The organism is Aquibium sp. A9E412, from assembly GCF_030398335.1.
Classification (GTDB): Bacteria; Pseudomonadota; Alphaproteobacteria; order Rhizobiales; family Rhizobiaceae; genus A9E412.
The window spans coordinates 1-53,764 of the sequence record NZ_JAOAOP010000008.1 but is presented as its reverse complement, the minus strand read 5'-3'; the positions used below and the strand labels follow the sequence as shown (position 1 = coordinate 53,764).

The following is a 53,764-nucleotide window of genomic DNA, read 5'->3' as shown; positions in this document are numbered from 1 at the left end:
CTTGAAGCGCGACAGCTCGGTGATCAGCGCCTTGGCCGGGAACGGGTAGAGCTGCTCGACGCGCAACAGGTAGATGTCGTCGATGCCGCGCTTCTCGCGCTCCTCGTAGAGGTCGTAATAGACCTTGCCCGAGCACAGGACGACGCGGCGGATCTTGGAATCCTTGGCCAGCTTGATGCCCTCGCCGCCGCGCTCGCCGCGATACTGCGCGTCGTCCCACAGGAGCCGGTGGAACGAGCTCTCGCCCGACATCTCGGCCAGCGTCGACACGCAGCGCTTGTGGCGCAGCAGCGACTTCGGCGTCATCAGGATGAGCGGCTTGCGGAAGTCGCGCCTGAGCTGCCGGCGCAGGATGTGGAAGAAGTTCGCCGGCGTCGAGCAGTGGGCGACCTGCATGTTGTCTTCCGCGCACAGCTGCAGGAAGCGCTCCAGCCGGGCCGACGAGTGCTCCGGCCCCTGGCCCTCGTAGCCGTGCGGCAGGAGGCACACCAGGCCCGACATGCGCAGCCACTTGCGCTCGCCCGACGAGATGAACTGGTCGAACACCACCTGGGCGCCGTTGGCGAAATCGCCGAACTGCGCCTCCCACAGCGTCAGCGCGCGCGGCTCGGCCAGCGAGAAGCCGTACTCGAAGCCGAGCACCGCCTCCTCCGAGAGCATCGAGTTGATGACCTCGAAATAGCCCTGCTGCGCGCCCAGCCCGTTGAGCGGGATGTAGCGGCTCTCGTCGCGCTGGTCGTAGAGCACCGAATGGCGCTGCGAGAAGGTGCCGCGCTCCGAATCCTGTCCCGACAGCCGCACCGGATGGCCTTCCATCAGGATCGAGCCGAAGGCGAGCGCCTCGGCCGTCGACCAGTCGATGCCCTCGCCGCTGTCGATCATCTTGCGCCGGTTGTCGAGGAAGCGCTTGACGGTGCGGTGCGCCTCGAAGCCCTCGGGCACCTCGGTCAGCTTGCGGCCGATCTCCTTCAGCGTCTTGACCGGCACCGCCGTCTTGCCGCGGCGCTGCTCGTCCTGGTTGTCGGCCTTGCGCAGGCCCGACCACACGCCGTCGAGCCAGTCGGCCTTGTTGGGCCGGTAGGTGCCGCCGGCCTCGAACTCCTCCTCCAGCCGGCCGCGCCAGTCGGCCTTCATGCGGTCGAGCTCGTCCTGGCCGACGAGCGTCTCGGAGGTCAGCTTCTCGCCGTAGGTCTGCACCGTGGTGCGGTGGCTGCGGATCGCGCGGTACATGATCGGCTGCGTGAAGGCCGGCTCGTCGCCTTCGTTGTGGCCGAAGCGCCGGTAGCAGAACATGTCGATGACGACCGGCTTGTGGAACAGCATGCGGAACTCGATCGCCACCTTGGCCGCGTAGACCACAGCCTCGGGATCGTCGCCGTTGACGTGGAAGATCGGCGCCTCGATCATCTTCGCCACGTCCGAGGGATAGGGCGAGGAGCGCGAGAAGCGCGGATTGGTGGTGAAGCCGATCTGGTTGTTGATGATGAAGTGGATCGAGCCCGCCACCCGGTGGCCGCGCAGGCCCGACAGGCCGAAGCACTCCGCCACCACGCCCTGGCCGGCGAAGGCGGCGTCGCCGTGGATGAGCAGCGGCAGCACCCGCGCGCGCTCGGGCAGCGGCACCACCTCCTCGCGCGTGCGGCCGAAGATCTGGTCCTGCTTGGCGCGCGCCTTGCCCATCACCACCGGATCGACGATCTCGAGATGCGACGGGTTGGCGGTCAGCGACAGGTGCACGGTGTTGCCGTCGAACTCGCGGTCCGACGAGGCGCCGAGATGGTACTTGACGTCGCCCGAGCCCTCCACGTCGTCGGGCGCGAAGGAGCCGCCCTTGAACTCGTGGAAGATCGCCCGGTGCGGCTTGCCCATCACCTGCGACAGGACGTTGAGGCGGCCGCGATGGGCCATGCCGAGCACGATCTCCTTGAGGCCGAGCTGGCCGCCGCGCTTGATGATCTGCTCGAGCGCGGGGATCAGCGCTTCCGCGCCGTCGAGGCCGAAGCGCTTGGTGCCCTTGTACTTGACGTCGAGGAACTGCTCGAAGCCCTCGGCCTCGATCAGCTTCTGCAGGATGGCCCGCTTGCCGTTCTCGGTGAAGGCGACGCCCTTGTCCGGCCCCTCGATGCGCTCCTGGATCCAGGCCTTCTCGGCCGGGTTGGAGATGTGCATGAACTCGACGCCGAGCGTGGAGCAGTAGGTGCGGCGCAGGATGTCGAGCATCTGCCGCACCGTGGCGTATTCGAGCCCGAGCACGTGGTCGATGAAGATCGGCCGGTCGAAATCGGCCTCGGTGAAGCCGTAGGCCTCCGGTGACAGCTCGTTGTAGTCCTCGAGCGGCTTGGCGAGGCCGAGCGGGTCGAGGTCGGCGTGCAGGTGGCCGCGCATGCGGTAGGCGCGGATCATCATGATCGCGCGCACCGAATCGCGCGTCGCGCGCAGCAGCTCTTCCTGCGACAGCTTCTGGCCGCGCTCGGCCGCCTTGGCCTGCACCTTGCCGTCGAAGTGGCGCTCCAGCGTGCCCCAGTCGCCGTCGAGCGCGGAGACGAGCTCGCCATTGGCGGTGATCGGCCAGTTGTCGCGCTGCCAGGAGGCGCCGCGCGCGTTCTGGCGCACCGCGGCGGCGTCGTCCTTGAGATCGGCGAAATAGGCCCGCCAGTCCTCGCTCACCGAGGCGGGGTCGTTCTGGTAGTCGGCGTAGAGCTCCTCCACATAGGCGGCGTTGCCGCCATAGAGGAAGGAGGTGAGCGAGAACGCGTCGTTGGCCTGGTCTTGTCGTGCCATCGTCCTGTTGCCGGAACCGCGGGTTCCGTCTCCTTGAGCCAGTGCCGGTTTGCCCGGCTTTGCGCGGCGTCGGCCGCTTCCTCCCCCTGCGCCTGCCGCGCCCCCGCGCGGCGGACGGTCCGCGTCAGCCGCGGATCGCCTCGGCCAGCGTCTTGCCGAGCCGCGCCGGCGACGGCGAGACGCGGATGCCCGCCGCCTCCATCGCGGCGATCTTGTCCTCCGCGCCGCCCTTGCCGCCGGAGATCACCGCACCGGCATGGCCCATGGTGCGGCCGGGCGGTGCGGTACGGCCGGCGATGAAGCCGGCCATCGGCTTCTTGCGGCCCTTCTTCGCCTCGTCCTTGATGAACTGCGCGGCATCCTCTTCCGCCGTGCCGCCGATCTCGCCGATCATGATGATGGATTCGGTCTCCGGGTCGGCCAGGAACATCTCCAGCACGTCGATGAACTCCGTGCCCTTCACCGGGTCGCCGCCGATGCCCACCGCAGTCGTCTGGCCGAGGCCTTCGTTGGTCGTCTGGAACACCGCCTCATAGGTAAGCGTGCCGGAGCGCGAGACAACACCGACCGAGCCCTTGCGGAAGATGTTGCCCGGCATGATGCCGATCTTGCACGCCTCCGGCGTCAGCACGCCCGGGCAGTTGGGCCCGATCAGCCGCGACGAGGAGCGCTCCAGCCGCGCCTTCACCTTGACCATGTCCATCACCGGGATGCCCTCGGTGATGCACACGATCAGCGGGATCTCGGCCTCGATCGCCTCGAGGATGGCGGCCGCCGCGCCTGCCGGCGGCACGTAGATCACCGAGGCGTTGGCGCCGGTCCTGTCGCGCCCCTCGGCGACGGAGGCGAAGATCGGCAAATCGACGCTGCCGCCGTCGACCGAGCCGGTCCACGTCTCGCCGCCCTTTTTGGGGTGCACGCCGCCGACCATCCTGGTGCCGTGATAGGCGAGCGCCTGCTCGGTGTGGAAGGTGCCGGTCTTGCCGGTCAGCCCCTGGACGAGAACCTTGGTGTCTTTGTCAACGAGAATGGACATGCGTGAGCGGCCCCCGGTCTCAGCTAGCGTTCAAGGAAAGGATCGACGGCCCGCAGCGAGCCGCGGAGCTGGTCGTGATTGAGGTCTTCGGCATTGCGGTCTGCGGCCTCGGGCGTCCACGCGCCGGGGCGCCCGGCTGCCGCGCCGTCGCGGCGGGCGACGGCATGGCGATGCGGCGCGCTGCCGGCCGCGCGGACAAACAGGGCAAGCGGACCGTGCCGCCGTCCGAAGCCCGCTTCGCACCGAAAGGCATCGCGGTCTAGGCCTTCACCGCCGCAACGATCTTCTGCGCGGCGTCGTCGAGGTCGTCGGCCGAGATCACGTTGAGACCGCTGTCGTTGATGATCGACTTGCCGAGCGCCACGTTGGTGCCCTCCAGCCGCACGACCAGCGGCACCTTGAGGCCGACCTCCTTGACCGCGGCGATGACGCCTTCGGCGATCACGTCGCAGCGCATGATGCCGCCGAAGATGTTGACCAGGATGCCCTTCACGTTGGGATCGGCGGTGATGATCTTGAAGGCCGCCGTCACCTTCTCCTTGCTGGCGCCGCCGCCGACGTCGAGGAAGTTGGCCGGCTCGGCGCCGTAGAGCTTGATGATGTCCATCGTCGCCATGGCGAGGCCGGCACCGTTGACCATGCAGCCGATCGTGCCGTCGAGCGCGATGTAGGCGAGATCGTGCTTGGAGGCCTCGATCTCCTTCTCGTCCTCCTCCGTCGTGTCGCGCAGCTCGACGATCTCGGGATGGCGGAACAGCGCGTTGTTGTCGAAGGAGACCTTGGCGTCGAGCACCCGCAGCCGGCCGTCGGTCATGACGATCAGCGGGTTGATCTCGAGCAGGCTCATGTCCTTTTCGGTGAACGCCTTGTAGAGCGCGGGAAACAGCGTCCCGGCGTCGTCCGCCGCCGCGCCGTCGAGCCGCAGCGCCTGCGACAGCGTGGCGACGTCGTCCGCGGTGACGCCGGCGTCGGGATCGATCGCCACGGTGACGATCTTGTCCGGCGTCTCCTCGGCCACCGCCTCGATGTCCATGCCGCCCTCGGTCGACACCACGAAGGCCGGCCGGCCGACCGTGCGGTCGATCAGGATCGACAGGTAGAGCTCGCGGTCGATGTCCGCCCCGTCCTCGATGTAGAGGCGGTTGACCTGCTTGCCCTCGGGCCCGGTCTGCTTGGTGACCAGCGTGTTGCCGAGCATCTCGCCGACATGGGCGACGACCTCCTCGGCCGACTTGGCCAGCCGGACGCCGCCCTTGGCGTCGGCGCCGAGCTCCTTGAACTTGCCCTTGCCGCGGCCGCCGGCGTGGATCTGGCTCTTGACCACGTAGAGCGGGCCGGGCAGCGCCTGCACCGCCTTTTCCGCCTCGCCGGCGTCGAGCACGGGCACGCCCTGGGCGACCGGGGCGCCGTAGCTCTTGAGAATGGCCTTGGCCTGGTACTCGTGGATGTTCATCGCTGCGGCGCTCCTTCGATCCTGTCCGGCCGGCTAGTCGGCCAGCGCCGGCACGATGCCGGCGCAGGCCTCGCAGAGGCTGTCCACCGAGGCGACCGACTTGTCGAACATCTTCTGTTCCGACTTGTTGAGGTCGATCTCGATGACGCGCTCGACGCCCTCGCCGCCGATCACCACCGGCACGCCGACATAGAGGTTCTTGACCCCGTACTGGCCGCTGAGATGCGCCGCGCAGGGCAGCACGCGCTTCTTGTCCTTCAGGTAGCTCTCGGCCATCGCGATGGCCGCCGAGGCCGGCGCATAATAGGCCGAGCCCGACTTCAAGAGGCCGACGATCTCGGCGCCGCCGTCGCGCGTGCGCTGGACGATCTGGTCGAGCCGGTCCTTCGAGGTCCAGCCCATCTTGACCAGGTCGGGCAGCGGAATGCCGGCAACCGTGGAGTAGCGCGTCAGCGGCACCATGGTGTCGCCGTGGCCGCCGAGCACGAAGGCGGTCACGTCCTCGACGGAGACCTTGAACTCCTCGGCCAGGAAGTGGCGGAAGCGCGCGGAATCGAGCACGCCGGCCATGCCCACCACATGGCTCTTGGGCAGGCCGGAGAACTTCTGCAGCGCCCACACCATGGCGTCGAGCGGATTGGTGATGCAGATGACGAAGGCGTTCGGCGCATACTTCTTGATGCCGGCGCCGACCTGCTCCATCACCTTGAGATTGATGCCCAGGAGGTCGTCGCGGCTCATGCCCGGCTTGCGCGGCACGCCGGCGGTGACGATGCACACGTCGGCGCCCTCGATGGCCGCATAGTCGTTGGCGCCGCCCATCAGCGCGTCGAAGCCCTCGACCGGGGCGGACTGGGCGATGTCGAGCCCCTTGCCCTGCGGAATGCCCTCCGCGATGTCGAACAGCACGACGTCGCCGAGCTCCTTGAGGCCGGCCAGATGCGCCAGCGTGCCGCCGATCATTCCCGCGCCGATCAGGGCGATCTTGTTGCGAGCCATGTTTTCCGGATTCCCCCTTGCGATGCCCGCGCCTTCACACGGCGCTGCGGGCCGGTTGCCAACGGACAGGGCGGGTCGACCCGCCCGTCAGGTCCCGCACGGCATAGACGGGACCGGCGAAAGATTCAACCGATACCTTGACACCAAAGGATTTCAATCGGTTGCACAAAAATGATCTTACGTAAACGTAAGAATGTCCGGCCATCTCACCGGGACCCTGCGGCCGTCCCGGCGTCACCGGCCGCCGCACTGTCGACGCCCCAGCCATGGCTGCGCATCTCGGCGATGCGCGAGGCGGTGCGGCGGAACTCGAAGGCTTCGTTGCCGGTGCGGCCGCGGTAGAGCGCGTCGGGCTCGGCCGCCGCGCTCATCACCAGCCGGATCTGCTTGTCGTAAAGCGTGTCGATCAGCAGGATGAAGCGCTTTGCGGCGTTGCGCTGGCCGTCGTCGAGCACCGGCACGCCGTCGATGAAGACGGTGTCGTAGCGCTCGGCGAGCGCCAGGTAGTCGCGCGCCGCCAGCGGCTTCTCGCACAGATCGGCGAACGAGAAGCGCGCCATCTGGCCGGCCGCGCGCGGCACGCGGACCTTGCGGCCCTTCACCGTCACGCTCGCCGGCGCCTCCGTCATCCCCTCGGTCGCCGCCGCCCAGGCGGCGTCCATCTGGCGGTCCGCCTCCGGGCCGAGCGGCGTCATGTAGACGGGCAGCCGGCTCAGCTTCTCCAGCCGGTAGTCGGTCGCCGCGGCCAGCCTGAGCACGCGGGCGTGGCGCTTGAGCAGCGCGATGAAGGGCTCGAACAGGCCGCGGTTGAGCCCGTCGCGGTAAAGATCGTCGGGCGCCACGTTGGAGGTGGCGGCAAGCGCCACGCCTTCCTCGAACAGCGCCGAGAACAGCCGCGACAGGATCATGGCGTCGGCGATGTCGGCGACCGAGAACTCGTCGAAGCACAGCACCCACGCCTCGCGCGCGATCGCCCGCGCGACCGGCGGGATCGGGTCGTCCTCGCGCGCCTCGCCCGCCTTCACCGCCGCGCGGTGGCGCGCGATGCGGTCGTGCACGTCGGCCATGAAGTCGTTGAAGTGCACGCGCCGCTTGCGCTCGACCGGCAGCAGCGTGAAGAAGATGTCCATCAGCATCGTCTTGCCGCGGCCGACGCCGCCGTGCACGTAGAGCCCCTCGACCGGCTCGCGGCCCGGCCGGCGCCGGGCGAACAGCCAGCCGAGCGCGCTCGACTTGCGCGCCAGCCGCCGGGCGACGATGTCGTCGATCAGCCGGTCGAAGGCCTTCGCCGCCTCGACCTGGGCGGGATCGCGCGCCAGCGCGCCGCGCTCGACCAGGTGCAGGTAGCGCTCGAGGACCGTCGGGTGCGTCGCGGGGGCGTCGCGCAGGGCCATGGGCAGTCGGACCGGCTGGCGTCTCGGGGGAAGCGGGCGGCTAGCGCATGGTGCGGCCGGGCCGGAACGCCCGGCAGCGCCGCCATGCGGCACGGTCGCGGCGGGCGGCGATCACGCCGGCCGCAGGCCGCCTCGCGCTGTTCGGCAGCATGGCCTAGCGGCTCAGCGAGACCGGCTGGCCGTCCGTCGTCTGGCCGTCGAAGCGCTCGGCGCCGGACGAATAGAGCCGGGCGATGACGCTGCCGGTCTCGTCGTAGAGCGCGAGCTGCTTGCCGCTGACGTTCCACGACTTGACGCTGTCGAGCGGGGCCGGACAACGCAGCGGGCCGGCACGGAAGCCCTCGCCGAACTTGGTCTGCGGCGTCGCCACGCGGCAGCTCTGGCCGGCGACGTTGACGCTCCACACGCCGGCGACGCTGCCGGCGGTGATGTCCGGCGCGCTGGCGGCCGCCTCGGGGTCGAGCGCGGCGACCTGCGTCTCCTCGCCGGCGCCCGGCGCCTCGGGAAACTCGCTGGCATCCGGCGTCGTGGGCGGCGGAAGCTGGCCCTGCGTCACCGTGCCGGACGGCGCCGGCGGCAGCGGCGCGGGCGCACGCCCGGCCATCGGCGACAGCCGTTCGGTCTGGCAGCCGGCGAGAAACAGCGTCGCGAGCGAAACGGCGACGACGCCGGTCTTGGTCAAATTCATCCCGTCCTCCGTGGAAGCCACAACAAGCGCTGGCCCCTTCGGTTCCCGTTGAAGCGGCAAAATAATGGCGATGTTGGGGAAATGACAGCCCCCGGAGGGTTAAGATCGCGTTTCGCCGGGCTCATTCTCGCCGCTGGGCAGGGACGGCACGAAGACATAGCCGTGCGGCCCGAGGATGTGGCACTCGCGCAGGCCGTGCGGTTTGTCGGCCGCGCCGGCCAGGATGTCGGCGCCGGCCGCCCGGGCGCGCGCCTCCGCGGCGTCGGGGTCGAGGCCGTAGAGCCGCACCTCGAGGCCGGCGCCGCGCGCCTCGACCGCGGCGATGCCGTGCATGGGATGGTCGAGATAGCTGTGGTCGGCGTGCAGCAGGACCACCGAGCCGAGGCATTCCAGCGCGCAGAAGTCGGCGTCGGCATAGACGATGCCGGCGCCGAGCACGTCGCGCCAGAAGGCGGCCATCGGCGCCACCTCGGCGACCAGCAGGTTGAGCCCCACGCCGCGCGGCAGCGAGCGGCCGAACGCCGCCGCCGGCATCCACGGCTCGCCCGTGCGCTTCTTGGCCAAGGCGGCATCCTCCGTTCCCGCGACCGCGGCGATCCTGCCGCCATGCGGCGCGGCCCGCAACGGCCAGCGCGCCGCCGGCGGTGCGGCCAGAGGCGCTTGCGCGGCCGCCGGCCCGGCCTATCTTGAGGTTGATGAACCGGCGCAAGCTTCTCACCACGGTCGGCCTCGGCGGCCTCGGCGCGCTGGCGGTCAGCGGGCTGACGGTCGGCCGCGGCCGCGCCAATGCCTATTACGACGGGCCGCCGAGCGACCATTTCGACGGCCGCGTCTTCTTCAACCCCGACGGCACGCCGCCGCGCCACTTCGCCGACCTGCTGCGCTGGCAGCTCGGCGGCGGCAAGGCGGCGTGGCCGGCCGCCTGGCCGAGCCCGCATCCGCCGGCGCGCCCGGTGCCGCGCGTCGACGGCACCGGCCTGCGCGTTACCATGGTCGGCCACGCCACCCTGCTGGTGCAGACGGCCGGCCTCAACATCCTGACCGATCCGGTGTGGTCGCAGCGCGCCTCGCCGGTCGGCTTCGCCGGGCCGCGCCGCGTCAACCCGCCGGGCATCGCCTTCGACGACCTGCCGCCGGTCGATCTCGTGCTTCTCACGCACAACCACTACGACCACATGGACGTCGCCACCCTCGCCCGCCTGCGCGCCGCGCACGACCCGCTGGTCGTCACGCCGCTCGGCAACGACGCCATCCTGGCCGATGCGGTGCCGGGGCTGAAGGTGCGCGCGCACGACTGGGGCGACAGCCTCGCCGTCGGCCCGGCGACCGTCCATGTCGAGCCGGTGCACCACTGGTCGGCGCGCGGCATGACCGACCGGCGCATGGCGCTGTGGGCCGGCTTCGTCGTCGACGGTCCGGCCGGCAAGGTCTACTGCGTCGGCGACACCGGCTTCCACGACGGCATCAACTACCGGGCCGCCGCGGCGCGGCACGGCGGCTTCCGGCTCGCGCTGCTGCCGGTCGGCGCCTATGCGCCGCGCTGGTTCATGCAGGGCCAGCACCAGGATCCCGACGAGGCGGTGGCCGGCTTCGCGCTGTGCGGCGCCGCGTTCGCCGCCGGCCATCACTGGGGCACCTTCCAGCTCACCAACGAGCCGATCGAGGAGCCGCGCCAGCGTCTCGACGCCGCGCTGCGGGCGGCCGGCGTGGCGCCGCCGCGCTTTCGCGCCATGCGGCCGGGCGAGGTGTGGGACGTGCCGCAGCCGGCCGTCTGAGCCGCGCCGGCGGGCGGGCGGCGGCATCGCCCGACAACGCGGTCCCGGGTTGTCGGGCCCGCCGCAGGCGTGCAACCGCGGGGGAGTCCACCGGGCCGCGACATGCTATAGACTGAGACGAACGTCCTTTGGGGGAAGGGGTCCGTCACATGCATCGCCGACTGCCGTCAGCCGCCCTCGCCGCGGCGCTGATCCTCGCCGCCGCGCCGGCCGCCGCGGGGCCCATCGTCGAGCAGGCCGAGGAGGCCGAACGGCTGCTCGAGGCCGGCGAGCCGGTCGCCGCGGTCGAGGCGCTCGACCGGGCGATGGAGGAGATCTGGCGCCGTGCGCCGCTCGTCTTCCGCAAGGTCGTGCCGGTGGAGAGCGCCTCCGGCTACGGCCTCTATGTCGAGCGCGAAGACAGCGCGCTGGCGCCGGGCGAGCCGCTCAAGGTCTATGTCGAGCCGATCGGCCTCGCCTATGGCCGCAACCGCGTCGGCAGCCTGGAGATCAACGCCGACCTCGACCTGGCGATCGAGAACCCGCTCGGCACGACGCTGTTCGCGCAGGAGGATTTCCTCAATCTGTCGCTGCCCGTGCGCTACCGCAACCGCGAGGTGCAGTTCACCATCACCGTCGAGCTCGACGGCGCGCCGGCCGGCGACTACGTGGCGCGCTTCACGGTCCGCGACCGGCATTCCGACAAGCGCGCCCGGTTCGCGCTGCCCTTCTCGGTGGCCGAGCGCTGAGCCGCAGGGCAGCGGCGGGAACAAAGCGGCGGCGGCCGCGTTGCATCAACCGTCGCCCCGGCCGCGCCAGGCGGCCGGTCGGGCGGCACAACCGGAGGGGCCTGACATGCTCAAATGGATTCTCATTCTTCTGGTGATCGCGGCCGTGGCCGGCCTGCTCGGCATGAACAGCATCGCCGGCGCGGCGATGACCGGCGCCAAGATCCTGATCGGCATCGTGCTGATCCTGTTCCTCCTGGTGCTGCTCGGCATCGTCGCCATCGCCTGAGCCGGGCGGGCGGCTGGCAATTCGCCGTGCGATCCGCCATATAGGCGCCAGATCCTTCCGGAATGGTGCCTGCATGGCGGAAAAGGTTCAGTTCGCGAAAATGAACGGGCTCGGCAACGCGATCCTCGTGGCCGACATGCGCGGTCGAACGGACCGCGTCAGCCCGCAGGCCGCGCGCGCGCTCGCCGCCGATCCGGCGACCGCGTTCGACCAGATCATGGCGATCCACGACCCGCGCGCGGAAGGCACGCAGAACTACATCGACATCCTCAACGCCGACGGCTCGCGCGCCGAGGCCTGCGGCAACGGCATGCGCTGCGTGGTGCAGGCGCTGGCCGCCGAGACCGGCCGCCGCCGCTTCACCTTCGAGACGCCGGCCGGCGTGCTCGACGCCGAGGAGCATGCCGACGGCACCATCTCGGTCGACATGGGCCGGCCGCGCTTCGCCTGGCAGGACATCCCGCTCGCCGAGCCGTTCGCCGACACCCGCGCCATCGAGCTGCAGGTCGGGCCGATCGACGCGCCGGTGCTGCATTCGCCGGCCGTCGTCTCGATGGGCAATCCGCACGCCGTCTTCTTCGTCGACGACGACGTGTGGGCCTACGACCTGGCGCGGCTCGGCCCGCTGCTCGAGCATCACCCGATGTTTCCCGCCCGCGCCAACATCACCGTCGCCCGCGTCACCGCGCCCGACGCCATCACCATGCGCACCTGGGAGCGCGGCGCCGGGCTGACGCGCGCCTGCGGCTCGGCCGCCTGCGCGGCGGCGGTGGCGGCCGCGCGCACCGGGCGCACCGGGCGCAGCGTCACCGTCACGGTGCCGGGCGGCCCGCTCGCCATCGTCTGGCGCGACGACGACCACGTCGTCATGACCGGTCCGGCCGAGTGGGAGTTCTCCGGCCGTTTCGACCCGGCCACGGGCGCCTGGCAGCGCGACGTCGAGGGGGCGGCCTGATGGCGCTCGACATCGTCACCTTCGGCTGCCGGCTCAACGCCTACGAATCCGAGGTCATGCGCCGCGAGGCCGGCGCCGCCGGCCTCGGCGAGACGGCGGGCGGCGCGGTCATCGTCAACACCTGCGCGGTGACCGGCGAGGCGGTGCGCCAGGCGCGCCAGGCGATCCGCCGCGCGCGCCGCGACAACCCGGCCGCGCGCATCGTGGTGACCGGCTGCGCGGCGCAGACCGAGCCGGACGCCTTCGCCGCCATGCCCGAGGTCGATTTGGTGCTCGGCAACGCCGAGAAACTTGCCGCCGACAGCTACCGCGCGCTGCCCGATTTCGGCGTCGCCGCCAGCGAGAAGCTGCGCGTCAACGACATCATGAGCGTGCGCGAGACCGCCGGCCACATGGTCGACGCGCTGGACGGCCGCGCCCGCGCCTTCGTCCAGGTGCAGAACGGCTGCGACCACCGCTGCACCTTCTGCATCATCCCCTATGGCCGCGGCAACTCGCGCTCGGTGCCGATGGGTGCGGTGGTCGACCAGGTGCGCCGGCTGGTCGACAACGGCCATGCCGAGGTGGTGCTGACCGGCGTCGACCTGACGAGCTACGGCCCCGACCTGCCGGGCCGGCCGACGCTCGGCCGGCTGGTGTGCACCATCCTCGCCCAGGTGCCGGCGCTGCCGCGCCTCAGGCTGTCGTCGATCGATTCCATCGAGGCCGATGCCGAGCTGATGGCGGCGATCGCCGAGGAGCCGCGGCTGATGCCGCATCTGCACCTGTCGCTGCAGGCCGGCGACGACATGATCCTCAAGCGCATGAAGCGGCGCCATTCGAGCGCCGACGCGGCCGCCTTCTGCGCCGCGGCGCGCCGGCTGCGCCCCGACATGGTGTTCGGCGCCGACATCATCGCCGGCTTCCCGACCGAGACCGAGGCGATGTTCGAGAACTCGCTGGCGATCGTCGAGCGCTGCGGCCTGACGCATCTGCACGTCTTTCCCTTCAGCCCGCGCGCCGGCACGCCGGCCGCGCGCATGCCGCAGCTGCCGCGCGCCGTCGTCAAGGAGCGCGCCGCCCGCCTGCGCGCCGCCGGCGAGGTGGCCTACCGCCGGCACCTGGCCGCGCTGGTCGGCACGCGCCAGCGCGTGCTGATCGAGCGCGAGGGCCTCGGCCGCACCGAGGGCTTCGCGCCGGTCGCCGTCGCCGGCGCGCCGGGCAGCATCGTCGAAGCCCGCATCACCGGCGAGGACGGCCGCCGCCTGCTCGCCCGCCCGACCCGCGCCCACGCCGCCTGACCGGGAGACTTCATGGCGCTCGGACTGATCAAGAAGTTCTTCTCCTTCGGCAAGAAGGAGGTCGAGGAACGCCCGCCGGAGGGCGAGGCCGCGCCCGACGCCGCGGCCGAAGCGACGGCGGAGCCCGCCGCCGGGCACCCGCCACACGCCCCCGAGAGCCAAGCGCCGGCCGACGACCGCGGCGAGCCGGCCGCACCGCAAACGGACGAAACCCCGGCCGCGCCGGAGCCACCGGAGGCGCCAGACGCGCCCGCCGCGCCGCACGCCCGGCCCGACGCGCCCGCCGGCGCCGCGCCGCAGGTCGGCCCGGCCCAGCCGATCGACACGGTCGAGCCCGAACCGACGCCGGCTCCTGCCGCGCCGGAGGAGCCCGCGCCGGCAGCCGCCGAGACGCCGGACCGCGCGGCCGAACCGGAGACCGAGAGGGCAGCGCCCCCCGAGCCCGAGCCCGAGCCCGAGCCGGTGGCCGCGCCGGAACCGGAGCCCGAACCCGAACCCGCGCCGCCGCCGCCGCGCACCGAGGCGAAGCCGGCCGCCGACGAGCCGCGACGGCCCGACGCCGAACCGGCATCGCCGGAGGCGCCGCGGGCCGGCACGACACCGGCCGAGCCGCCCGCCGCTGCCGCGCCGTCGGTGGAACCCGGGCCCTCTGTCGAACCCGCGCCGCCGGCCGCACCGCCCGCGCCCGAAGCCGAGGCGCCCGCCGCGCCCGGCCGGGTGACGGTGGCGCGCACGGTCGAGCGCCCGGCGGACGCCGCGCCGCAGCCGGCCGCGCCGGATGCGCGGCCGTCCTGGGTGCAGCGCCTGCGCGACGGCCTGTCGCGCTCCTCGCGCGAGCTCAAGGACAGCATCTCCGGCGTCTTCACCAAGCGGCGGCTCGACGAGGACACACTGCAGGATCTGGAGGACGTGCTGCTGCGCGCCGATCTCGGCCTGGAGACGGCGATGCGCGTCACCGACGCGCTGGCCGCCGGCCGCTACGGCCGCGACGTCTCGGAGGACGAGGTACGCACGGTGATGGCCGACGAGGTGGAGAAGGTGCTGGCGCCGGTCGCCCTGCCGCTCGAGCTCGACCTGTCGCACAAGCCGCACGTCATCCTGGTGGTCGGCGTCAACGGCACCGGCAAGACGACGACCATCGGCAAGCTCGCCGCCAAGCTCACCGAGGGCGGCCTGTCGGTGATGCTGGCGGCCGGCGACACCTTCCGTGCCGCGGCCATCGAGCAGCTCAAGATCTGGGGCGAGCGCACCGGCTCGCCGGTCGTCGCCTCCAAGCTCGGCGCCGATGCCGCGGGCCTCGCCTGGGATGCCTTCGAGAAGGCGCGCGCGGCCGGCAGCGACGTGCTCATCATCGACACCGCCGGCCGGCTGCAGAACAAGGCCGAGCTGATGGCCGAGCTGGAGAAGATCGTCCGCGTGCTCGGCCGGCACGACCCCGAGGCGCCGCACACGGTGCTGCAGACGGTCGACGCCACGACCGGCCAGAACGCGCTCAGCCAGGTCGAGATCTTCAGGAACGTCGCCGGCGTCAACGGCCTGGTGATGACCAAGCTCGACGGCACCGCGCGCGGCGGCATCCTCGTGGCCATCGCCGCCAAGCACAAGCTGCCGGTCTACTTCATCGGCGTCGGCGAGCAGGTCGACGATCTCGAACCCTTCTCGGCCGGCGACTTCGCCCGGGCGATCGCGGGAGTGAACCCATGACGCAGCGCCTGTTCGAGCGCGACCCCTCCGATCCCGAGCGCAAGGTGCTCAACCCGCTGCTCAAGCTGGCGCTCGAGCTCGGCCCGCTGCTCGTCTTCTTCTTCGCCAATGCGCGCGGCGCGTGGCTGGCCGATACGGTGCCGGCGCTGGGCGCGCTCGGCGGCCCGCTGTTCATCGCCACCGGCCTGTTCATGGTCGCCACGGCGCTGGCGCTCGGCACCTCCTGGGCGCTGACGCGCACGGTGCCGATCATGCCGCTGGTCTCCGGCGTCATCGTCTTCGTGTTCGGCGCGCTGACCCTCGTCCTGCAGAACGAGGTGTTCATCAAGATGAAGCCGACCATCGTCAACACGCTGTTCGCCGCGGTGCTGCTCGGCGGCCTGGCCTTCGGCAAGTCGCTGCTCGGCTACGTGTTCGATTCCGCCTTCCGGCTCGACGCCGAGGGCTGGCGCAAGCTGACGCTGCGCTGGGGGCTGTTCTTCATCTTCCTGGCGCTCGCCAACGAGGTGGTCTGGCGGCTGTTCTCGACCGACTTCTGGGTCGCCTTCAAGGTGTGGGGCATCATGCCGATCACCATCGCCTTCACCGTCTCGCAGATGCCGCTCATCATGCGCCATGCGCTGGAGGAGGAGGACGCGGCGAAGTAGCCGGCGGCGCGGCCGGCGGTTGACACCGGCGCCGCGCATCGTCTATGTGCCTGCGACCCTTTCGGCGCGCCGGCCCGGCGCGCTCTTGTGTTTCGGCCCCTCGCGGGCGCCACCGACGGACGGACCCGATGAAGATCAAGAATTCGCTCAAGGCGCTGCGCAGCCGCCACCGCGAGAACCGCATGGTGCGCCGCAAGGGCCGCGTCTACATCATCAACAAGTCCAACCCGCGCTTCAAGGCGCGCCAGGGCTGACGCCCCGCGCCGGCGGGCGCGGCTCACGACCTTTTCAGTTTGACGCTGCGCGCGGGGCGACTAGATTCGCCTCATGCGCAGCGTTTTCGTCGTCCTTTCCGCCTTCCTCCTGTTCGTCCTGCCGGCGCGCGCCGCGCCGGACGATGGTCCGCCGACCTTTCAGCAGCAGCACGAAGAGCGGCTCGACACGCTGTTCGCCGACCTCAAGCGCGAGCGCAACGAGACGGCGGCCAAGCGCATCGCCGGGCGCATCCAGGAAGAGTGGAACCGCTCGGGCAGCGACACCGCCGATCTCCTGATGCGCTGGGCCTACAAGGCGATGCGCGAGCGCGAGTTCGCCGTGGCGCTCGACTTCCTCGACCAGGTGGTCGTGCAGTTCCCCGGCTACGCGGAAGGCTGGAACCGGCGCGCCACCGTACATTTCATGATGGACAACCACGCCAAGGCGATGGCCGACATCGCCCGCACGCTGGCGCTCGAGCCGCGCCACTTCGGCGCGCTGGCGGGCCTCGCCGGCATCCTAAAGGCGAACGGCGACAACGCTCTGGCGCTCGATGCCTATCGCCGCGTGCTCGCCGTCTACCCGATGATGCGCGAGGCGCAGGAGGAGGTGGCCGAGCTCGCCGAGGAGATCGCCGGCGAGAACATCTGAGCCGCCCGGCCCCGCCGACCGCCCGCCCTCCGTCCGTCCCGCCGAGCGCCGCATGAACCTCGCCGTCGCCATCGCCGCCCTCGTCCTGTCGCTCGGCCTCGCGCTGGTCGCCGTCACCCGTGCCGGCGTCTGGCTGATCGAGCGGCGCCATCCGCCGGCCGGCAGCTTCGCCGAGGTCGCCGGCACGCGCCTGCACTACGTGCACCTGCCGGCCGAGGCGCCGGAGCTGCCGCCGGTGGTCTTCCTGCACGGCGCCAGCGGCAACCTGCTCGACCAGATGGGTCCGGTGCTGCCGCATCTCGCCGGCCGCGCCGAGCTGCTGTTCGTCGACCGGCCGGGCCACGGCTGGTCCGAACGCGGCGCGGGCAACGGCGATCCGCAAGCGCAGGCCGGCACGATCGCCGCGCTGATGGCGCATCTGGGCATCGCCGAGGCGGTGATCGTCGGCCACTCGTTCGGCGGGGCGGTGGCCGCCGCCTTCGCGCTGGCGCATCCCGAGCGCACGCGCGGCCTGGTCTTCCTCGCCGCCGCGACGCACCCCTGGCCCGGCGGCGCCGTCACCTGGCACTACGAGCTGGCGGCCCGGCCGCTGCTCGGCCGGCTGTTCACCGAGACGCTGGCGCTGCCGGGCGGCCTGCTGCGCATGGCCGCGGCGACGGCCTGCGTCTTCTCGCCGAACCGCATGCCCGACGGCTACGCCCGCGAGGCGGCGATCGGCCTGGTGCTGCGGCCGGCCGCCTTCCGCGCCAATGCGCGCGACGTGGCCGGCCTCTACGACCACGTGCGCGGGGCGGCCGCGCGCTATCGCCAGATCGCGGCGCCGACGGTGATCGTCTCGGGCACGCGCGACACCGTCGTCTACGAGGACATCCATTCCGGCGGGCTCGCCCGCGACATCCCCGGCGCCGAGCTGCACTGGGTGCGCAATCTCGGCCACAAGCCCGACTGGATCACGCCGGCGCTGGTCGCCGGCGCCGTGGCGCGCGCGGCCGGCAGACCGGTCGACCTCGCCCCGCTGGTCGCCGAGGCCGAGGCGCGGATCGCCGGCGACGCCTACGGCCCGGTGGAGCGCTGCGCCGACGACCGGCCGCGCCCGGCGATCGGCGGAGCGGCCGGCGAAGGCGGTTGAGGCGGCTCAGGCGACGGGCGGCGCTCTAGCGTTTCGAGGCGAAGTCGAAACCGGTTCGCCGTTCGGAAACGCGTGAAAACAATGCGTTAGAGCCGATCTGTGATTCCGTGAAACGCAGAGCGGCGCTAGAGGCCGCCGAGCCCGTCGGCGCCAACATAGGCGATGCGCAGCATGTTGGTCGCGCCCGGCGTGCCGAGCGGCACGCCGGCAGTGACGATGACGCGGTCGCCCGGCCGCGCGAAGCCCTCGCGATGGGCGATGCGGCAGGCGCGGTCGACCATGTCGTCGAGATCGACCGCGTCGGGCGCCACCACGCAGTGCAGCCCCCAGACCAGCGACAGCCGGCGCGCCGTGGCGGCGACCGGCGACAGCGCGACGATCGGCACGCGCGGCCGCTCGCGCGCCGCCCGGAGGCCGGTGGTGCCGGACGAGGTGAAGCTGATGATGGCCGACAGGTTGAGCGTCTCGGCGATCTGCCGCGCCGCCAGCGAGATGGCGTCGGCGCCGGTCGCCTCCGGCTCGGAGCGCTGGGCGTTGATGATGCCGGCATAGGTCGGATCGCGCTCGACCTGCTCGGCGATCGCGTCCATCGTGGCCACCGCCTCGACCGGGTACTGGCCGGCCGCCGATTCGGCCGACAGCATGATGGCGTCCGCGCCCTCGAACACGGCGGTGGCGACGTCGGACACCTCGGCGCGCGTCGGCACCGGCGAGGAGATCATCGATTCCAGCATCTGGGTGGCCACCACCACCGGCTTGCCGGCGCGCCGCCCGGCGCGGGTGATCTGCTTCTGGATGCCGGGCACCGATTCCAGCGGCATCTCGACGCCGAGATCGCCGCGCGCCACCATCAGCGCGTCGGACAATTCGATGATCTCCGACAGCCGGCGCACCGCCTGCGGCTTCTCGATCTTCGACATCAGCGCGGCGCGGCCGCGCGCCACCTTGCGCACCTCGGCCAGGTCGTCCGGCCGCTGGATGAAGGACAGCGCGATCCAGTCGACGTCGCTCGCCAGCACGGCGTCGAGGTCGCGCCGGTCCTTCTCGGTCAGCGCGCCGACCGGCAGGTCGGTGTCGGGCAGGCTGACGCCCTTGCGGTCGGAGATCCGGCTGCCGGCCACCACCCGGCAGACGATCGCCCGGCCGTCGGCGCTCTCGGCCTCGAGGTGCAGCCGGCCGTCGTCGATCAGCAGCCGGTGGCCGGGCTCGACCGACTTCAGGATCTCGGGATGCGGCAGGTGCACGCGCGTCGCGTCGCCGGGTGCGGGATCGTCGTCGAGGGTGAAGGTCTGGCCGACCTGCAGCGTCTGCGCGCCGTCGGCAAAGCTGCCGATCCTCAGCTTCGGCCCCTGCAGGTCGGCGAGGATGCCGATCGGCCGGCCGGCCGCCTTCTCCACGTTCCGGATGCGCCCGACCAGCGTGCGCATCAGCGCGTGGTCGGCGTGGCTCATGTTGATCCGGAAGCAGTCGGCGCCGGCGTCGAGCAGCGCGCGGATCTGGGATTCTTCTGACGAGGCGGGACCGAGAGTGGCGAGGATCTTGACCTTGCGGCTGCGTCTCATTGGGCGCCCATTCCGGAGACCACGGGCGAACCGGCGCCCGGCCCGTCGGTGAGCTGCACCATCCAGCTCTCCTGCTCGCCCGTGTCGTACTCCTGGAAGCCGGCGCGCTGGAAGCCGCGGGCGAAGCAGTCGGACACGCCGGCGATCTTGAACTCCTTCTCCGCCACGCACATCCTGACCTCGCCCTCCCAGCGGCCGCCGCGTTCGGCGTCCTCGGCATAGAGGTAGTAGTAGCGCGACGACAGCGGACCCTCGATCAGCGTCTTGCAGCTCGAGCCCTCGACATGCCACCAGCCTTCGCTGATCCAGCCGGTGCGGGCGCGGTAGCCGATGGCGACGCCGACCAGGTTCTGCGTCGCGTTGCACACGCGGAAATCGGCCTTGGCCGGCGCGGCCGGAGCGCCGGCCGAAAACGCCGCCGCCAGCAGCGGCACGGCCGCCGCCCGCCACCACCGCTTGGCCCGTGCGAAACCCATCGCGACACCCGTTGCCCTGACGATCAGCATCCTTCGCACCCCTTTTCGGAAATGTCCCGCCGCCTGTCAACGCGACGCAAGCGCCGCCGCGCGGGCGCCAGCCTTGCGCCACGAGCATGGCCAAAGCGCGGCATTGCCCGGCGCCGGCATTCATGGAAAAGAGGGGACCGAACCGACCGCGACGAAGCCGGATTCCGCAGCCCGCCAATGACCCGTTCCTCGCAGTTCCAGCCCGCCGAGATCGTCGAGGGCGACCGCGCCGGCGGCCTCGTGCTTATCGCCGACCATGCCGGCCGCGCCCTGCCCGAGGAGTACGGCACGCTCGGCCTGCCGGCGGCGGAGTTCGAGCGCCACATCGCCTACGACATCGGCGTCGAGGCGCTGACGCGGCGGCTTGCCGCGCTGACCGGCGCGCCGGCGGTGCTCGCCCGCTTCTCGCGCCTGCTGATCGATCCCAACCGCGGCGAGGACGATCCGACGCTGATCCGCCAGCTCTATGACGGCACCGTCGTGCCCGGCAACTACCCGATGGCCGCCGCCGAGCGGACGCGCCGGCTGGAGCGCTTCTACCGGCCCTACCACGACGCGGTGTCGGCGGTGCTCGCCTCCGTCGCGCGGGAGACCGGCGCCGCGCCCTTCGTCTTCTCCGTCCACTCCTTCACGCCGGCCATGCAGGGCCGTGCCCGGCCGTGGCACGTCGCGGTGCTGTGGGACAACGACCCGCGCGCCGTGCGGCCGCTGCTTCGGGCGCTGGCGGCCGACCCGGCGCTCACCGTCGGCGACAACGAGCCCTATGACGGCGCGCTGCGCGGCGACACCATGTTCCGCCACTGCACCGCGAACGGCTACGCCCACGCGCTGATCGAGATCCGCCAGGACCTGATCGCCGACGAGGCCGGGGCGGCGGCCTGGGCGGAGCGGCTGGCGCCCGTGCTTGACGCGATCAACGCCGAGCCCGATATCCACCGGGTGCGCCGGCACGGCTCGCGCACCGGGCCGCTGTAGAGCGGTTCCGGGCGAGCCGGCGGCACGCAGAGCGGCTTGCGCCGGCGCCGGCCGACGCGCCCGCACCGTCCAGCAAGGAGACCCCGCCATGGCCGACATGACCGACGAGCAGCAGCGCGACTTCGAGGCCGCCGCCTTCCGCCGGCTGCTGGAGCACCTGCGCACGCGCACCGACGTGCAGAACATCGACCTGATGAACTTCGCCGGCTTCTGCCGCAACTGCCTGTCCAACTGGTACCGCGACGCGGCCGCCGATGCCGGCGTCGAGCTCAGCAAGGAGGAGGCACGCGAGATCGTCTACGGCATGCCCTATGCGCAGTGGCAGGCGCGCCACCAGACCGAGGCGAGCGCCGAGCAGAAGGCGGCCTTCGCACGCAACCGGCCGGCCGACCACTGAGCCGCCGCTGAGCCGCCGCGCCGGGGCGCCGGCGGCCCGTGCGCCCTTGACCGCGGGCACGGGCTCGGGCATCGAGCGGCACCCTTGCCCGCCACCCGCAACCTGATTCCGGAGCCCCGCATGGCCGACGACATCACCGAACCCACCTCGCAGACCGTGGCCGCCGGCCAGCTGCGCGCCTTCATCGAGCGCATCGAGCGGCTCGAGGAGGACAAGCAGGCGCTCGCCGACGACATCAAGGACGTCTATGCGGAGATGAAGGCCAACGGCTTCGACACCAAGGCGGTGCGCACCATCGTCCGGCTGCGCAAGAAGGACCAGGCCGAGCGGCAGGAGGAAGAGGCGATGATCGACCTCTACAAGGCCGCGCTCGGCATGGCCTGACGGCCGCGGCCGTCTCAGGTCCGCCCGTCGAGATGGCGGGCCCGGCGCAGCTCGGGAAACAGCCACGCCCAGATGCCGGCGACCGCCACCGCGCCGACGCCGCCGAAGACGACCGCCGGCACCGTGCCGATCACGGCCGCCATGGTGCCGGCGCGGAACTCGCCGAGCTCGTTCGAGGCGCCGACGAACACCATGTTGACGGCGTTGACGCGGCCGCGCAGCCGGTCGGGCGTCCATAGCTGGATCAGCGTCTCGCGCACATAGACGCTCACCATGTCGGCCGCGCCGAGCCCGGCGAGCGCGGCGATCGACAGCCATGGCAGGCGCGACACGCCGAAGACGACCGTGAAGACGCCGAACAGCGCGACGAAGACGAACATCAGCAGCCCGGCATGGTCGCGCAGCGGATGGCCGGCCAGCCACAGCGCCACGACGACCGCGCCCATGCCCGGCGCCGCGCGCAGCAGCCCGAGCCCCCAGGGGCCGAGCTCGAGGATGTCGCGGGCATAGACCGGCAGCAGCGCCACCGCGCCGCCGAGCAGCACGGCGAACAGGTCGAGCGAGATGGCGCCGAGCACCACCTTCTCGCGGCGGATGTAGCGGAAGCCGGCGAGGATCGTCTCGGCCGACAGCTTCTCGGTCTCGGTCTTCTGCGCTGGCCGCGGGATCGACAGGGCGAGCCCGGCCGAGCCCAGCATCAGGAGCCCGGCGACCAGATAGGCGCTCTCCGCGGCGACGCCGTAGAGCAGGCCGCCGGCCACCGGCCCGACGATGGTGGCGGTCTGCCAGGCCGACGAGTTCCACGCCACCGCGTTGGCGAAGTCGCGCGGCGGCACCAGGTTGGCGACCAGCGAGGCGGCCGCCGGGCCGAAGAAGGCGCGCGCCACGCCGAACACCGCCAGCACGGCGAAGATCGCCCCCGCGGTGACCGCGCCGCTCAGCGTGAGCGCGAGCAGGGCGGCCGCGCAGGCCGCCTCGAGCCCGGCCGCCAGCCCCATGACGGCGCGCCGGCCGACGCGGTCGGCGACGGTGCCGGTGACCAGCACGAGCAGCAGCGCCGGCGCGAACTGGATGATGCCGACCAGGCCGAGGTCGAACGGGTCGCGGGTGAGGTCGTAGACCTGCCAGCCGACGGCGACCGAGACGATCTGCGTGGCGAAGGTGGCGAGGAAGCGCGCCGCCCAGTAGCGCAGGAAGGCGCCGTGCCGGAAGGCGGCGAAGCGCGGGTCGGGGGCGGCAGCCGGCTCAGCCTCGCTCATCGGTTGTCCGCCGCCTCCGCGCGCCGGGGGTCGTGTCGCCGCGCCCGGCCGTCGCGCGCTGCGGCCGCTGGCGGTCTCGGACGGATGGAAGCGGAAGGAACTGGCCGGCCGATGGTGGAGCTGAGGGGAATCGAACCCCTGACCTCGTCATTGCGAACGACGCGCTCTCCCAACTGAGCTACAGCCCCGTCGCCGGTTGCGGCGCATTTAGGTCGCGGGCCCTGCCACTGTCAAGCGCCGACTTGGGCGCGGGACTTGCCGCCCCGGCGGCCAGTGGCTACATCACGCGGAACCAACCGGAGTCCGCCATGCTCGCCCTCATCCAGACCCTCGTCCTGGCGATCGACATCTACTGGTGGCTGATCATCCTGGCCGCCGTCTTCTCCTGGCTGTACGCCTTCAACGTGGTCAACCCGCGCAACCAGTTCGTCGGCATGGTGAGCGACGCCCTGTTCCGCATCACCGAGCCGGCGCTGCGGCCGATCCGCCGCTTCCTGCCCGACCTCGGCGGCATCGACATCTCGCCGATCATCCTGCTGCTGCTGCTGTTCTTCGTGCGCCAGTTCCTGCTGACCAGCGTGGCGCCGGCCCTGATGTGAGGCGGGCGGATTTCTACCGCCTTCGCGACGACGGGGTCGACGTCTTCGTCCGGCTGACGCCGGGTGCCCGCAGGGACGCCATCGAGGGGCTGGCGGCGACCGCCGAGGGCGGCCGCCGGCTCAAGGCCTATGTGCGCGCCGTGCCCGAGGCGGGCCGCGCGAACCGCGCGCTGGAAAGGCTCATGGCGCGCGCGCTCGGGGTAGCGGCCGGCGCGGTGGCGCTGACGGCCGGCGGCACGGCGCGCGCCAAGACGCTGCATGTCGCCGGTCCGCCGGCGGCGCTGGCCGCCCGGCTCGACGCGCTCGCATCGGCACGGACGGGGTGAGGCGGGATGGCGGCGCCGGGCGCGGCCGGCTATGCTGCCCCGCCACCGCCGCAGGAGATCCGCCGATGCCGCGTCCCGCCGTTCTCGCCGCCGCCGTCACCGCCCTCGCCGCATCGCCTGTGGCGGCCGCCGACATCACCAGCGCCTACACCGAGATCGACGCGCAGACGAGCTGCGTCGTCTATGCCGCGGCGGCCGCCGACGAAGGCGGCGACTGGGCCAGCCTCGCCTGCGCCGGCTACCGCGGCTACCCGGTGCTGATCGCCTATGGCGACGCGCGCGAATCGGTCTTCTACGGCTTCCCGCCGGCCGGCGGCGGCGAACTGGAATGGGAATCGTTTGCCGGCTTCAACCGCACTGGCCCGACCGTCGAGTGGCGGCTGTGGCACGACGGCGACAGCGTGGTGCCGTTCGCCGCCATCCACCGCTGGTTCGTCGTCGCCGATCCGCAGGACCCGGAGGCCGAGGTCGAGGTGCTGGTGGTCGAGAAGGTCGGCCAGCCGGACCGCGGCGAGGGCTGCGCGGTCGGCTACGTGGTCGCCACCGGCAACGCCGGCGCCAACGAGGCGGCGCGGCGCATCGCCGACAACCAGGTGCACGACTTCGCCTGCGGCGCCGACCAGCCGGTGATCGACGCCGGCGACGTGCCGGTGCCGGCGTTCACCGGCTTCGGCGGCTAGCGTTTCCAGGCGACATGGCTATTGGTTCGCCGTCCCGAAACGCGCCAAGCCTCCGAGTTGGAGCCGATCTGCGAACCGGTGAGACGCAGAACGGCTCGCGCGTTGCCAGGCGTAGCCGATACCGGTCCGCGGCCGCGCCGGCTCAGCGCGCGGCGCGCGCGATCGCCTCGACGATCATCTTGCGGGCCGCCGCGGCGTCCATGAAGTCGCCGATCTTGACCCACTTGCCGGGCTCAAGATCCTTGTAGTGCTCGAAGAAGTGCTGGATCTGCTGCAGCGTGATCTCCGGCAGGTCGGTGAAGTTGCTCACCGTCTCGTAGCGCCGGGTCAGCCTTGGCGCCGGCACGGCGATGATCTTCTCGTCCTGGCCGGAATTGTCCTCCATGACGAGCACGCCGATCGGCCGCACGTTGATGACGCAGCCCGGCACGAGCTGGCGCGTGTTGCACACCAGGACGTCGATCGGGTCGCCGTCCTCCGACAGGGTGTGCGGCACGAAGCCGTAGTTCCCCGGATAGGTCATCGGCGTGTAGAGGAAGCGGTCGACGACCAGCGTGCCGGCCTCCTTGTCCATCTCGTACTTGATCGGCTGGCCGCCGAACGGCACCTCGATGACGACGTTGACGTCTTCGGGCGGGTTCTCGCCGATGGCGATGGCGTCGATGCGCATGGGCCGGGATTCCTCGCTTGCGGATGCCGCGCGGGCTTGGAGCCTGTCGTGGCCAGGGCCAATCGCCTGGCGTCGCCTCCATGCGGCAAAAATCTTCGCTATCCATGATGCCGGGCGAAAGGCCGCTCCGCACCGCTCGGCGTCAGCGTCTAGCCGAGCCGGCGGGAGGGAGCAATGCGACTTTTCGCCGGGCGCGCGCGCCGCGCGGCACCCCGCGGCCTCGGGACAGGGACGGCAAGACGGGCGGAGGCGGCCGGCCGGCCGCTCAGGCCCACACGAAGGCGACCTTGCGCAGCGCCTTCTGGTCGAACACCTCGACGCCCTCCGCGACGTCGCGTCCGCCGGCGCCGGCATAGAAGGACAGCGCGCCGGCATTGTCCTCCAGCGCCCACACGACCAGGCCCTTCAGCCCATGCTCGGCCAGCATCGCGCGCGCCGCCGCGAACAGCCGGCTGCCCAGGCCGATGCCCTGGTGCTCGGGGCGCAGGTAGAGCTCGTAGATCTCGCCCTGCTGCGGCAACTGGCGGGCGCGGTTGCGCCCCATCGTGGCGTAGCCGACCACCTCGCCGCCGAGCTCCACCACCAGCACGGTGGCCGAGCGGCGAATCGCGTTGGCCCACCAGCGCGGCCCGCGCCGGCCGATCATCTTGTTCAGCGCGCCGTGCGGGATGATGCCGGCATAGGCGCCGCGCCAGGCCGCCTCATGCACATCGGCGATCGCCACCGCATCGTTGGAGCGGGCACGCCGGATGTCGATCGAGAGGGTCTTCATGATTTGTTAACCTTAACCGGCCGCGCCCCCCGCGCGCAAGCCGGCGCGGCGCCGTCGTCCGGCGCGGCGCGATCAAATCTCGGCGACGTGGTCGGGCAATGCGTTGACCGCGCGCCCGGCGGCCGGAAAGTGCTCCGCAAGCACCGCGCCGACGCGATCGACCGCCGCGCACAGCCCGTCGGTGAGCCGGTCGTCCGCGGCCGCCGCCGTCAGCGCCTCCACCGCGTCCTGCCACACGGCCGTGTCGACGCGCGCGTCGAGCGCGGCATCGGCGATGATCTCGGCATACCGTTCCGCAAGCGAAACGAAGATCAGGACGCCGTTGCGCCCGGTCGTGCGGTGGATGTTGCGGGCCAGGAACTGGCGCCGCGCATTGTCCTGCGCCCGGCGCAGCTTCACCGCGCGCGGCACCATGCGCAGCCGCAGGCCGGGCCGCGCGGCGAGCAGCGCCCCGGCCAGCGCGAGCGACAGGAGCTGGGCCACGACGAGCAGCGTCGCCGGCGGCGCCCCCCACAGACGGTCGAGCACGACCGCCGCCGGCAGGCTGGCGACGAGCGTGGCCAGCGCCACGACGAGGGCGGCCGGATAGAAGTAGCCGTCGCTGCGCCGGGCGACGACGCAGAAGATCTCGCCGCTGCTGCGGCTCTCCGCCGCGCGGATCGCGTCGGCGACGGCGGCGTGCTGCCCGACGCTCAGCATGGCCGTCTCCGCCATCGGCTCACCAGCGCCCCGAGGCGCCGCCGCCGCCTGACGAGCCGCCGCCGCCGGAAAAGCCGCCGGAGGACGACGACCAGCCGGAGCTGCCGCTGCGCGCGCCGGAGCGTCCGCTGCCGGAACCGGTGTAGTCGACCGTCATGCCGAGCCACTTGTAGCGCTTCGGGCCGACCTTGCGGCCGAACACCGGCGCCAGCAGCGCGATGGCGATCGCGCCGCCGAAGATCGCCGCCCACAGCGCGATGAACACGATCGCCGGCCAGGGCATGCCGGATTCGCTCTCCTGCTGGCGCTCGGCGCGCGCCTCGAGCTCGGCCGCGTTGCCTTCCAGCACGGTGATGATGTCGTCGACGGCCCGGCTGATGCCGCCGGAGAAATCGCCGGCGCGGAAGGCCGGCACCAGGGTGTTCTCGATGATCAGCTTGCTGTGCAGGTCGGTCAGCGTGCCCTCGAGCCCGTAGCCGACCTCGATGCGCATCTGCCGGTCGCCGACCGCGACGAGCAGCAGCACGCCATTGTCCTCGCCCGCCTGGCCGAGCCCCCAGGCGCGGAACAGCCGGTTGGCGAAGGGCTCGATCGCCTCGCCGTCGAGCGTGTCGAGCGTCGCCACCACGATCTGGTCGGAGGCGCGCGCCTCGAAGGCGGCGAGGCGCTCGGTCAGCGCGGCCTCGCTCGCCGCGTCGATGACGCCGGCCCCGTCGACCACGCGCCCGGTCAGCGCCGGCAGAGCGGCCGCCGCGGCGGCCAGCGCCAGCACCAGCAGCGCCGTCGCGAGCGCCGCCGCCGCCGTGCGCATCACCGTCGCCCGACGCCCGGCCGGCTCAGCCGGCACTGCCGAAATCGACCTTCGGCGCGTCCATCTTGTCCTCCTCGATGGTGAAGTTCTGGTACGGCCGGTTGTCGGTGAACCACAGCCTGGCCCACAGCATGGACGGCAGCGTGCGCAGCGCGGTGTTGTAGCGCCGCACCGCCTCGATGTAGTCGCGCCGCGCCACCGCGATGCGGTTTTCCGTCCCCTCGATCTGCGCCTGCAGGGCGAGGAAGTTCTGGCTCGACTTCAGCTCGGGATAGTTCTCCACCACCGCCAGCAGCCGCGCCAGCGCACCGCCGAGCTCGGCCTGGCGCGCCTGGAAGGCCGCGAAGGCGTCCGGATCCGTCAGCGTCTCGGCCGACACCTCGACCTGGGTCGCCGCCGCGCGCGCCTCGACCACCGCCGCGAGCACCTCGCGCTCCTGCGCGGCGAAGCCCTTCACCGTCTCGACCAGATTGGGGATCAGGTCGGCGCGCCGCTGGTACTGGTTGAGGACCTCGCTCCACGCCGCCTTGGCCTGCTCCTCGTAGGTCGGGATGGTGTTGAAGCCGCAGCCGGCGAGCAGCGGCGCCAGCAGGACGAACAGCACCGCCGCCTTCAGCGGCTGCAGGACGGACGCAACGGACGGCGCGGCGCGGCGCATCGGCACGGACATGGTTTCCCCCGGAAGAAAGCGGCATTCGACGCCGGACGAGAATAGTAGTATTCAGCGGCCGAGGAAACGACGAAGACGGCCGGAGGCGGACGAACCCGATGGGCGAGAGCAGGCGGCGCAGGCGGGCCGAGGAGGACGCGGCCGAGCGGCAGGCGGAATCGCGCCGCATCCTCGAGCGCGTCGGCCGCGAGGGCGACATCGGCTCCTCCTTCGCCGGCCAGACGCTGCGCCGCACGCGCGACCACTTCGCCGCCGCCGACGCCGACGACAAGGACGTGATCGAGGTGTGGGGGACGCGCATCGGCCGCCTGCTCGCGCTCGTCTTCTTCCTCGTGCTCGTCGTCTGGCTGATCGGCTTCCTGACGCGCGGCTGATCCGGTGGCGCGAACCGACCCCGCGCCGCAACGGAACGCCGGCCGCCGGCCGGGCGCGGTGATCGTGCTGTCGAGCCATGTCGCGCGCGGCGCCGTCGGCAACCGCGCCGCCGTCTTCGCGCTCGAGCGGCTCGGCCATCCGGTGTGGGCGGTGCCCACCGTGACGCTGCCCTGGCATCCCGGGCACGGGCCGGCCACCCGCATCGTTCCGGATGCACAACAGTTTGCCGCCTTTCTCGGCGACCTCGCCGCCGCGCCCTGGCTCGGCGAGGTCGCGGCGGTGCTGTCGGGCTATCTCGGCGCCGCCCATCAGGCCGCGCCGATCGCCGCGCTCGTCGCCGCCGCGCGCGCCCGCAATCCCGATCTCGTCTATCTCTGCGACCCGGTGATCGGCGACGCCGGCGGCCTCTACGTGCCGCAGGCCACGGCGGCCGCGATCCGCGACACGCTGCTGCCGGTCGCCGACATCGCCACGCCCAACCGCTTCGAGCTCGGCTGGCTCGTCGGCGAAACGCCGCGCACGCTCGACGCGACGGTCGCCGCGGCGCGCCGGCTCGGCCCGCCGCAGGTGCTCGTCACCTCCGCGCCGTGCGCCGAGCCCGCCACCACCGGCAGCCTGCTGGTCGGCCCGTCCGGTGCGACGCTCGCCGCCCACGCCGCCGTCGCCGACCCGCCGAACGGGCCGGGCGACCTGACCGCCGCGCTGTTCCTCGCCCGCCTGATCGGCGGCGCGGCGCCGGAGGCGGCGCTCGCCGCGGCCACCGCCTCGGTGGTCGACATCCTCGCCCATGCCGCCAGGGCCGGCGCCGACGAGCTGGCGCTGCAGGCCGAGGCCGAGCGGCTGGTCCGGCCGCGCGCGACGGTGCGCCTGTCGGCCGTCGGCGCGCTGCACGCCTGACGATGGGCAGCGGGCCGGCGGCGGCCGGCGTCGACGGCTGCCGCGGCGGCTGGATCGCCGTGATCGAGGAGCCCGGCCGGCCGCTGCGCGTGGCCGTCATGCGCCGCTTCGCCGCGCTGGTCGACGCGCTGCCGCCGACCGCCGCCATCGCCGTCGACATGCCGATTGGCCTGCCCGAGCGGGTGACGCAGGGCGGGCGGGGGCCCGAGCGCCTGGTGCGCGCCCGGCTCGGCGCCCGCCAGTCGAGCGTCTTCTCGATACCCGCGCGCGCCGCCGTCTACGCCACCGGCGACGCCGAGGCGGCCGCCGACTGGGCGGCCGCGCACCGCCGCGCCAGCGCCGTGGCGCGGCAGACCTCGGAGCCGCCGCGCGGCGTCTCCATCCAGGCCTTCGGCCTGTTCCCGCGCATCCGCGAGCTCGACGGCCTGCTGCGCGCGCGGCCGGAGCTCGGCCGGCGGATCGTCGAATCGCATCCCGAGGCGGCCTTCTGGCGGCTCAACGGCGAGCGCGCCATGGCGCTGCCCAAGAAGGTGAAGAACCGCGTCCACCCGCCGGGCATGGCCGAACGCCGCGCGCTGCTCGCCCGCCTCGGGCTCGCCGGCCCGCTTCTCGAGCGGCCGCCGCCGGGCGCCGGCGAGGACGATCTGCTCGACGCGGCCGTGCTGCTCGCCGTCGCCCGGCGGCACGCGGCCGGCCGCGCCGTGCCGATGCCCGATCCGCCGGACCGCGACGCGCACGGCCTGCCGATCGCCATCTGGACCTGAGACTGGCCGGTTGCCGTGGCGGCGCCGGCGGAGTATGCGCATGCCCATGGCAGAACTTCCCGAACGGCTGCTCGCCGGCTACCGCAACTTCATCCATGGGCGCTTCGCCGCCGAAACCGAACGCTACCGGGAGCTCGCGCGCGAAGGCCAGCGCCCCGACACGATGATCATCGCGTGCTGCGATTCGCGCGCCGCCCCCGAGACGATCTTCGACTGCGGCCCCGGCGAGCTGTTCGTCGTGCGCAACGTGGCCAATCTGGTGCCGCCCTACGCGCCCGACGACCGGCTGCACGGCACCTCGGCCGCGCTCGAGTTCGCGGTGCAGAACCTCAAGGTGAAGACCATCGTCGTGCTCGGCCACGGCCGCTGCGGCGGCATCAACGCCGTGCTCAACCCGGCCGACGAGCCGCTGTCGCCGGGCGATTTCATCGGCCAGTGGATGGGGCTGGTGGCGCCGGCCGCGGCGACGCTGCCCGAGGCGGACACGCTCGAGCCGGCCGCCCGCCAGACGGCGCTCGAGCGCGCCTCGATCCGCTTCCAGCTCGCCAATCTGCGCAGCTTTCCCTGCGTGCGCATCCTCGAGGACAGGGGCCGCCTGGCGCTGTGCGGCGCCTGGTTCGACATCGGCACCGGCGAGCTGTGGGTGATGGACGACGCCAGCGGCGCCTTCCACCGCGCCGCCGCCTAAAGCGGTTCCAGGCGGCGCGGAAAACCGGCTCGCCGTCCCGACACGCGATCGAACGCGGTGCCGCCATCGCTCGCGGGCGCGGCCGGGCCGCGCGACCGCGACGGCGGCCTCGGCTTCTGGCCGCTCACACCGACGGCATCACGCCCGGCGTGGCGGCGAGCGCCGGCTCGGGCAGCCGGCGCCAGATCAGCCATGCCACCACCGCGGTCGCGCCCATTGCCGGGATGACGGCGGTCAGCGCCAGCACCGGATCGCCGACGGCGGCCGCGGCCAGGCCGCCGACCAGCCCGGCGCCCATCTGCATGAAGCCGGCGAGCGAGGAGGCCGCGCCGGCGATCTGCGGAAACGGCGCCAGCGCCGCCGTCATCATCGCCGGCATGACGAAGGCGATGCCGAAGGCATAGAGGCCGACGGGGCCCATGACGCCGAGCAGGCTCGGCTGCCAGCCGGACAGCACCACCACCAGGAGCACGCTGCCGAGCGCCACGAAGACGAGGCCGACCGGCACCAGCGCATAGGCGCCGAAGCGGCCGAGCAGCACCCGCACGACCAGCGAGCCGGCGAAGAAGCTGCCCGACTGCATCAGCATCGCCACGCCGAAGGCGGCGGGCGACAGGCCGACCCGGTCCATCAGGATGAAGGGCAGCACGGTCGCCTGGGTGTAGAGCGCGCCGATCGTGCCGGCGATCACCAGGCTGGAGGTGACGAAGTAGCCGCTCTTCATCAGCGTCGCATAGGACGCCATCAGCGCCCGCGGGCGGATGCGCGACAGGTCGCGGCCGACCGTCTCGACCATGCCGACGCGCACCACCAGGATGATGAGGATGCCGAAGACGAGCATCAGCGCGAAGATCGACTGCCAGCCGGCGACCAGCATGGTGAGCCCGCCCAGCGTCGGCGCGAAGGCGGGGCCGGCGGCCAGGATGATGCCGATCAGGTTCATGATGCGCGCCGACCGCTCGTGCGTGAACAGGTCGCGCACCACGGCACGGGCGATCGCGATGCCGGCGGCCGCGCCGACGCCCTGCACGAAGCGCGCCGCGATCAGCACCTCGATGGTCGGCGCCAGCACCGCCAGCAGGCTGGCGCCGACATAGATCGCCATGAAGGCGACGGTGACGGGCTTGCGGCCGAAGCCGTCGGACAGCGGTCCGCAGATCAGCTGGGCGAATGCAAAGCCGGCAAAATAAAGCGACAGCGTCAGCTTCACCGCCGCTTCCGTGGTGTCGAAGTAGCGCACGATCTCGGTCATCGCCGGCGTGAACAGCGCCATCGAGACCGGCCCGATGCCGACGAGCAGCGCGCCGATGACGCTGACCCGCCGCTCGCTCATCAACGGCCGCGCGGCGGCGGTGCCGGGGCTCGGATGAACGTTCATGGGCCGGCGTCCGCCGGCTCGCGGCCGGGCGCGCAGCGCGCCGCCGCCAGATTGTCGCGCGCGGCGGCGAGCGCCCCGATGAAGGCCTCCCACTCGCCCGCCGTCATCGATCCGGCGACCTGGGCGCGGATGCCGGCGGCCACCCGCTCGATGTCGGCGAGCACGGCGTCGGCGGCGTCGGTCAGCCGCACCAGCTTGGCGCGCCGGTCGGCCGGATCGGCGCTGCGCGTCACCAGGCCGCGTGCCTCCAGCCGGTCGAGATAGCCGCTCAGCGTCATCGCCTCGACGCCCATGCGCTCGGCGAGCACCGCCTGGCGCACGGTGCCGGCGCGCGCGGCGTGCGACAGCGCCCGCGCCTCGCCGGCCGTCACGCCGAGCGCGGCGTCGCCGATGCGCCGGTCGAACTCGGCGCGGATCAGCCGCGCGAGGTCGGTGACGAGAAAGCCGACGGCATTGGGATCGACCCGGTGGCGCATGAGATTTCCTAAGTCCGCCTTATTATCAGGCCTCCTTAGTTATACCGCCGGCCGGGCCTGTCAAGCTTGCGGCGGCGCGTCCGCCGGCCTACATGCCGGCTCGGTCCGGCGTGCCTCTGCACGGCCGGCCGCGCCGCCGACAGCCCCCGCAAACCGGACCCGCCATGCCCGCCCAGCCCGCCATCGATCTCGCCGCGCACCCGCTCACCGCCTGGGACGGGCCGCTCGGCCTGCCACGCTTCGAGCGCATTGCCGACACCGATTTCGCGCCCGTCTTCGACGCCGCCCTCGCCGCCCACCGGGCCGAGATCGAGGCGATCGCGGCCGATCCCGCGGAGCCGACGGTCGACAACACGCTGGCCGCGCTCGAGCTGTCGGGCCGGCCGCTGGCGCGCGTGGCCGCGCTGTTCTGGTGCCGGGCCGGCGCCCACACCAACGAGACGATCCGCGCCCTCGAGCGCGACATCGCCCCGCGCATGGCCGAGCACGCCTCGGCGCTCCACATGAACCCGCGCCTCTTCGCCCGGCTCGACGCGCTGCACGAGCGGCGCGCGGCGCTCGGCCTCGACGGCGAGACGCGGCGCGTTCTGGAAAAGACCTGGAAGCGCTTCGTGCGTGCCGGCGCCAGGCTCGACGCGGCCGGCCAGGCGCGGCTGGCCGAGATCAACCGCGAACTCGCCGCGCTCGGCACCCGCTTCGGCCAGAACGTGCTCGCCGACGAGGCCGACTGGACGCTGCTGCTCGACGCCGGCGACGATCTCGCCGGCCTGCCCGGCTTTCTCACCGGCGCCATGGCGGCGGCGGCCGAGGCCCGCGGCGCGCCCGGCCGCTATGCCGTCACCCTGTCGCGCTCGATCGTCGAGCCGTTTCTCGCCTTTTCCGAGCGCCGCGACCTGCGCGAGACGGTGTTCCGCGCCTTCACCGGCCGCGGCGCGCGCGACGGCGAGACCGACAACCGGCCGCTGGTCGCCGAGACGCTGGCGCTGCGCGCCGAGAAGGCGCGCCTGCTCGGCTATGCCGACTATGCCGCCTACAAGCTCGACGACACCATGGCCGGCAGCGCCGACGCGGTGATTGAGCTGATGCGCCCGGTCTGGGACAAGGCGCGCGCCCGCGCCGCCGAGGACGAGGCCGCGCTGGCCGACCTCGCCGCCGAGGAGGGCCACAACCACGCCATCGCCGCCTGGGACTGGCGCCACTACGCGCGCAAGCTGCGCAACGCGCGGCTCGCCTTCGACGAGACCGAAGCCAAGCCCTACCTGTCGCTGGACGCGATGACGGCGGCCGCCTTCGACGTCGCCGGCCGGCTGTTCGGCCTCACCTTCGAGGAGCAGCCGGGCGTCGCCGCCTGGCACGAGGACGTGCGCGTCTTCCTGGTGCGCGGCGCCGACGGCCGCGAACGCGGCCTCTTCCTGTCCGACCCCTTCGCGCGCGCCTCGAAGCGCTCCGGCGCCTGGATGAGCGCGCTGCGCCCGGCGCACCGGCTGGCCGGCGGCGAGACGCCGATCGTCTACACCGTGATGAACTTCGCCAGGCCGCGCGCCGGCGAGCCGGCGCTGCTGTCGCTCGACGACGCGCGCACGCTGTTCCACGAGTTCGGCCATGCCCTGCACGGCCTGATGAGCGACGTGACCTGGCCGTCGATCTCCGGCACGGCGGTGGCGCGCGACTTCGTCGAGCTGCCCTCGCAGCTCTTCGAGCACTGGCTGACGGTGCCCGACGTGCTGCGCCGCCACGCCCGCCACCACGAGACCGGCGCGCCGATGCCCGACGCGCTGCGCGACGCGCTGATCGCGGCGCGCAACTTCGACGCCGGCTTCGCGACCGTCGAGTTCACCGCCTCGGCCCTGGTCGACATGGCGTTCCACGCCGCCGAGCCGCCGCAGGACCCGATTCGTTTCGAGGCCGAAACGCTGGCCGCGCTGGACATGCCCGCGGCGATCGCCATGCGCCACCGCACGCCGCACTTCCTGCACGTGTTCGCCGGCGACGGCTATTCGGCCGGCTACTATTCCTACATGTGGTCGGAGGTGCTCGATGCCGACGCCTTCGCCGCCTTCGAGGAGGCGGGCGATCCGTTCGACGCGGCGACGGCCGCCCGGCTCGCCCGCCACGTCTATGCCGCCGGCGGCTCGGCCGAGCCGGAAGCGCTCTACACCGCCTTCCGCGGCCGCATGCCCGACCCCGCCGCGCTGCTGCACAAGAAGGGGCTCGCCTGAGAGGTCGCCCGGCGGCGGCGCCGGGGCGAGCGGGCGAGGCGGCCGGCCGCCGCCCCGCGGCCGCGGGCCTTTCGCAGCGCGGCGAAACCATGTAAGAGCGCGTCCCGAAGGCGCGTGGCCGCATCCTGCCCGCTGCCCGCCGCATCCCGAGAGACCCTATGGACCTTCGCAACATCGCGATCATCGCCCATGTCGATCATGGGAAGACCACGCTCGTCGACGCCCTGCTGCGCCAGTCGGGCTCGGTGCGCGAGCACCAGCGCCTCGCCGAGCGGGCGCTCGATTCCAACGAGCTGGAGAAGGAACGCGGCATCACCATCCTCGCCAAGGCGACCTCGGTGGTGTGGCGCGACACCCGCATCAACATCGTCGACACGCCCGGCCACGCCGATTTCGGCGGCGAGGTGGAGCGCATCCTCAACATGGTCGACGGCGCCGTGCTTCTGGTCGACGCGGCCGAAGGGCCGATGCCGCAGACCAAGTTCGTCGTCGGCAAGGCGCTGAAGGTCGGTCTCCGGCCGATCGTCGCGGTCAACAAGATCGACCGCCCGGACGCCCGGCCCGACGAGGTCATCAACGAGGTGTTCGACCTGTTCGCCGCGCTCGACGCCGACGACGAGCAGCTCGACTTCCCGATCCTCTACGGTTCCGGCCGCGACGGCTGGATGGCCGATGATCCGGCCGGACCGAAGGAGGACGGGCTGGCGCCGCTGTTCGACCTGGTGCTGCGCCACGTGCCGCCGCCGAGCGTCGGCGAGGGGCCGTTCCGCATGATCGGCACCATCCTGGAGGCCGACAACTTCCTCGGCCGCATCATCACCGGACGCATCGAATCGGGCGCGCTCAAGCCCAACCAGACGGTCAAGGTGCTGTCGCGCGACGGCGCGACGGTGGAGACCGGCCGGGTCTCCAAGATCCTCGCCTTCCGCGGCCTCGAGCGCCAGCCGATCGACGGCGCCCAGGCCGGCGACATCGTGGCGATCGCCGGGCTGTCCAAGGGCACGGTGGCCGACACCTTCTGCGATCCGTCCGTCGACGCGCCGCTGCCGGCCCAGCCGATCGACCCGCCGACGGTGACGATGTCCTTCCTGGTCAACGATTCGCCGCTCGCCGGCACCGAGGGCGACAAGGTGACGAGCCGCGTCATCCGCGACCGGCTGCTGCGCGAGGCCGAGGGCAACGTGGCGCTGAAGATCGAGGAGACGCCGGAGAAGGACTCCTTCTTCGTCTCCGGCCGCGGCGAGCTGCAGCTCGCCGTGCTGATCGAGACGATGCGCCGCGAGGGCTTCGAGCTCGCCGTCTCGCGGCCGCGCGTCGTCATGCAGCGCGCCGAGGACGGCGGCCTGCTCGAGCCGGTCGAGGAGGTGGTGATCGACGTCGACGAGGAGCACGCCGGCGTCGTCGTGCAGAAGATGTCGGAGCGCAAGGCCGAGATGATCGAGCTCAAGCCGTCGGGCGGCGACCGCCAGCGGCTGGTCTTCCACGCCCCGACGCGCGGCCTGATCGGCTATCAGTCGGAGCTTCTCACCGACACCCGCGGCACCGCGGTGATGAACCGGCTGTTCCACGGCTACGCGCCGTTCAAGGGCGACATCGGCGGCCGCGTCAACGGCGTGCTGATCGCCAACGAGCCGGGCGAGGCGGTGGCCTATGCGCTGTGGAACCTGGAGGACCGCGGGCCGATGGTCATCGATCCCGGCGTCAAGGTCTATCAGGGCATGATCGTCGGCATCCATTCGCGCGACAGCGACCTCGAGGTCAACGTTCTGAAGGGCAAGAAGCTGTCCAACGTGCGCGCCGCGGGCAAGGACGAGGCGGTCAAGCTCACCCCGCCGGTGCGCATGACGCTGGAGCGCGCGCTGTCGTGGATCCAGGACGACGAGCTGGTCGAGGTGACGCCGAAGTCGATCCGCCTGCGCAAGCTCTATCTCGACCCGCACGAGCGCAAGCGCTTCGAGAAGAGCCGCGCCGGCGCCGCCTGAGCGCCGCGCGGGGGCGCAGCCTTCGGCCCGCACCGGCCTGGCGGGCCGGACCGCTTCGGAAAGCCCGTGCACGGCCATGCCGGATGCCGGGCCCGTCCTGCCGCGGCCGGCTTGACAGGACCGGCGAAGAGCGCCCCAATCGCCGGACGGTTGTGGAGGCGTCCGCATGGACCCGGCATTCCTGCTCACGGCGCTCGTCGTCGTTCTGGTTCCCGGCACCGGCGTGATCTACACGCTGGCGATTGCCCTCGGCCGCGGCGGACCGGCGTCGGTCTCGGCCGCGTTCGGCTGCACGCTCGGCATCCTGCCGCACATCGCTGCCGCCATCCTCGGTGTCGCCGCGCTGCTGCATGCCAGCGCGGTGCTGTTCCAGATCGTCAAGTTCGCCGGCGTGCTCTACCTGCTGTGGATGGCGTGGGGCGCGCTGCGGGAGCGCGGCATGCTGGACGCGGAGCCCGACCGCACGGCGATCGCGCATCGCGCCATCGTCCGCCGCGGCTTCCTGATCAACATCCTGAACCCGAAACTGTCGATCTTCTTCCTGGCGTTCCTGCCGCAGTTCATTCCCGCCGGAAGCGCCCGCCCGGCGCTCGACATGGCCTGGCTCGGCGCCGTCTTCATGGTCATGACCTTCGTGGTCTTCGTCGCCTACGGGCAGATGGCCGCGCTGGTGCGCGGCAGGGTGCTCGCGAGCCCGACGGTGATGACCTGGCTGCGGCGGTCCTTCGCGGCGGCCTTCGCCGCGCTCGGGCTGCGCCTCGCCCTGTCGACGCGGTAGAGGCATGGAGCTGTCGGCTCTCGCCATATTCGCCGGCGCGCTTTTGGTCGCCGCCGGCTCGCCCGGCCCGTCGATCGCCGCGCTGGTGGCGCGCGTCATCGCCACCGGCTGGCGCGGCGTGCTGCCGTTTCTCGTCGCGCTGTGGGTCGGCGAGGCGATCTGGCTGTCCTTCGCCGTCTTCGGGCTGGCCGTCGTCGCCGAGACCTTCCACGGCGCCTTCCTGGCCATCAAGTATGCCGGCGTCGCCTATCTCGTCTGGCTCGCCTGGAAGATGTGGCACGCCCCGGCGGCGCTGCCCGGCGCGGCGCTGCCGCGCGCCGGCTCCGGCGTGCGGCTGTTCCTCGCCGGCATCGCCGTCACGCTCGGCAATCCCAAGATCATGATGTTCTATCTGGCGCTGCTGCCGACCATCGTCGACCTGGCCGCCGTGTCGCTGCTCGGCTGGGCCGAGCTGACGCTGACCATGGCCGCCGTGCTGATCGTCGTCGACGTCGCCTGGCTCGCCGCCGCCGCCCAGGCGCGGCGCCTGCTGGCGAGCCCGCGCGCCGTGCGCGTGGCCAACCGCTTCGGCGCCTCGCTGATGGCCGGCGCGGCGGCCGCCATCGCCACGCGCTGAGCCGGCCGGGCGGGCGCCCTCAGCCGCCCAGCCAGGCGATCCAGCGGCCGTGATAGTCGCAGCGCGCAAGCTCGCGCGTCTCGCCGTCCGGCCACAGCGTCAGGCGCAGCACGGCGAACGGCTCGGCGGTCGTGCGCGGCTCCATGCGCAGCCAGGCGAGCGGCGCATCGGCGACAGCCGCCGCCCCCGCTTCGGCGAGCGCGGTCTCGATCCGTTGCCGGCTTTGCTGCGGCAGGTACTGCCAGACGATCGAGTGGAACAGCACGTGCACGGCACCCGGCCGCCGGCGCGCCAGCGTCGCCGCGACGAAGTCGGCCGCCTCGCACCGCTCCGGCGTCACCGGGTGTTGCGCGGCGAGCGCCAGCGCGCCCTCGAGGCGCGCCAGCCGCTCCGGCTGGTCGGGCCAGACATAGGACAACAGCCGCAGCCGGTCGGCCGGGCGCGCCGCATCGATCGGCGCCAGATCGCTGCCGCGCCGCCGCATCACGTCGAGAAAGCCGCCGAGCGGCGGCACCGCGCCCTCGACCGACGGGGCGAGCCGCACCGGCGAATCGGCCGGCCCCCAGGCGACGTCGCCGTAGCGGTAGTGGAAGCGGTCGAACAGCAGGTTGAGCCCGGCGCTCGAGCCGATCTCGTGCAGCGCCAGCGGCAGGCCGGTCTCGCGGCCGATGGCGAGGAAGCCCGGCAGCAGCATGGCCGCACGGGCGATCTCGTTGGTCTGCGGCGCGCCGTCGAGCGCGGCGGCGAGCCGCGCGTCGTGGCGCGCCAGCGCACCGGCGACGGCCGCCGCCAGCGCCTCGTCGGTCGCCGCGTTCGGCGGATAGGCGGCGGCGAGCGCGGCATCGGCGCCCGCCAGCACCAGCGCGTTGAAGCCGCCGCACAGCCGCAGCGCCAGCGCATCGGCCGCCGGGTCGCCGAGCCAGCCGAGCGCCCTGGCGCCGGTCTGCGTCGTGGTGTCGAGCGTGCCGGCAAGCAGCCGGCAGAGCGTGGCGGTGAACGGCGAGCCGAGCCTGGCGCAGCTTTCCGCCTGGTCGCGGAAGTGGCGCCGCACCGCCGCGCTCACCGGCGCATGTCTCCCGTCTCGCCCGGCGGGTTGGCGAACGGGCCGGCGGCGCCGGCGCGCGCCTGCCGCTCGTGGTCGAGCATCCAGGCGACGGTGGGGAAGGCGAGCGCGTCCCAGGGGATGCGCTCCCACTCGAACAGCGCCACCTCGAGGCTCTCCTCGCCGGCCGCGAAGTGGCCGCCGTCGAGCCGCGCGCGGTAGATGAGCTGCACCTGGCTCAGCCGCGGCACCGAATAGACCGCCAGAAGCCCGTCGATCGAAAGCCGCGCGCAGGCCTCCTCCATCGCCTCGCGGCGGGCGCCGTCCTCCGGCGTCTCGTTGAGCTCGAGATAGCCGGCCGGCACCGTCCAGTAGCCGCGCCGCGGCGCGATGGCGCGGCGGCACAGGAGCAGCCGGCCCTCGTGCCGCACCACCGCACCGACGACGATCTTGGGGTTTTCGTAGGCGACGAAGCCGCAATTGGCGCAGACCGCGCGCTCCTGGCTGTCGCCGTCCGGCACCGCGCGTTCGAAGCTGGGGGCGAGCTTGCCGCTCACGAGCCCTCCGCCAGCGCCTTCTCGATCTCGGGCATCAGGTCGCGGGCGACCGATTCGGACGTCAGCGGGCCGACATGCTTGTAGCGGATGGTGCCGTCGCGGCCGACGACGAAGGTCTCGGGAATGCCGTAGACGCCCCAGTCGATCGCCGTGCGGCCGCGGTCGTCGACGCCGATCGCATCGAACGGGTTGCCGAGCTCGGCGAGGAAGCGCCGCGCGTTCTCCGGCTTGTCCTTGTAGTTCATGCCGGCGATCACGATGCGCTCGTCCTGCGCCAGGTCCATCAAGATCGGGTGTTCGGCGCGGCATGGCACGCACCACGAGCCCCACACGTTGACCAGCGTCACCCGGCCGGCGAATTCGGTCGAATCGATGCCCGGCAGGTCCATGCGCTCGAGCGGCGGCAGGTCGGTCGGCGGCGCCTCCCGGCCGATCAGCGCCGAGGGCACGACGGAGGTGTCGCGCCCCGACAGGAGCTGCGCCAGGAAGACGGCGGCGAGCACGGCGAACACCGCCAGCGGCACGACGACGCCCCAGCGGCGGCGCTGCTGCTGCGGCTGGCTGTCGGCGCTCATCGGCCCGCCCCCGCGCCGCCGCCCGCCGCCGGCGCGGTGCGCCGGTCGGAACGGCGCCGCACGCCGCGCGCCTCGAGCTCCGCCAGCTCGCGCCGGCGCGCCCGCTGGTCGGCCAGGATCCAGCCGACCAGCGCGACGATCACCAGCGCCGACAGGCCGTAGGCGGCCGCGACATAGGCGGCATGGCTCGTCACCGGCCGCCTCCCTCCGCCGCGCGCGCGGCGAGCCGGCGCATGGCGATCACCCGGCGGCGCCAGATCTCCGTGCGCATGGCCATCAGGTGCAGGGTGAAGAACATCAGCGTGAAGCCGGCCGCGCTGACCAGCAGCGGCACGAGCAGGCTTGGATGGATGGTCGGGCCATCGAAGCGGATGACCGAGGCCGGCTGGTGCAGCGTGTTCCACCAGTCGACCGAGAACTTGATGATCGGGATGTTGACGAAGCCGACCAGCGCCACGACGGCGGCCGCCCGTCCGGCCCGCGTCGGATCGTCCATCGCCCGCGTCAGCGCGATGATGCCGAGATACATCAGGAACAGCACGAAGACCGAGGTGAGCCGCGCGTCCCACACCCACCAGGTGCCCCACATCGGCTTGCCCCAGATCGAGCCGGTGACGAGGGCGAGCAGCGTGAAGGCCGCGCCGATCGGCGCCGCCGCCTTGAGCGCCACGTCGGCCAGCGGATGGCGCCACACCAGCGTGCCGAGCGCCGAGACCGCCATCACCGTGTAGCAGAGCATGCCGAGCCAGGCGAAGGGCACGTGGATGTACATGATCCGCACCGTGATGCCCTGCTGGTAGTCCTCCGGCGCGGCGAAGCCGAGAAACAGGCCGACGGCGACGGTGAGGAGCGCCGCGCCGCCGAGCCACGGCACGACGCGGTCGACCAGCGCCAGGAAGCGCGTCGGATTGGCCAGGCCGGTCAGGCGGCCGGTCGCGGCGGCAGCGTCACTCATCGCCCCTTACATAGCCCTGGCACCGCAGCCGTGCAATTGACCGCAATGCCGCGGCGGACGCGCTGAAGCGATCGTGATCGCGCCGCTCAGTCGCCGCTCCAGCGCAGCGCCACGGCCGCCGCCAGCGGGCCGATCACGGCGAAGAACAGCGTCAGCGCGAGCAGGATCAGGAAGGGCGGCAGGAACGGGTCCGGATCGGCCACCGCGCCGCGCACCGCCGCCACGCCGAAGATCAGGATCGGGATGACGAGCGGCAGGATCAGCACCGAGACGAGCAGCCCGCCGCGCGGCAGCGCCACGGCGACCGCCGCGCCGACCGCGCCGACGAAGACGATCGCCGGCGTGCCGACGAGAAGCGTCGCCGTCGCCGCCGCCAGCCCGGCCGGCGCGACGTTCATGAACAGGCCGAGCAGCGGCGTCACCGCGACCAGCGGCAGCACGCTCGCCGTCCAGTGGGCCAGGCATTTGACGAGCACGCTCAGCGCCGTGAGGTGGCGCTCGCCGGCCATCACCATCAGGTCGAGCGAGCCGTCCTCGCGGTCGAGCTGGAACAGCCGCTCCAGGCCGAGCAGGCTGGCGAGCAGCGCACCGATCCACAGCACCGCCGGGCCGATGCGCGCCAGCAGGTTGAGGTCGGGGCCGACGCCGAAGGGAATGACGGCGACGACGGCGAGGAAGAACACCACGCCGACCAGCGCGCCGCCGCCGGCGCGCACGCCGACGCGCACGTCGCGGAGATAGAGCGCCAGCACCGCTAGGCGCCCCCCGGCCGCGCGCGGCGGCGCTTCGCTTCAGCCATCCTTGCCCCCTTGTCCCATCACGAGCTCCGTCGCGTTGTCGAGCCCGAGCGGCAGATGCGTCGCCGCCACGATCAGCCCGCCATCCTCCAGATGCGCGCCCATCAGCGCGGCGAACTGCGCGGCCGAGGCGGCGTCGAGGCCGGAGGTCGGCTCGTCGAGCAGCCAGACCGGCCGGTAGCTGACGAGCAGCCGGGCGATCGCCGCGCGCCGCCGCTGGCCGGTCGACAGATAGGCGAAGGGCAGATGGGCGATCATCTCCAGCCCGACCATCTCGAGCGCCTCGTCGACGGCCAGATGCGGCTCGCCCAGGAAGTCGCGCCAGAAGGCGAGGTTCTCGCCGACCGTCAGCGTCGTCTTCATCGCGTTGTGCGGCCCGAGATAGTGGCTCGCCGCCGCCACGTCGGGCCACGCCTCGCCGCCGCCGGCAAGCCGCACCGTGCCGGCAGCCGCCGGCAGCAGCCCCGCGACGATGCGCAGCAGCGTCGATTTGCCGACGCCGTTCGGCCCCGTCACGAGCAGCGCCCGGCCGGCCTCGAGCGCGAAGCCGATGTCGTGGAACACCGGCTCGCCGCCGCGTTCGCCCACCAGATTCTCGGCGCTCAGCCGCATGTGCGATCCCTTTCCGGCCGGCCCGTTCGCGCGGCGGCGCAAGCGGCCGTTTTGTTCCCTTTGCGGTATGGAACTCCTTTACGAAATTCTTTATATGCCGGACAACCACGCCAGCGGTCGGCGTGGAGGCCCTTTGCGCCGAACCAGCGTCGCGCGGCCCGCTTGGCTGGCGGCGCCGGGGACGGACAGCGGAAATGACCGTACCCGCACCGTCGCGCGAGTCGCCACCGGAGTCCGTTCCCGTTTCGGATGAACAGACCAGGATGGGATCGCTCGTGACCAAATCACTCGACAGCTTCAATTGCCGCCGCAGCCTCAAGGTCGGGGATCGCGAATACGTCTATTTCGACCTCAAGGAGGCCGAGAAGAACGGTCTCGACGGCGTCTCCCGCCTGCCCTTCTCGATGAAGGTGCTGCTGGAGAACCTGCTGCGCAAGGAGGACGGCCGCGCCGTCGGCAAGGAGAGCATCGAGGCGGTCGCCGCCTGGCTGACCGACAAGGGCTCGAAGGGCGTCGAGATCGCCTATTCGCCGGCCCGCGTGCTGATGCAGGACTTCACCGGCGTGCCGGCCGTGGTCGACCTGGCGGCCATGCGCGACGCGATGGCGGCGCTCGGCGGCGATCCGCAGAAGATCAACCCGCTGGTGCCGGTCGACCTGGTCATCGACCATTCGGTGATCGTCGACGAGTTCGGCACGCCGATGGCCTTCAAGCGCAATGTCGAGCTCGAGTACAAGCGCAACGGCGAGCGCTACCGCTTCCTCAAGTGGGGCCAGAAGGCGTTCGAGAACTTCCGCGTCGTGCCGCCCGGCACGGGCATCTGCCATCAGGTCAATCTCGAGTATCTCGGCCAGGTGGTGTGGAGCAAGGACGAGGACGGCGCCACGGTGGCCTATCCCGACACCTGCGTGGGCACCGATTCGCACACCACGATGATCAACGGCCTCGGCGTGCTCGGCTGGGGCGTCGGCGGCATCGAGGCCGAGGCGGCGATGCTCGGCCAGCCGGTTTCCATGCTGCTGCCCGAGGTGATCGGCTTCAAGCTGACCGGCAAACTCAATGAGGGCGTGACGGCGACCGACCTGGTGCTCACCGTCACCCAGATGCTGCGCAAGAAGGGCGTGGTCGGCAAGTTCGTCGAGTTCTTCGGCCCCGGCCTGACCAACATGACGCTCGCCGACCGCGCGACGATCGGCAACATGTCGCCGGAATACGGCGCCACCTGCGGCTTCTTCCCCGTCGACGACGAGACGCTGCGCTATCTGCGCACCACCGGCCGCTCCGACGAGCGCATCGACCTGGTCGAGGCCTACAGCAAGGCACAGGGCATGTGGCGCGAGGACGGCGCGCCCGATCCGGTGTTCACCGACACGCTGGAGCTCGACCTGGGCGACGTCGTGCCCTCGATGGCCGGGCCCAAGCGGCCGGAGGGCCGCATTCCGCTGAGCGGCATCGCCGAGGGCTTCGCGCGCTCCCTCAAGGAGGAGTACAAGAAGGACGGCGACACCGCCGAGCGCTTCCAGGTCGCGGGCGAGGACTACGACCTCGGCCACGGCGACGTGGCGATCGCCGCCATCACCTCGTGCACCAACACCTCCAACCCCAGCGTGCTGATCGGCGCCGGGCTGCTGGCGCGCAACGCCAACCGGCTCGGCCTCAAGCAGAAGCCGTGGGTCAAGACCTCGCTGGCGCCGGGCAGCCAGGTGGTGGCCGAGTATCTCGACAAGTCCGGCCTGCAGGGCGAGCTCGACAAGCTCGGCTTCAACCTGGTCGGCTTCGGCTGCACCACCTGCATCGGCAACTCCGGCCCACTGCCCGAGCCGATCTCGCGCACGGTCAACGACAAGGACCTGATCGTCGCCTCGGTGCTGTCGGGCAACCGCAACTTCGAGGGCCGCGTGTCGCCCGACGTGCAGGCCAATTATCTGGCCTCGCCGCCGCTGGTCGTCGCCTATGCGCTGGCCGGCACGGTGACCCGCGACCTGACGCGCGAGCCGCTCGGCGAGGACCGCGACGGCAATCCGGTCTACCTCAAGGACATCTGGCCCTCGACGCACGAGATCCAGGAGTTCATCGACAAGAACGTCACGCGCGAGCTGTTCGCCAGCAAATATGCCGACGTCTTCAAGGGCGACGAGCTGTGGCGCGAGGTGCAGGCGCCGGAGGGCGAGACCTATGCCTGGGACGAGAACTCGACCTATGTGCAGAACCCGCCCTATTTCGCCGGCATGTCGGGCACGGCCGGCCAGGTGAGCGACATCCGCGGCGCCCGCATCCTCGGCCTGTTCGGCGACAAGATCACCACCGACCACATCTCGCCGGCCGGGTCGATCAAGGCGGATTCGCCGGCCGGCCGCTACCTGATGGACAACGGCGTCGAGGTGGTGGACTTCAACCAGTACGGCACGCGGCGCGGCAATCACGAGGTGATGATGCGCGGCACCTTCGCCAACATCCGCATCCGCAACCACATGCTCGGCGAGGACGGCCGCACCGGCGGCTACACGATCCACCATCCCTCCGGCGAGGAGATGTCGATCTACGACGCGGCGATGCGCTACCGCAGCGAGGACGTGCCGCTGGTGGTGTTCGCCGGCGTCGAATACGGCAACGGCTCGTCGCGCGACTGGGCGGCCAAGGGCACCAACCTGCTCGGCGTGCGCGCGGTGATCGCGGAATCCTACGAGCGCATCCACCGCTCCAACCTGATCGGCATGGGGGTGATCCCCTTCGTCTTCGCCGAGGAGACCGGCTGGCAGGAGCTCGGCCTCAAGGGCGACGAGACGGTAACGATCGAGGGGCTGGCCGATCTCAAGCCGCGCCAGGAGCTCGACGCCAAGATCGCCTTCGGCGACGGCAGCGAGAAGACCGTGCGCCTGCTGTGCCGCATCGATACGCTCGACGAGCTCGAGTACTTCCGCAACGGCGGCATCCTGCACTACGTGCTGCGCGACCTGGCCGCCTGACGCGGCCCGGGCGGCGCAGCGGTTGCGCTTCGCCCGGCGCGCTGTCGCGTGCGAAAGGCGGCGCCGGGGCTCAGGCCCCGGCGCCTTTTTCTTGCGGCAGGTGGCGCGCCCGCGCCGCACCGTGCCGCACCGCGGCGGCAAGCAGGATCGCCAGCACGGTGGCGTTGAGCAGGTGCCACAGGAAATGCGTGCCGATCGGCAGCGCCGCGCACACCCGCGGATCGATCGCCCGCATGGTCAGCGACACGACGAACACGGCGGCGGCGGCGAGCACGGCCCGGCCGGCCGGCCGGCCGCGCGCGGCCAGCAGCGCGCCGAACAGCGCCAGCCCGGCGAGGCCGGGCAGATAGCCGACCGAGCCGTTGCTGGCGGCGACCAGCGGCGCGGGGATTGCCGCCGTGGCGGCGCCGGCGGCCAGGTGGAAGGCGGCGAAGCCGGCCGCCGTCGCGAGCCAGCCGAGCAGGAGGAAGCGGCGCAGCACGAACACGGTGTAGGCCAGGATGAAGAGCGCGATCGGCACCACGTCGAACCACACGGTGAGCCGGTTGGCGACGGTGTGGAACAGGCCGGAGCCGAGCCCGATCGCCACCACCAGCCAGCCGAGCGCGCGCACGAAGCCGTCGGCCCCGCTGCGCCGCGCCAGCGCCAGGCCCCACAGCCCGGCCGCGACGAAGGCGAGGTTGGTGAGCGCGTTGAGCGGTTCCGACCAGACCTGCGGCCCGGTCCGCTCGCAGTAGAGGTCGACCGGTGTCAGAAGCGCCTCGAGCATGGCGGCCGCTGCCTCCCTTTTCCTCGCGCCCGCGACGGCGCCACGCGTTTCGTCGCCCATCGCGGCGGCCGGCGCAAGACGGAGGGCGCCGTGGCGGCGCTCTCACCGCAACGTGACTTTCCGTTGAAGCCCGCCGCCGTCTAGATTGCCCGCGGTGCAGATGCGAGCGCCGCCGGCCTCGCAGAAGAAAAATCGGGATCGATGACCAGCAGGCGAGATTGTCTCAGACTCGCGGCGGCCGCCGCGGCGTGGCCGCTGGCGGCGCGTGCGCAGACCGCCACGCCGCCCGTACGCGGCGTCGTCGAGCTTTTCACCAGCCAGGGCTGCAGCGCCTGCCCGCCGGCCGATGCGCTGCTCGGCGAATGGGCGCGCTCGGACGACGTGGTCGCGCTCGGCTACCATGTCGACTACTGGGACTATCTCGGCTGGAAGGACACCTTCGCCAGCCCGCAGAACACGCAGCGCCAGCGCGACTATGCCGCGCGGCTCGACGGGTCGGTCTACACGCCGCAGGCCGTGGTCAACGGCGGCGTCCACCTGGTCGGCTCGCACCGCGAGGCGATTGAGGCCCGGCTGGCCGCCGAGGCGCCGCTTCCCGTGCCGGTGGTCGTGCGCGAGACCGGGCCGACGATCGTCATCGAGACGGGTGCGGCGGACGGTCACGCGGCGCATGTCGTGCTCGCCTACTTCAAGCCGCGCGCCGCCGTCGACGTCGCGCGCGGCGAGAATCGCGGCCGCCGCCTCACCTACTGGAACGTGGTCACCGACCTGCACACGGTGGGCATGTGGCACGGCCGGGCGCAGCGCTACGAGCTGCCGGCGAGCGAGCTCGCCCGCAAGGGGGCGAGCGGCTGCGCCGTGCTGCTGCAGACGGCCGACGCGGCGGGCCGGCCCGGCCGCGTGCTCGGCGCCGCCGCGACCGGCGGCGCCGGCCGCTGACGCACAAGCGGCGCGCGACCCCGCAGCGCACGAAAAAAAGACCGGCACTGGCCGAGGCCAGTGCCGGTCATGACTTTGCTTTGGGATCGTCGCACGAAACACGGGGCTTTCTGCCCCGAATCGGTTCGATCCGGCCGGCCCCGCGGGCGGGGGGCTTGGGGTATGCGGCACCGGGATCCGGACCGAACCGTCTCAGGCAACGGTCGGATCGTCGCCATACATTGAGGCGCCAGATGGGACAATTCGGGGCGAGATTGTGGCGGCCCCATCACCAATTTCGACAGGCTGTGCGGCTTCGTGAGCCGGCGGCCGGCGATGCCCCGCCGCCGCGGCGCGCGGCGGTCTTGCAATTCGCCGCCCCAGCGGCGATCCTCCGGCGTCGTCAATTTGTCATGAAAGGCGCAGCGATGACCGAGCGCGGCGGCAGCGGGGAGGATAGGGAGGATTCCGGGATAGTCATCCCGCTGAGCGAGGCGCAGCGGGAGCGGTCGGATCTGCCCGTCACCTTTCACCGGCGCGAGCTCGACCAGATCCTGCGGCTTTACGGACGCATGGTGGCGGCCGGCGAGTGGCGCGACTACGCCATCGACCACCTGCGCGACCGCGCCGTTTTCTCCGTCTTCCGACGCACCAGCGAGGTGCCGCTCTACCAGATCGTCAAGGTGCCGAGGCTGGCGCGCCGCCAGGGCGCGTGGCAGGTGGTCGGCGCCAACGGCGCCATCCTCAAGCGCGGCCACGAGCTCGGCCGCGTGCTGACGGTGCTCGACAAGACGCAGAAGCCGGTCAGGCTGGTGCGCGCCTGAGGCGGCCGGGCCGCGCTCACAGGTCGCCGGCCGCCGCCGCGCCCTTGGCCGCCTGCAGCAGCCAGCGCGCCACGCGGCGCGCCGGCACGGTCGGCTCCGGCGTCTCGGGACGCACCAGGTAGTAGGCGCAGCCGCTGCGGTCGGAATCGCCGAACGGCGCCTCCAGCCGTCCTTCCGCCAGATAGCGGTCGACCAGCGGCCGCCGGCCGATCGCCATCCCCAGCCCCTGCGCCGCGGCTTCCAGCACGTCGTAGTGCGACTGCACGCTGACCACGCGGCGCATGTCCGGCGGCGCGAGGCCGCGCGCCGCGGCCCACTCGCTCCACTCGTCCTGGTGCACGTCGACGACCAGCCGGCAGGCGGCCATCGCCTCGCCGACGTCGGCCCGCTGCTCGTCCGACAGAAGCCCGGGCCGGCACACGGGAAACGCCTCCTCGTCGAACAGATGATGGACGACGAGGCCGCTCCAGCGGCCGCCGCCGTAGCGGATGCCGAGATCGATGCGCTCGCGCTTCAGGTCGCACACCCGGCCGGTCGCCACCATCTGCAGGTTGACGTCCGGCACCGCCGCCTCGAGCGCGGCCAGGCGCGGGATCAGCCACATGGTGGCGAGCGAGCGCGGCAGCGTCAGCGAGACGCGGCAGCACGGCGCGGCAAGCTCGGCCGTCGCCGCGCGGATCGCGTCGAAGGCCGGGTCGATCTGCCGGAAATAGGTTTCGCCGACCGGCGACAGCCGCACCCGGTTGCCGCTACGCTCGAACAGCGGCACGCCGAGATAGGCCTCCAGCTTGCGGATCTGATGGCTGACGGCCGATTCCGACAGGCCGAGCGCGGCCGCCGCGTCGCGGTAGCGGCCGAAGCGCGCCGCCGCGTGGAAGGCGCGCAGCGCATGCAGCGGCGGCAGCGCCGACAGCGGCGCGGGCTCCTTCGGCGGGCCGCCTCCTTCCGCATCAGCATGATTCTCGCTCATGCTATCCTGAACCCAATTCTCGTGAATCGTGCGGCGAAACGCGTCACTCTAGCACGTGGCAGGCAAGGGCCAACCCCTGCTGCCATGCACGTCGTTCATGAACCGATGGAGGCGACCATGTTCGCACTCAAGCGCCTGTGGGACGATCTCGCCAGAGCACGGCGGCGCCACCGGCTGGCGCGCGAGGTCCGCGCGCTGTCGCCGCAGCTCCGCCTCGACATCGGCATCGAGGATCACCGCTTCGACGAGGCGGTGGACGGGCTGGCCGCGCGCGCCGAGCGCGAGGCGACCCGCCACACCGGGCGGCCGCCGTTCACGAGCTGGCGCGAACGGGCCGCTCCGGCAATGCCGCGGGCCCGGGCGGCGTCCTGCTGCCGGCATTGAGGGCGCGCTGCATGAACACCGTGTCGAGCCAGCGGCCGTGCTTGAAGCCGGTGCCGGTCAGCGTGCCGGCATGGCGAAAGCCGAGCGCCGCGTGCAGCCGCACGGAGCCGCTCTGGTTGGCGCCGTCGCCGATCACCGCCACCATCTGCCGGAAGCCGGCCTCCTCGCACGCCGCCAGCAGCGCGCCGAGAAGCAGCCGGCCGACGCCGCGCCGCTTGGCCGCGGGCGCGACATAGACCGAATCCTCCGTCGTGAAGCGGTAGGCGGGCCGGGCGCGGAACGGCCCGGCATAGGCGTAGCCGAGCAGGACGTCGGCATCGGCAGCCACCAGATAGGGATAGCCCGCCGCGGCGAGACCGGCCCAGCGGCGCGTCATCTCGACCGCGTCGGGCGGCTCGAGCTCGTAGCTCGCCGTGCCGTTGCGCACCGCGTCGCCATAAATGGCCGTGATGGCGGCCATGTCGGCGGCGGTGGCCGGTCGCAGCACGGGCGGCGGCGGCGCCTCGCCCGTCATCGTTTCGCCGTCCCGCGCCATCGGATCCGCCCCCGCCCGCATGAAAAAAGGGCGGCCCGTCGCCGGACCGCCCTTCGCCGTCGCGTCCTTGCGCGCCTACTCCCGGTTGCCCAGGAACTGGAGCAGGAACATGAACAGGTTGATGAAGTCGAGGTAGAGCCGCAGCGCGCCCATGATCGCCTTGCGGCCGGCCACCGCAGCGCCGTCGCCCTCGTAGTACATCTCCTTGATCTGCTGCGTGTCGTAGGCCGTCAGGCCGGCGAACACCAGCACGCCGATCGCCGAGATGGCGAACTGCAGCGCCGAGGACTGCAGGAAGATGTTGACCACCATGGCGATGATCAGGCCGATCAGCCCCATGAACAGGAAGGAGCCGAAGCCGGACAGGTCGCGCTTGGTGGTGTAGCCCCACAGCGACAGCGCGCCGAACGAGGCCGCGGTGATGAAGAACACGCGCACGATGCTCTCGCCGGTGAAGACGAGGAAGATCGAGGACAGCGAGATGCCCATCACGGCGGCGAATGCCCAGAAGGTCGTCTGCGCGGCCGATACGCTCATCTTGTGGATGCGCGCGCTCAGGAAGAAGACGAAGCCGAGCGGCGCGAGCATGACGACCCAGCGCAGCGGGCTGCCGTAGACCACCTGGGCGAAAGCCTGGTTGGTCATCGCCATCTGGGCGGTGGCGAACGCCGCCACGCCGGTGATCGCCAGTCCCAGCGCCATCAGGTTGTAGACCCTGATCATGTAGGCGCGCAGGCCCTCGTCGATCGCGGCGTCGGCGCGGCCCGGGGCGCTCGCGGCGCGAGCCTGGTAGTTGCGAAGGTCAGCCATTGTTCCCTCTTCGATTGCCACAGTCCCGTCGGGTGTCGGACACGCGCCCGAGCGCCGCTGGCGGGAGTCCAGCATGCGTGTGCCAAATATGAGGACTCTTTCGATCCAGAACAAGGGCGGGCGCCTGCGACATAGCGGTGCTTCGTCGCAGGCGCCCGCCCGTCGCGGCGCGTGGTTGGCGCGCGGTTAACGCGGCAAACGGCCCGGCCCTGGCTCGCAAAGCCGCTGCGCGCGCCCCGCAGGCACCGCGAAATCGGGCGCCGCCGGCCATCGCGCATGCCGCCATGGCTTGTCCCCGCGGCCATGCTTGTTTAGGGGGCGGGGCGGTTCGCCGAAGGACGAGGATCCTGCGCATGCTTGCCACGCCCCACTACCTGATCGACAAGTCGAAGCTCGCCCGCAACATGGCGGTGATCGACCGCGTGCGCCGGCAGTCGGGCGCCAAGGCGCTGCTGGCGCTCAAATGTTTCGCCACCTGGTCGGTGTTCGACCTGATGCGCGAGCACATGGACGGCACCACCTCCTCGTCGCTCAACGAGGTGCGGCTCGGGCGCCAGCGCTTCGGCGGCGAGACGCATGCCTACTCCGTCGCCTATGCCGATCACGAGATCGACGAGGTGATCTCCTACGCCGACAAGATCATCTTCAACTCGCTCGGCCAGCTCGAGCGCTTCGCCGGGCAGGCCTCGGGCATCGTGCGCGGCCTCAGGCTCAACCCCGGCGTCAGCTCGTCGAGCTTCGACCTCGCCGATCCGGCCCGGCCGTTCAGCCGGCTCGGCGAGTGGGACGCCGCGCGCATCGAGCAGGCGATGGACCGCATCTCCGGCTTCATGATCCACAACAACTGCGAGAACGCCGATTTCGGCCTGTTCGACCGCATGCTCGGCACCATCGAGGAGCGCTTCGGCGCCTTCCTGGGGCGTGTCGACTGGGTCAGCCTGGGCGGCGGCATCCACTTCACCGGCGCCGGCTATCCGGTCGACGCCTTCTGCGACCGGCTCAAGGCGTTCGCCGACCGGCACGGCGTGCAGGTCTATCTCGAGCCCGGCGAGGCGGCGATCACCGACACGACGACGCTCGAGGTCACGGTGCTCGACATCCTCGAGCACGGCAAGCAGCTCGCCATCGTCGACAGCTCGATCGAGGCGCACATGCTCGACCTGCTGATCTACCGCGAGAGCGCCAAGGTGAGGCCCGACGCGGGACCGCACAGCTACATGGTGTGCGGCAAGTCGTGCCTGGCCGGCGACATCTTCGGCGAGTTCCGCTTTCCCGAGCCGCTGAAGGTCGGCGATCGCATCTCGATCCAGGATGCGGCCGGTTACACGATGGTCAAGAAGAACTGGTTCAACGGCGTCGCCATGCCGGCGATCGCCGTGCGCGAGCCCGACGGCAGCGTGCGGCTGGTGCGCAGCTTCGGCTACGAGGACTACGAGCAGAGCCTTTCGTGAACGGCGCCCGCGGCAGGCCGCGGGACGAGTGGCAGAAGGAGCAGACCCCGAGATGAAGAAGAACGTGCTGATCATCGGCGCCGGCGGCGTGGGCCAGGTCGTGGCGCACAAATGCGCCCAGAACAACGACGTGCTGGGCGACATCCACATCGCCTCGCGCACGCGCGACAAATGCGCGGCGATCGTCGCCTCGGTGCGCGAGAAGAACGCCATGAAGGTGCCCGGCACGCTCGAGGCGCACGCCCTTGACGCGCTCGACGTCGAGGCGACCAAGGCGCTGATCGAACGCACCGGCAGCACCATCGTCATCAATGTCGGCTCGGCCTTCATCAACATGTCGGTGCTGTCGGCCTGCATCGCCACCGGCACGGCCTATATCGACACCGCCATCCACGAGGACCCGCTGAAGATCTGCGAGACGCCGCCGTGGTACGCCAACTACGAGTGGAAGCGGCGCGAGGAGTGCGAGAAGGCCGGCGTCACCGCCGTGCTCGGCGCCGGCTTCGACCCCGGCGTGGTCAACGCCTATGCCGCGCTGGCGCGCGACGAGCATTTCGACCGCATCGATTCGATCGACATCATCGACGTCAACGCCGGCAGCCACGGCCGCTATTTCGCCACCAATTTCGACCCCGAGATCAACTTCCGCGAGTTCACCGGCCAGGTCTGGTCGTGGCAGGAGGGCGCGTGGCGCTCGAACAAGATGTTCGAGGTCCGCAAGGACTGGGACCTGCCGGTGGTCGGCACCCAGACCACCTACATGACCGGCCATGACGAGGTGCACTCGCTGTCGCAGAACCTCGGTGTGCCCAATGTGCGCTTCTGGATGGGCTTCGGCGAGCGCTACATCACCGTCTTCACGGTGCTGAAGAATCTCGGCCTGCTGTCGGAGCAGCCGGTCACCACGGCGGAAGGCCAGGAGGTGGTGCCGCTCAAGGTGGTCAAGGCGGTGCTGCCCGACCCGGCCTCGCTGGCGCCCGACTACACCGGCAAGACCTGCATCGGCGATCTGGTGAAGGGCGTGAAGGACGGCGCCGAGCGCGAGGTCTTCATCTACAACATCGCCGACCACGCCGACGCCTATCGCGAGGTCGGCAGCCAGGGCATTTCCTACACCGCCGGCGTGCCGCCGGTCGCCGCGGCGATGCTGATCGCCAGCGGCGAGTGGGACGTGCGCCGCATGGCCAATGTCGAGGACCTGCCGCCGCGGCCCTTCCTCGGGCTGCTCGACCGGCTCGGCCTGCCGACGCGCATCCGCGACGAGGCCGGCGACCGCGCCTTCGAGGCGTAGGCCCTGTCGCAGCCGGGCGGGCTCGCCCGGCATCGCGATCACGCCGCCGGCTCCGGCCTGCCGCGCTCCCGAGCGCGGCAGG

At 71.9% G+C, this 53,764-nt stretch carries 58 protein-coding genes, 1 tRNA gene and 1 pseudogene (1 of these 60 cut by a window edge); 31 read left to right on the top strand and 29 right to left on the bottom strand.

Annotated features, from left to right (window positions below):
- Together N1F89_RS05620 and sucD are read right to left on the bottom strand one after the other, a co-directional pair.
- Window positions 1-2,781, bottom strand: the 5' portion of a protein-coding gene (locus N1F89_RS05620; RefSeq protein ID WP_290082398.1) for a 2-oxoglutarate dehydrogenase E1 component. The gene continues 216 nt to the left of window position 1, outside the view; the window shows 2,781 of its 2,997 coding nt (coding positions 1-2,781); the start codon lies at window positions 2,779-2,781; its stop codon lies off the left edge, out of view.
- Window positions 2,782-2,905: 124 nt separating this feature from the next.
- Window positions 2,906-3,817, bottom strand: coding sequence for a succinate--CoA ligase subunit alpha (gene sucD / locus N1F89_RS05615; protein ID WP_290082397.1), 912 nt, complete (start codon window positions 3,815-3,817; stop codon window positions 2,906-2,908).
- A gap of 74 nt (window positions 3,818-3,891) precedes the next feature.
- On the opposite strand from sucD, the gene N1F89_RS05610 reads away from it, so the two are divergent.
- Window positions 3,892-4,080: a hypothetical protein gene (locus tag N1F89_RS05610; protein WP_290082394.1), complete on the top strand. Its 189-nt coding sequence runs from the start codon at window positions 3,892-3,894 to the stop codon at window positions 4,078-4,080.
- Here the strand turns inward: N1F89_RS05610 and sucC are convergent.
- The 5 genes from sucC to N1F89_RS05585 form a co-directional block, all read right to left on the bottom strand.
- Window positions 4,077-5,270, bottom strand: coding sequence for an ADP-forming succinate--CoA ligase subunit beta (sucC, locus tag N1F89_RS05605; RefSeq protein WP_290082392.1), 1,194 nt, complete (start codon window positions 5,268-5,270; stop codon window positions 4,077-4,079). The two genes, N1F89_RS05610 and sucC, sit on opposite strands and share 4 nt — an antisense overlap.
- Before the next feature lie 33 nt (window positions 5,271-5,303).
- Window positions 5,304-6,269: a malate dehydrogenase gene (gene mdh / locus N1F89_RS05600; RefSeq protein WP_290082390.1), complete on the bottom strand. Its 966-nt coding sequence runs from the start codon at window positions 6,267-6,269 to the stop codon at window positions 5,304-5,306.
- A 206-nt stretch (window positions 6,270-6,475) separates the two neighbouring features.
- Window positions 6,476-7,663: a cell division protein ZapE gene (gene zapE, locus N1F89_RS05595; protein WP_290082389.1), complete on the bottom strand. Its 1,188-nt coding sequence runs from the start codon at window positions 7,661-7,663 to the stop codon at window positions 6,476-6,478.
- Between the two features lie 154 nt (window positions 7,664-7,817).
- Window positions 7,818-8,351 carry a protease inhibitor Inh/omp19 family protein gene (locus N1F89_RS05590; RefSeq protein ID WP_290082386.1) on the bottom strand — a complete coding sequence of 178 codons (534 nt, stop codon included), beginning with the start codon at window positions 8,349-8,351 and terminating at the stop codon, window positions 7,818-7,820.
- A 99-nt stretch (window positions 8,352-8,450) separates the two neighbouring features.
- Window positions 8,451-8,915, bottom strand: a complete 465-nt coding sequence (locus N1F89_RS05585) for a hypothetical protein (protein WP_290082383.1) — start codon at window positions 8,913-8,915, stop codon at window positions 8,451-8,453.
- 131 nt (window positions 8,916-9,046) lie between these two features.
- Between N1F89_RS05585 and N1F89_RS05580 the strand changes: the two genes are divergently transcribed.
- The 10 genes from N1F89_RS05580 (at window position 9,047) to N1F89_RS05535 (ending at window position 17,743) form a co-directional block, all read left to right on the top strand.
- A complete protein-coding gene (locus tag N1F89_RS05580) occupies window positions 9,047-10,126 on the top strand; it encodes an MBL fold metallo-hydrolase (RefSeq protein WP_290082380.1) in 1,080 nt (359 codons plus the stop codon).
- 149 nt (window positions 10,127-10,275) lie between these two features.
- Window positions 10,276-10,854, top strand: a complete 579-nt coding sequence (locus N1F89_RS05575; RefSeq protein ID WP_290082378.1) for a hypothetical protein — start codon at window positions 10,276-10,278, stop codon at window positions 10,852-10,854.
- A gap of 106 nt (window positions 10,855-10,960) precedes the next feature.
- Window positions 10,961-11,122, top strand: coding sequence for a DUF1328 domain-containing protein (locus tag N1F89_RS05570; RefSeq protein ID WP_290082375.1), 162 nt, complete (start codon window positions 10,961-10,963; stop codon window positions 11,120-11,122).
- A 73-nt stretch (window positions 11,123-11,195) separates the two neighbouring features.
- Entirely contained in the window at window positions 11,196-12,077 is an 882-nt protein-coding gene (gene dapF, locus N1F89_RS05565; RefSeq protein ID WP_290082374.1) for a diaminopimelate epimerase, read from the top strand.
- Window positions 12,077-13,357 (top strand): tRNA (N(6)-L-threonylcarbamoyladenosine(37)-C(2))-methylthiotransferase MtaB, encoded by a 1,281-nt coding sequence (gene mtaB, locus N1F89_RS05560; RefSeq protein WP_290082372.1) that lies wholly within the window; start codon window positions 12,077-12,079, stop codon window positions 13,355-13,357. Before dapF ends, mtaB begins: the two co-directional genes overlap by 1 nt.
- Before the next feature lie 12 nt (window positions 13,358-13,369).
- Complete coding sequence (gene ftsY, locus N1F89_RS05555) at window positions 13,370-15,061, top strand: signal recognition particle-docking protein FtsY (RefSeq protein WP_290082370.1); 1,692 nt, start codon at window positions 13,370-13,372, stop codon at window positions 15,059-15,061.
- Window positions 15,058-15,708, top strand: coding sequence for a septation protein A (locus tag N1F89_RS05550; RefSeq protein ID WP_290082368.1), 651 nt, complete (start codon window positions 15,058-15,060; stop codon window positions 15,706-15,708). Before ftsY ends, N1F89_RS05550 begins: the two co-directional genes overlap by 4 nt.
- Before the next feature lie 128 nt (window positions 15,709-15,836).
- Window positions 15,837-15,962: a type B 50S ribosomal protein L36 gene (gene ykgO, locus N1F89_RS05545; RefSeq protein WP_290082365.1), complete on the top strand. Its 126-nt coding sequence runs from the start codon at window positions 15,837-15,839 to the stop codon at window positions 15,960-15,962.
- A 73-nt stretch (window positions 15,963-16,035) separates the two neighbouring features.
- The gene (locus tag N1F89_RS05540; RefSeq protein WP_290082363.1) at window positions 16,036-16,614 is read left to right on the top strand and encodes a hypothetical protein; all 579 of its coding nucleotides are present in this window, start codon (window positions 16,036-16,038) and stop codon (window positions 16,612-16,614) included.
- Window positions 16,615-16,666: 52 nt separating this feature from the next.
- On the top strand, window positions 16,667-17,743 hold the full coding sequence (locus N1F89_RS05535) for an alpha/beta hydrolase (protein ID WP_290082361.1): 1,077 nt from the start codon (window positions 16,667-16,669) through the stop codon (window positions 17,741-17,743).
- A gap of 125 nt (window positions 17,744-17,868) precedes the next feature.
- On the opposite strand, the gene pyk is transcribed toward N1F89_RS05535, so the two are convergent.
- Together pyk and N1F89_RS05525 are read right to left on the bottom strand one after the other, a co-directional pair.
- On the bottom strand, window positions 17,869-19,305 hold the full coding sequence (gene pyk, locus N1F89_RS05530; RefSeq protein WP_290082359.1) for a pyruvate kinase: 1,437 nt from the start codon (window positions 19,303-19,305) through the stop codon (window positions 17,869-17,871).
- Window positions 19,302-19,685 (bottom strand): annotated as a pseudogene (locus N1F89_RS05525) (DUF1036 domain-containing protein); the annotation flags it as partial. The pseudogene N1F89_RS05525 and the gene pyk, both read right to left, overlap by 4 nt.
- Window positions 19,686-19,988: 303 nt before the next feature.
- Between N1F89_RS05525 and N1F89_RS05520 the strand changes: the two are divergent.
- The 3 genes from N1F89_RS05520 to N1F89_RS05510 all read left to right on the top strand — a co-directional run bounded on the left by N1F89_RS05520 (window position 19,989) and on the right by N1F89_RS05510 (window position 21,567).
- On the top strand, window positions 19,989-20,786 hold the full coding sequence (locus N1F89_RS05520; protein WP_290082354.1) for an N-formylglutamate amidohydrolase: 798 nt from the start codon (window positions 19,989-19,991) through the stop codon (window positions 20,784-20,786).
- An 88-nt stretch (window positions 20,787-20,874) separates the two neighbouring features.
- Window positions 20,875-21,183 carry a DUF1244 domain-containing protein gene (locus tag N1F89_RS05515; protein WP_290082350.1) on the top strand — a complete coding sequence of 103 codons (309 nt, stop codon included), beginning with the start codon at window positions 20,875-20,877 and terminating at the stop codon, window positions 21,181-21,183.
- Between the two features lie 120 nt (window positions 21,184-21,303).
- Window positions 21,304-21,567, top strand: coding sequence for a DUF2312 domain-containing protein (locus tag N1F89_RS05510; RefSeq protein ID WP_290082349.1), 264 nt, complete (start codon window positions 21,304-21,306; stop codon window positions 21,565-21,567).
- Between the two features lie 14 nt (window positions 21,568-21,581).
- Here N1F89_RS05510 and N1F89_RS05505 read toward each other — a convergent pair whose 3' ends face one another.
- Together N1F89_RS05505 and N1F89_RS05500 are read right to left on the bottom strand one after the other, a co-directional pair.
- Window positions 21,582-22,826, bottom strand: a complete 1,245-nt coding sequence (locus N1F89_RS05505; RefSeq protein ID WP_290082347.1) for an MFS transporter — start codon at window positions 22,824-22,826, stop codon at window positions 21,582-21,584.
- A 112-nt stretch (window positions 22,827-22,938) separates the two neighbouring features.
- Window positions 22,939-23,014 (bottom strand) — tRNA-Ala (locus N1F89_RS05500).
- 120 nt (window positions 23,015-23,134) lie between these two features.
- On the opposite strand from N1F89_RS05500, the gene N1F89_RS05495 reads away from it, so the two are divergent.
- The 3 genes from N1F89_RS05495 to N1F89_RS05485 all read left to right on the top strand — a co-directional run bounded on the left by N1F89_RS05495 (window position 23,135) and on the right by N1F89_RS05485 (window position 24,431).
- A complete protein-coding gene (locus N1F89_RS05495) occupies window positions 23,135-23,425 on the top strand; it encodes a YggT family protein (RefSeq protein ID WP_290082345.1) in 291 nt (96 codons plus the stop codon).
- Window positions 23,422-23,751 carry a DUF167 family protein gene (locus N1F89_RS05490; protein ID WP_290082344.1) on the top strand — a complete coding sequence of 110 codons (330 nt, stop codon included), beginning with the start codon at window positions 23,422-23,424 and terminating at the stop codon, window positions 23,749-23,751. Before N1F89_RS05495 ends, N1F89_RS05490 begins: the two co-directional genes overlap by 4 nt.
- Before the next feature lie 65 nt (window positions 23,752-23,816).
- Window positions 23,817-24,431, top strand: coding sequence for a hypothetical protein (locus tag N1F89_RS05485; RefSeq protein ID WP_290082342.1), 615 nt, complete (start codon window positions 23,817-23,819; stop codon window positions 24,429-24,431).
- A gap of 142 nt (window positions 24,432-24,573) precedes the next feature.
- On the opposite strand, the gene ppa is transcribed toward N1F89_RS05485, so the two are convergent.
- From ppa to N1F89_RS05460, 5 genes are all read right to left on the bottom strand, one after another.
- Window positions 24,574-25,101 (bottom strand): inorganic diphosphatase, encoded by a 528-nt coding sequence (gene ppa, locus N1F89_RS05480; protein WP_290082339.1) that lies wholly within the window; start codon window positions 25,099-25,101, stop codon window positions 24,574-24,576.
- Between the two features lie 265 nt (window positions 25,102-25,366).
- On the bottom strand, window positions 25,367-25,873 hold the full coding sequence (locus N1F89_RS05475) for a GNAT family N-acetyltransferase (RefSeq protein ID WP_290082338.1): 507 nt from the start codon (window positions 25,871-25,873) through the stop codon (window positions 25,367-25,369).
- Window positions 25,874-25,945: 72 nt separating this feature from the next.
- Entirely contained in the window at window positions 25,946-26,572 is a 627-nt protein-coding gene (locus N1F89_RS05470; RefSeq protein ID WP_290082335.1) for a TPM domain-containing protein, read from the bottom strand.
- Between the two features lie 19 nt (window positions 26,573-26,591).
- Complete coding sequence (locus N1F89_RS05465; RefSeq protein WP_290082333.1) at window positions 26,592-27,383, bottom strand: YgcG family protein; 792 nt, start codon at window positions 27,381-27,383, stop codon at window positions 26,592-26,594.
- A gap of 25 nt (window positions 27,384-27,408) precedes the next feature.
- On the bottom strand, window positions 27,409-28,053 hold the full coding sequence (locus N1F89_RS05460; RefSeq protein ID WP_290082331.1) for a LemA family protein: 645 nt from the start codon (window positions 28,051-28,053) through the stop codon (window positions 27,409-27,411).
- 98 nt (window positions 28,054-28,151) lie between these two features.
- On the opposite strand from N1F89_RS05460, the gene N1F89_RS05455 reads away from it, so the two are divergent.
- From N1F89_RS05455 to N1F89_RS05440, 4 genes are read left to right on the top strand one after another with little or no spacing between them, the layout of a single operon-like run.
- Window positions 28,152-28,427, top strand: a complete 276-nt coding sequence (locus N1F89_RS05455) for a hypothetical protein (RefSeq protein ID WP_290082329.1) — start codon at window positions 28,152-28,154, stop codon at window positions 28,425-28,427.
- Window positions 28,428-28,431: 4 nt separating this feature from the next.
- Complete coding sequence (pdxY, locus tag N1F89_RS05450; protein ID WP_290082327.1) at window positions 28,432-29,325, top strand: pyridoxal kinase PdxY; 894 nt, start codon at window positions 28,432-28,434, stop codon at window positions 29,323-29,325.
- A 2-nt stretch (window positions 29,326-29,327) separates the two neighbouring features.
- Window positions 29,328-30,089 carry a DUF429 domain-containing protein gene (locus N1F89_RS05445; RefSeq protein WP_290082324.1) on the top strand — a complete coding sequence of 254 codons (762 nt, stop codon included), beginning with the start codon at window positions 29,328-29,330 and terminating at the stop codon, window positions 30,087-30,089.
- Between the two features lie 46 nt (window positions 30,090-30,135).
- On the top strand, window positions 30,136-30,777 hold the full coding sequence (locus N1F89_RS05440) for a carbonic anhydrase (RefSeq protein ID WP_290082479.1): 642 nt from the start codon (window positions 30,136-30,138) through the stop codon (window positions 30,775-30,777).
- A 124-nt stretch (window positions 30,778-30,901) separates the two neighbouring features.
- Here N1F89_RS05440 and N1F89_RS05435 read toward each other — a convergent pair whose 3' ends face one another.
- Together N1F89_RS05435 and N1F89_RS05430 are read right to left on the bottom strand one after the other, a co-directional pair.
- Window positions 30,902-32,155 (bottom strand): multidrug effflux MFS transporter, encoded by a 1,254-nt coding sequence (locus N1F89_RS05435; protein ID WP_290082322.1) that lies wholly within the window; start codon window positions 32,153-32,155, stop codon window positions 30,902-30,904.
- Window positions 32,152-32,631, bottom strand: a complete 480-nt coding sequence (locus N1F89_RS05430; RefSeq protein WP_290082320.1) for a MarR family transcriptional regulator — start codon at window positions 32,629-32,631, stop codon at window positions 32,152-32,154. The genes N1F89_RS05435 and N1F89_RS05430 overlap by 4 nt, the downstream gene beginning before the upstream one ends.
- A gap of 164 nt (window positions 32,632-32,795) precedes the next feature.
- Between N1F89_RS05430 and N1F89_RS05425 the strand changes: the two genes are divergently transcribed.
- The 4 genes from N1F89_RS05425 (at window position 32,796) to N1F89_RS05410 (ending at window position 38,226) form a co-directional block, all read left to right on the top strand.
- A complete protein-coding gene (locus N1F89_RS05425) occupies window positions 32,796-34,850 on the top strand; it encodes a M3 family metallopeptidase (protein ID WP_290082318.1) in 2,055 nt (684 codons plus the stop codon).
- Window positions 34,851-35,008: 158 nt separating this feature from the next.
- The gene (gene typA / locus N1F89_RS05420; protein WP_290082315.1) at window positions 35,009-36,832 is read left to right on the top strand and encodes a translational GTPase TypA; all 1,824 of its coding nucleotides are present in this window, start codon (window positions 35,009-35,011) and stop codon (window positions 36,830-36,832) included.
- A 166-nt stretch (window positions 36,833-36,998) separates the two neighbouring features.
- Window positions 36,999-37,610: a LysE family translocator gene (locus N1F89_RS05415; protein ID WP_290082312.1), complete on the top strand. Its 612-nt coding sequence runs from the start codon at window positions 36,999-37,001 to the stop codon at window positions 37,608-37,610.
- Between the two features lie 4 nt (window positions 37,611-37,614).
- Window positions 37,615-38,226 (top strand): LysE family translocator, encoded by a 612-nt coding sequence (locus tag N1F89_RS05410; RefSeq protein ID WP_290082311.1) that lies wholly within the window; start codon window positions 37,615-37,617, stop codon window positions 38,224-38,226.
- Between the two features lie 19 nt (window positions 38,227-38,245).
- Here N1F89_RS05410 and N1F89_RS05405 read toward each other — a convergent pair whose 3' ends face one another.
- The 7 genes from N1F89_RS05405 to ccmA all read right to left on the bottom strand — a co-directional run bounded on the left by N1F89_RS05405 (window position 38,246) and on the right by ccmA (window position 42,764).
- Complete coding sequence (locus N1F89_RS05405) at window positions 38,246-39,289, bottom strand: DUF2332 family protein (protein ID WP_290082310.1); 1,044 nt, start codon at window positions 39,287-39,289, stop codon at window positions 38,246-38,248.
- The gene (locus N1F89_RS05400) at window positions 39,286-39,825 is read right to left on the bottom strand and encodes an NUDIX hydrolase (protein WP_290082308.1); all 540 of its coding nucleotides are present in this window, start codon (window positions 39,823-39,825) and stop codon (window positions 39,286-39,288) included. The genes N1F89_RS05405 and N1F89_RS05400 overlap by 4 nt, the downstream gene beginning before the upstream one ends.
- Window positions 39,822-40,400, bottom strand: a complete 579-nt coding sequence (locus tag N1F89_RS05395; RefSeq protein ID WP_290082306.1) for a DsbE family thiol:disulfide interchange protein — start codon at window positions 40,398-40,400, stop codon at window positions 39,822-39,824. Before N1F89_RS05395 ends, N1F89_RS05400 begins: the two co-directional genes overlap by 4 nt.
- Complete coding sequence (gene ccmD / locus N1F89_RS05390) at window positions 40,397-40,594, bottom strand: heme exporter protein CcmD (RefSeq protein WP_290082305.1); 198 nt, start codon at window positions 40,592-40,594, stop codon at window positions 40,397-40,399. Before ccmD ends, N1F89_RS05395 begins: the two co-directional genes overlap by 4 nt.
- A complete protein-coding gene (locus tag N1F89_RS05385; RefSeq protein WP_290082304.1) occupies window positions 40,591-41,355 on the bottom strand; it encodes a heme ABC transporter permease in 765 nt (254 codons plus the stop codon). Before N1F89_RS05385 ends, ccmD begins: the two co-directional genes overlap by 4 nt.
- 86 nt (window positions 41,356-41,441) lie before the next feature.
- On the bottom strand, window positions 41,442-42,107 hold the full coding sequence (ccmB, locus tag N1F89_RS05380; protein WP_290082303.1) for a heme exporter protein CcmB: 666 nt from the start codon (window positions 42,105-42,107) through the stop codon (window positions 41,442-41,444).
- Between the two features lie 39 nt (window positions 42,108-42,146).
- On the bottom strand, window positions 42,147-42,764 hold the full coding sequence (gene ccmA, locus N1F89_RS05375) for a heme ABC exporter ATP-binding protein CcmA (protein ID WP_290082302.1): 618 nt from the start codon (window positions 42,762-42,764) through the stop codon (window positions 42,147-42,149).
- A 263-nt stretch (window positions 42,765-43,027) separates the two neighbouring features.
- Between ccmA and acnA the strand changes: the two genes are divergently transcribed.
- The gene (gene acnA / locus N1F89_RS05370) at window positions 43,028-45,730 is read left to right on the top strand and encodes an aconitate hydratase AcnA (RefSeq protein WP_290082300.1); all 2,703 of its coding nucleotides are present in this window, start codon (window positions 43,028-43,030) and stop codon (window positions 45,728-45,730) included.
- Window positions 45,731-45,800: 70 nt separating this feature from the next.
- Here acnA and N1F89_RS05365 read toward each other — a convergent pair whose 3' ends face one another.
- A complete protein-coding gene (locus tag N1F89_RS05365; RefSeq protein WP_290082298.1) occupies window positions 45,801-46,499 on the bottom strand; it encodes a ceramidase domain-containing protein in 699 nt (232 codons plus the stop codon).
- 201 nt (window positions 46,500-46,700) lie between these two features.
- Here N1F89_RS05365 and N1F89_RS05360 point away from each other — a divergent pair, with 201 nt between their 5' ends.
- Window positions 46,701-47,438 carry a DUF1223 domain-containing protein gene (locus tag N1F89_RS05360; RefSeq protein ID WP_290082296.1) on the top strand — a complete coding sequence of 246 codons (738 nt, stop codon included), beginning with the start codon at window positions 46,701-46,703 and terminating at the stop codon, window positions 47,436-47,438.
- A 407-nt stretch (window positions 47,439-47,845) separates the two neighbouring features.
- Entirely contained in the window at window positions 47,846-48,241 is a 396-nt protein-coding gene (locus tag N1F89_RS05355; protein WP_290082294.1) for a DUF2794 domain-containing protein, read from the top strand.
- A 16-nt stretch (window positions 48,242-48,257) separates the two neighbouring features.
- Here N1F89_RS05355 and N1F89_RS05350 read toward each other — a convergent pair whose 3' ends face one another.
- On the bottom strand, window positions 48,258-49,211 hold the full coding sequence (locus tag N1F89_RS05350) for a LysR substrate-binding domain-containing protein (protein ID WP_290082293.1): 954 nt from the start codon (window positions 49,209-49,211) through the stop codon (window positions 48,258-48,260).
- Window positions 49,212-49,328: 117 nt separating this feature from the next.
- Here N1F89_RS05350 and N1F89_RS05345 point away from each other — a divergent pair, with 117 nt between their 5' ends.
- Window positions 49,329-49,595, top strand: a complete 267-nt coding sequence (locus N1F89_RS05345; protein WP_290082291.1) for a hypothetical protein — start codon at window positions 49,329-49,331, stop codon at window positions 49,593-49,595.
- Here the strand turns inward: N1F89_RS05345 and N1F89_RS05340 are convergent.
- On the bottom strand, window positions 49,525-50,130 hold the full coding sequence (locus N1F89_RS05340; RefSeq protein WP_290082289.1) for a GNAT family N-acetyltransferase: 606 nt from the start codon (window positions 50,128-50,130) through the stop codon (window positions 49,525-49,527). The genes N1F89_RS05345 and N1F89_RS05340 overlap by 71 nt on opposite strands.
- A 75-nt stretch (window positions 50,131-50,205) precedes the next feature.
- Window positions 50,206-50,940, bottom strand: coding sequence for a Bax inhibitor-1/YccA family protein (locus tag N1F89_RS05335; protein ID WP_290082287.1), 735 nt, complete (start codon window positions 50,938-50,940; stop codon window positions 50,206-50,208).
- A 353-nt stretch (window positions 50,941-51,293) separates the two neighbouring features.
- On the opposite strand from N1F89_RS05335, the gene nspC reads away from it, so the two are divergent.
- On the top strand, window positions 51,294-52,391 hold the full coding sequence (nspC, locus tag N1F89_RS05330) for a carboxynorspermidine decarboxylase (protein ID WP_290082284.1): 1,098 nt from the start codon (window positions 51,294-51,296) through the stop codon (window positions 52,389-52,391).
- Between the two features lie 52 nt (window positions 52,392-52,443).
- Window positions 52,444-53,682, top strand: coding sequence for a saccharopine dehydrogenase family protein (locus tag N1F89_RS05325; RefSeq protein ID WP_290082282.1), 1,239 nt, complete (start codon window positions 52,444-52,446; stop codon window positions 53,680-53,682).
- Window positions 53,683-53,764: the final 82 nt, after the last annotated feature.

Bases quoted from the DNA above. Each gene is read 5' to 3' on its own strand.
- sucD (WP_290082397.1), bottom strand. From the start codon at position 3,817: ATGTCCATTCTCGTTGACAAAGACACCAAGGTTCTCGTCCAGGGGCTG.
- sucC (WP_290082392.1), bottom strand. From the start codon at position 5,270: ATGAACATCCACGAGTACCAGGCCAAGGCCATTCTCAAGAGCTACGGC.
- mdh (WP_290082390.1), bottom strand. From the start codon at position 6,269: ATGGCTCGCAACAAGATCGCCCTGATCGGCGCGGGAATGATCGGCGGC.
- zapE (WP_290082389.1), bottom strand. From the start codon at position 7,663: ATGGCCCTGCGCGACGCCCCCGCGACGCACCCGACGGTCCTCGAGCGC.
- N1F89_RS05590 (WP_290082386.1), bottom strand. From the start codon at position 8,351: ATGAATTTGACCAAGACCGGCGTCGTCGCCGTTTCGCTCGCGACGCTG.
- N1F89_RS05580 (WP_290082380.1), top strand. From the start codon at position 9,047: ATGAACCGGCGCAAGCTTCTCACCACGGTCGGCCTCGGCGGCCTCGGC.
- N1F89_RS05575 (WP_290082378.1), top strand. From the start codon at position 10,276: ATGCATCGCCGACTGCCGTCAGCCGCCCTCGCCGCGGCGCTGATCCTC.
- N1F89_RS05570 (WP_290082375.1), top strand. From the start codon at position 10,961: ATGCTCAAATGGATTCTCATTCTTCTGGTGATCGCGGCCGTGGCCGGC.
- dapF (WP_290082374.1), top strand. From the start codon at position 11,196: ATGGCGGAAAAGGTTCAGTTCGCGAAAATGAACGGGCTCGGCAACGCG.
- mtaB (WP_290082372.1), top strand. From the start codon at position 12,077: ATGGCGCTCGACATCGTCACCTTCGGCTGCCGGCTCAACGCCTACGAA.
- ftsY (WP_290082370.1), top strand. From the start codon at position 13,370: ATGGCGCTCGGACTGATCAAGAAGTTCTTCTCCTTCGGCAAGAAGGAG.
- N1F89_RS05550 (WP_290082368.1), top strand. From the start codon at position 15,058: ATGACGCAGCGCCTGTTCGAGCGCGACCCCTCCGATCCCGAGCGCAAG.
- ykgO (WP_290082365.1), top strand. From the start codon at position 15,837: ATGAAGATCAAGAATTCGCTCAAGGCGCTGCGCAGCCGCCACCGCGAG.
- N1F89_RS05540 (WP_290082363.1), top strand. From the start codon at position 16,036: ATGCGCAGCGTTTTCGTCGTCCTTTCCGCCTTCCTCCTGTTCGTCCTG.
- N1F89_RS05535 (WP_290082361.1), top strand. From the start codon at position 16,667: ATGAACCTCGCCGTCGCCATCGCCGCCCTCGTCCTGTCGCTCGGCCTC.
- pyk (WP_290082359.1), bottom strand. From the start codon at position 19,305: ATGAGACGCAGCCGCAAGGTCAAGATCCTCGCCACTCTCGGTCCCGCC.
- N1F89_RS05520 (WP_290082354.1), top strand. From the start codon at position 19,989: ATGACCCGTTCCTCGCAGTTCCAGCCCGCCGAGATCGTCGAGGGCGAC.
- N1F89_RS05515 (WP_290082350.1), top strand. From the start codon at position 20,875: ATGGCCGACATGACCGACGAGCAGCAGCGCGACTTCGAGGCCGCCGCC.
- N1F89_RS05510 (WP_290082349.1), top strand. From the start codon at position 21,304: ATGGCCGACGACATCACCGAACCCACCTCGCAGACCGTGGCCGCCGGC.
- N1F89_RS05505 (WP_290082347.1), bottom strand. From the start codon at position 22,826: ATGAGCGAGGCTGAGCCGGCTGCCGCCCCCGACCCGCGCTTCGCCGCC.
- N1F89_RS05495 (WP_290082345.1), top strand. From the start codon at position 23,135: ATGCTCGCCCTCATCCAGACCCTCGTCCTGGCGATCGACATCTACTGG.
- N1F89_RS05485 (WP_290082342.1), top strand. From the start codon at position 23,817: ATGCCGCGTCCCGCCGTTCTCGCCGCCGCCGTCACCGCCCTCGCCGCA.
- ppa (WP_290082339.1), bottom strand. From the start codon at position 25,101: ATGCGCATCGACGCCATCGCCATCGGCGAGAACCCGCCCGAAGACGTC.
- N1F89_RS05475 (WP_290082338.1), bottom strand. From the start codon at position 25,873: ATGAAGACCCTCTCGATCGACATCCGGCGTGCCCGCTCCAACGATGCG.
- N1F89_RS05470 (WP_290082335.1), bottom strand. From the start codon at position 26,572: ATGCTGAGCGTCGGGCAGCACGCCGCCGTCGCCGACGCGATCCGCGCG.
- N1F89_RS05465 (WP_290082333.1), bottom strand. From the start codon at position 27,383: ATGCGCACGGCGGCGGCGGCGCTCGCGACGGCGCTGCTGGTGCTGGCG.
- N1F89_RS05460 (WP_290082331.1), bottom strand. From the start codon at position 28,053: ATGTCCGTGCCGATGCGCCGCGCCGCGCCGTCCGTTGCGTCCGTCCTG.
- N1F89_RS05455 (WP_290082329.1), top strand. From the start codon at position 28,152: ATGGGCGAGAGCAGGCGGCGCAGGCGGGCCGAGGAGGACGCGGCCGAG.
- N1F89_RS05445 (WP_290082324.1), top strand. From the start codon at position 29,328: ATGGGCAGCGGGCCGGCGGCGGCCGGCGTCGACGGCTGCCGCGGCGGC.
- N1F89_RS05440 (WP_290082479.1), top strand. From the start codon at position 30,136: ATGGCAGAACTTCCCGAACGGCTGCTCGCCGGCTACCGCAACTTCATC.
- N1F89_RS05435 (WP_290082322.1), bottom strand. From the start codon at position 32,155: ATGAACGTTCATCCGAGCCCCGGCACCGCCGCCGCGCGGCCGTTGATG.
- N1F89_RS05430 (WP_290082320.1), bottom strand. From the start codon at position 32,631: ATGCGCCACCGGGTCGATCCCAATGCCGTCGGCTTTCTCGTCACCGAC.
- N1F89_RS05425 (WP_290082318.1), top strand. From the start codon at position 32,796: ATGCCCGCCCAGCCCGCCATCGATCTCGCCGCGCACCCGCTCACCGCC.
- typA (WP_290082315.1), top strand. From the start codon at position 35,009: ATGGACCTTCGCAACATCGCGATCATCGCCCATGTCGATCATGGGAAG.
- N1F89_RS05415 (WP_290082312.1), top strand. From the start codon at position 36,999: ATGGACCCGGCATTCCTGCTCACGGCGCTCGTCGTCGTTCTGGTTCCC.
- N1F89_RS05410 (WP_290082311.1), top strand. From the start codon at position 37,615: ATGGAGCTGTCGGCTCTCGCCATATTCGCCGGCGCGCTTTTGGTCGCC.
- N1F89_RS05395 (WP_290082306.1), bottom strand. From the start codon at position 40,400: ATGAGCGCCGACAGCCAGCCGCAGCAGCAGCGCCGCCGCTGGGGCGTC.
- N1F89_RS05385 (WP_290082304.1), bottom strand. From the start codon at position 41,355: ATGAGTGACGCTGCCGCCGCGACCGGCCGCCTGACCGGCCTGGCCAAT.
- ccmA (WP_290082302.1), bottom strand. From the start codon at position 42,764: ATGCGGCTGAGCGCCGAGAATCTGGTGGGCGAACGCGGCGGCGAGCCG.
- acnA (WP_290082300.1), top strand. From the start codon at position 43,028: ATGGGATCGCTCGTGACCAAATCACTCGACAGCTTCAATTGCCGCCGC.
- N1F89_RS05365 (WP_290082298.1), bottom strand. From the start codon at position 46,499: ATGCTCGAGGCGCTTCTGACACCGGTCGACCTCTACTGCGAGCGGACC.
- N1F89_RS05360 (WP_290082296.1), top strand. From the start codon at position 46,701: ATGACCAGCAGGCGAGATTGTCTCAGACTCGCGGCGGCCGCCGCGGCG.
- N1F89_RS05355 (WP_290082294.1), top strand. From the start codon at position 47,846: ATGACCGAGCGCGGCGGCAGCGGGGAGGATAGGGAGGATTCCGGGATA.
- N1F89_RS05350 (WP_290082293.1), bottom strand. From the start codon at position 49,211: ATGAGCGAGAATCATGCTGATGCGGAAGGAGGCGGCCCGCCGAAGGAG.
- N1F89_RS05345 (WP_290082291.1), top strand. From the start codon at position 49,329: ATGTTCGCACTCAAGCGCCTGTGGGACGATCTCGCCAGAGCACGGCGG.
- N1F89_RS05340 (WP_290082289.1), bottom strand. From the start codon at position 50,130: ATGGCGCGGGACGGCGAAACGATGACGGGCGAGGCGCCGCCGCCGCCC.
- N1F89_RS05335 (WP_290082287.1), bottom strand. From the start codon at position 50,940: ATGGCTGACCTTCGCAACTACCAGGCTCGCGCCGCGAGCGCCCCGGGC.
- nspC (WP_290082284.1), top strand. From the start codon at position 51,294: ATGCTTGCCACGCCCCACTACCTGATCGACAAGTCGAAGCTCGCCCGC.
- N1F89_RS05325 (WP_290082282.1), top strand. From the start codon at position 52,444: ATGAAGAAGAACGTGCTGATCATCGGCGCCGGCGGCGTGGGCCAGGTC.